At 38.3% G+C, this 48,679-nt stretch carries 27 protein-coding genes, 1 tRNA gene and 1 CRISPR repeat array; of the genes, 15 read left to right on the top strand and 13 right to left on the bottom strand.

The window, feature by feature from the left end:
- Positions 1-121 precede the first annotated feature (121 nt).
- From FJR04_RS03080 to FJR04_RS03070, 3 genes are all read right to left on the bottom strand, one after another.
- Positions 122-2,311, bottom strand: a complete 2,190-nt coding sequence (locus tag FJR04_RS03080) for a tetratricopeptide repeat protein (RefSeq protein ID WP_168491714.1) — start codon at positions 2,309-2,311, stop codon at positions 122-124.
- A 247-nt stretch (positions 2,312-2,558) separates the two neighbouring features.
- Complete coding sequence (locus FJR04_RS03075) at positions 2,559-3,341, bottom strand: PP2C family serine/threonine-protein phosphatase (RefSeq protein WP_168491712.1); 783 nt, start codon at positions 3,339-3,341, stop codon at positions 2,559-2,561.
- Positions 3,342-3,393: 52 nt separating this feature from the next.
- The gene (locus FJR04_RS03070) at positions 3,394-4,068 is read right to left on the bottom strand and encodes a VWA domain-containing protein (RefSeq protein ID WP_168492120.1); all 675 of its coding nucleotides are present in this window, start codon (positions 4,066-4,068) and stop codon (positions 3,394-3,396) included.
- Positions 4,069-4,869: 801 nt separating this feature from the next.
- Between FJR04_RS03070 and FJR04_RS03065 the strand changes: the two genes are divergently transcribed.
- Both FJR04_RS03065 and FJR04_RS03060 read left to right on the top strand, forming a co-directional pair.
- Positions 4,870-6,231, top strand: a complete 1,362-nt coding sequence (locus FJR04_RS03065; protein ID WP_168491711.1) for a response regulator — start codon at positions 4,870-4,872, stop codon at positions 6,229-6,231.
- A 177-nt stretch (positions 6,232-6,408) separates the two neighbouring features.
- Positions 6,409-7,656, top strand: a complete 1,248-nt coding sequence (locus tag FJR04_RS03060) for an ABC transporter ATP-binding protein (protein WP_168491710.1) — start codon at positions 6,409-6,411, stop codon at positions 7,654-7,656.
- A 275-nt stretch (positions 7,657-7,931) separates the two neighbouring features.
- Here FJR04_RS03060 and FJR04_RS03055 read toward each other — a convergent pair whose 3' ends face one another.
- Both FJR04_RS03055 and FJR04_RS03050 read right to left on the bottom strand, forming a co-directional pair.
- A complete protein-coding gene (locus FJR04_RS03055) occupies positions 7,932-8,288 on the bottom strand; it encodes a tetratricopeptide repeat protein (RefSeq protein WP_168491708.1) in 357 nt (118 codons plus the stop codon).
- Between the two features lie 301 nt (positions 8,289-8,589).
- The gene (locus FJR04_RS03050; RefSeq protein ID WP_168491707.1) at positions 8,590-11,118 is read right to left on the bottom strand and encodes a mannose-1-phosphate guanyltransferase; all 2,529 of its coding nucleotides are present in this window, start codon (positions 11,116-11,118) and stop codon (positions 8,590-8,592) included.
- Positions 11,119-11,365: 247 nt separating this feature from the next.
- Between FJR04_RS03050 and FJR04_RS03045 the strand changes: the two genes are divergently transcribed.
- Complete coding sequence (locus FJR04_RS03045; protein ID WP_168491706.1) at positions 11,366-11,557, top strand: hypothetical protein; 192 nt, start codon at positions 11,366-11,368, stop codon at positions 11,555-11,557.
- Between the two features lie 155 nt (positions 11,558-11,712).
- Here FJR04_RS03045 and FJR04_RS03040 read toward each other — a convergent pair whose 3' ends face one another.
- Together FJR04_RS03040 and FJR04_RS03035 are read right to left on the bottom strand one after the other, a co-directional pair.
- A complete protein-coding gene (locus tag FJR04_RS03040; RefSeq protein WP_168491704.1) occupies positions 11,713-11,982 on the bottom strand; it encodes a YciI family protein in 270 nt (89 codons plus the stop codon).
- An 84-nt stretch (positions 11,983-12,066) separates the two neighbouring features.
- Positions 12,067-13,680: an alkaline phosphatase gene (locus FJR04_RS03035; RefSeq protein WP_168491702.1), complete on the bottom strand. Its 1,614-nt coding sequence runs from the start codon at positions 13,678-13,680 to the stop codon at positions 12,067-12,069.
- 292 nt (positions 13,681-13,972) lie between these two features.
- Here FJR04_RS03035 and FJR04_RS03030 point away from each other — a divergent pair, with 292 nt between their 5' ends.
- Complete coding sequence (locus FJR04_RS03030; RefSeq protein ID WP_168491700.1) at positions 13,973-16,771, top strand: PAS domain S-box protein; 2,799 nt, start codon at positions 13,973-13,975, stop codon at positions 16,769-16,771.
- 7 nt (positions 16,772-16,778) lie between these two features.
- Positions 16,779-18,284, top strand: a complete 1,506-nt coding sequence (locus FJR04_RS03025; RefSeq protein ID WP_168491698.1) for a hybrid sensor histidine kinase/response regulator — start codon at positions 16,779-16,781, stop codon at positions 18,282-18,284.
- Positions 18,285-18,358: 74 nt separating this feature from the next.
- Here the strand turns inward: FJR04_RS03025 and FJR04_RS03020 are convergent, their stop codons facing one another.
- The gene (locus FJR04_RS03020) at positions 18,359-20,749 is read right to left on the bottom strand and encodes a DUF3769 domain-containing protein (RefSeq protein WP_168491696.1); all 2,391 of its coding nucleotides are present in this window, start codon (positions 20,747-20,749) and stop codon (positions 18,359-18,361) included.
- A 106-nt stretch (positions 20,750-20,855) separates the two neighbouring features.
- Complete coding sequence (locus FJR04_RS03015) at positions 20,856-20,972, bottom strand: photosystem II reaction center protein I (RefSeq protein ID WP_168491694.1); 117 nt, start codon at positions 20,970-20,972, stop codon at positions 20,856-20,858.
- Positions 20,973-21,295: 323 nt separating this feature from the next.
- On the opposite strand from FJR04_RS03015, the gene FJR04_RS03010 reads away from it, so the two are divergent.
- A complete protein-coding gene (locus FJR04_RS03010) occupies positions 21,296-27,961 on the top strand; it encodes a CHAT domain-containing protein (RefSeq protein ID WP_168491692.1) in 6,666 nt (2,221 codons plus the stop codon).
- 92 nt (positions 27,962-28,053) lie between these two features.
- Here FJR04_RS03010 and FJR04_RS03005 read toward each other — a convergent pair whose 3' ends face one another.
- From FJR04_RS03005 to argF, 3 genes are all read right to left on the bottom strand, one after another.
- Entirely contained in the window at positions 28,054-29,535 is a 1,482-nt protein-coding gene (locus FJR04_RS03005) for a DNA phosphorothioation system restriction enzyme (protein WP_168492118.1), read from the bottom strand.
- Positions 29,536-29,644: 109 nt separating this feature from the next.
- Positions 29,645-30,250, bottom strand: coding sequence for a transcriptional repressor LexA (gene lexA, locus FJR04_RS03000; RefSeq protein ID WP_168492117.1), 606 nt, complete (start codon positions 30,248-30,250; stop codon positions 29,645-29,647).
- A 179-nt stretch (positions 30,251-30,429) separates the two neighbouring features.
- The gene (argF, locus tag FJR04_RS02995) at positions 30,430-31,350 is read right to left on the bottom strand and encodes an ornithine carbamoyltransferase (RefSeq protein WP_168491690.1); all 921 of its coding nucleotides are present in this window, start codon (positions 31,348-31,350) and stop codon (positions 30,430-30,432) included.
- Positions 31,351-31,581: 231 nt separating this feature from the next.
- On the opposite strand from argF, the gene FJR04_RS02990 reads away from it, so the two are divergent.
- A tRNA-Thr gene (locus FJR04_RS02990) sits at positions 31,582-31,653 on the top strand.
- 215 nt (positions 31,654-31,868) lie between these two features.
- Positions 31,869-32,196: a CRISPR direct-repeat array (repeat unit 37 nt; unit sequence CTTTCAACCCGCCCCACTCCGGGAGGGGTGTTGAAAC).
- 464 nt (positions 32,197-32,660) lie between these two features.
- Here FJR04_RS02990 and cas12k read toward each other — a convergent pair.
- Positions 32,661-34,568 carry a type V CRISPR-associated protein Cas12k gene (cas12k, locus tag FJR04_RS02985; protein WP_168491688.1) on the bottom strand — a complete coding sequence of 636 codons (1,908 nt, stop codon included), beginning with the start codon at positions 34,566-34,568 and terminating at the stop codon, positions 32,661-32,663.
- 69 nt (positions 34,569-34,637) lie between these two features.
- Between cas12k and FJR04_RS02980 the strand changes: the two genes are divergently transcribed.
- The 8 genes from FJR04_RS02980 to FJR04_RS02945 all read left to right on the top strand — a co-directional run bounded on the left by FJR04_RS02980 (position 34,638) and on the right by FJR04_RS02945 (position 48,581).
- Positions 34,638-35,060 carry a MerR family transcriptional regulator gene (locus FJR04_RS02980; RefSeq protein ID WP_168491686.1) on the top strand — a complete coding sequence of 141 codons (423 nt, stop codon included), beginning with the start codon at positions 34,638-34,640 and terminating at the stop codon, positions 35,058-35,060.
- 98 nt (positions 35,061-35,158) lie between these two features.
- A complete protein-coding gene (locus FJR04_RS26025) occupies positions 35,159-37,753 on the top strand; it encodes a class I SAM-dependent DNA methyltransferase (protein WP_168491685.1) in 2,595 nt (864 codons plus the stop codon).
- Positions 37,743-39,011, top strand: coding sequence for a restriction endonuclease subunit S (locus FJR04_RS02970; protein WP_168491683.1), 1,269 nt, complete (start codon positions 37,743-37,745; stop codon positions 39,009-39,011). The genes FJR04_RS26025 and FJR04_RS02970 overlap by 11 nt, the downstream gene beginning before the upstream one ends.
- A 24-nt stretch (positions 39,012-39,035) precedes the next feature.
- A complete protein-coding gene (locus tag FJR04_RS02965) occupies positions 39,036-40,442 on the top strand; it encodes a hypothetical protein (RefSeq protein WP_168491681.1) in 1,407 nt (468 codons plus the stop codon).
- Positions 40,439-43,747 carry a type I restriction endonuclease subunit R gene (locus FJR04_RS02960; protein WP_168491680.1) on the top strand — a complete coding sequence of 1,103 codons (3,309 nt, stop codon included), beginning with the start codon at positions 40,439-40,441 and terminating at the stop codon, positions 43,745-43,747. Before FJR04_RS02965 ends, FJR04_RS02960 begins: the two co-directional genes overlap by 4 nt.
- Positions 43,744-44,442: a M48 family metallopeptidase gene (locus FJR04_RS02955; protein WP_168491679.1), complete on the top strand. Its 699-nt coding sequence runs from the start codon at positions 43,744-43,746 to the stop codon at positions 44,440-44,442. The genes FJR04_RS02960 and FJR04_RS02955 overlap by 4 nt, the downstream gene beginning before the upstream one ends.
- Positions 44,443-44,869: 427 nt before the next feature.
- Entirely contained in the window at positions 44,870-45,925 is a 1,056-nt protein-coding gene (locus tag FJR04_RS02950; RefSeq protein ID WP_168491676.1) for an AAA family ATPase, read from the top strand.
- Positions 45,918-48,581 carry a S8 family peptidase gene (locus FJR04_RS02945; RefSeq protein ID WP_168491675.1) on the top strand — a complete coding sequence of 888 codons (2,664 nt, stop codon included), beginning with the start codon at positions 45,918-45,920 and terminating at the stop codon, positions 48,579-48,581. The genes FJR04_RS02950 and FJR04_RS02945 overlap by 8 nt, the downstream gene beginning before the upstream one ends.
- Positions 48,582-48,679 lie beyond the last annotated feature (98 nt).

Here is a 48,679-nt window from a genome sequence, read left to right as displayed (position 1 = left end):
ACTTATTACCTATTACCTGTCACCTTCTCCTAGCCATAAATATAGAAAAGAATAGATCCCTGACTTCTTGCAGAAATCAGGGATCTTTTTCAATTTTTAATTTTCAATTTGCCATACTATGTCAATTAGTTTGTCTAACAAGGGTTGATTTGGGTAACACATTGTCACATTTATTAGCAACAACAATACAAATGCTACCTAAAGCTTGTTGATAACTATCCATATCATCTCCTTCAAGGGAGATTTTCGCCGCTGTTTGTAAATCTGCAACTGCTTGGATTTGGTTTTTATCAGATTCACTTTCCCCATATTGTGATAGTTCATAATAAGCCATACCACGTTTTAGATAAACTTTGACCAGTTGGGGATTGATTTTTAAGGCTTCGGTAAAATCAGCGATCGCTTGTTTATATTCTCCTACATAATTGCTGCTGTATTGAGCAATTTGATAACGCACAAGACCACGTTGAAAGTAAGCTTCTACTTTCGATGAATTGATTTTAATTGCTTGGGTAAAGTCAGCAATTGACTTTTGATATTCTTGAAGAGAATTATTGATATATTTGGTAATTTCAAATCTCACAATACCTCTTCTAATATAAGCTTCCGCATCATTTTTATCTATGCTGATAGCGGTATTAAAATCAGCGATCGCTTGTTTATATTCTTTGTCAGGATCGCTACTATAATCAGCTAACATATAGTAGGCATTACCGCGATTTACATAAGCTTTAACTTCTTGAGGGTTCAGTTTCAATGCTTGGTTATAATTAGCTAATGCGCCTTCAAAATCATTTAAATTGTAGCGAGCATTACCCAAATTTACATAACCTCTGGCATACTGAGGATTTTTTGTGATAGCTTTCGTAAAGTTGGCAACTGCTTGTGGATAGTCTTGTTGTTGATAAGCATTGTCACCGCGTTGAGAGTAATCTTTAAAAGAGAGATTTGTCGGCTCAGAAATCTGATTATCTTTCCGAGATATCAAACTTTGCTGAGTATAAGGATTTTGGGAAACAAAAGGACGAGTAAATTTAATCATTACGTCCAAATAGCCCAAAAGACCGACTCCCATTAACCCAAAAATTACACCATAAGCCTTCGAGTTGTGTTTTTTGGCAGATGAACTATGATAAAACGGCTGGTTAGATACTGGTTGCCAATGATAGACAGGGGAGTTTGATCCTACAGGTTGGGTAAACCGTGGAGTAGGAATATAACGACGTTTAGATTTGCGACGGGGTTGGAGATGTTGTTTAGAAGCGATCGCTCCTACTGATGGAAACGGATCTCTACCACCTAATCGCTTAGTCCGTTCACACCAAGGACATTTATCTAAATGATTATGATAGAGATGCTGGGGATTAGCAGTACAAGTCACTAAACTCTCTTCTACCGCTGTTAATGCTGATAACCAGGTTTGAGCATTAGGGCGTAAATGTGGATGGTCATGACCTTCTTCAAAACAACGCACAAATAATTCCTGCAAACTGGGATGTAGGAGATCCCAACGAGGTGAAATCGGCGTTGGTAAATAAGGTACTTGTTTCTTTTGACTATAAGTAAAATGACCAGAAAGTATCCTGCCTTCATAAGGCGGCGGCTCAATACTACCTTGAAATATACCTGAAAATGGGTGAGTTCCTTCCATTAACAATTGGAAAATCAGCACAGCCAAACCAAAAGCATCATGATGACTTTGGCGGTCATAGTCAGCAAAAGTTTTATTCTGTAGTTCTGGGGGAGTATAGTCAGGTTTACCCACTGAACAACGATAGACAAAATTCTGTAATGGTTCGGGAACTTGGAACGAGTCTGTATCTACCAACGTCACCAACGCTGTATCACTCACCAAGATATTCGACTCATTCACATCACCAATACAATATCGGCTGGCGTGTAAAGCCGCAAAAGCCGCTGCCAAGTTGCGAGCAGTCCGCATTAAATATTGATAATTGAATAAAGGGCAATGTTGTCGGCGCGTTCCTGGATTATAAAAATCCATAATTGGCCGCATTCCCTGAATCCTGGGCATCAAAAAGCCAACAATCTGACCACTACCATCTGCCGCTTCTAATAACTCCTGTGGCCAAGCGATAGAAATATGTCCTAAATTTGCAGTAGGATTAGCCGGTGGATTGGCCAGCATCGCCTGGAGTTTTTGGGCATAAGCAATAGTTGGTTTGTGATAGATTTTAGCTACCAAATTTTCATCCGATGGCACTGCATAGATACAAGCTTCACCACCATGTCCCACACTGACAGAGATGTTGAGAATTTCGGGGTTGGGAAGACGACGTAGTACCTGCATGGAAGAATTAAGGTTATGTGGGGTTATTAAAATTCGGTCAACAGTTAGTAAAATTATGGCTTACGCCATGCGATCGGAATTGAGGAACTTTACAGATAGTAAGCAATAGTTGGCGTTACAATCTCAAACTTTGCGCCTTGGCGAGAAACATAATTCATACCACCATGTAGTCTCTTGGTGAAAATATGCTCCAACTACTGCACTCCTCCATTCTTAACTCCTTTTTTTAATAACTGATTACCATGAATCAAGGATTGCCAAATGCAGCTAGAACTAGTGTCAAGTCATCATCAGTGCGCTGAGTTATTTTCTCAGAACTTAAAAACCTCACTAAATGTTCTTTTGCTAATATTCTATCTTCTGCGTTCGCTACAAACTCGAATAAAGGAAAAAAGAAAGGTTTGTGTGGTTCACCAACAATCATATTCAATGCTAACATTTGTAACCCATCGGTGAGGACACCAACATTAACAATCTCTTCCCGCCATACTTTGATTTGTGCTGTCTCTAAGGCATCAGGAGATGTTAAAAAGGTAGTTTCGTTAATGTACTCACCGCTGCTAGGTATTGTTAATGCGATGAGGTTGCCTGTACTATTCTTTGCCACAGCTAAACCATCACCAATTTGCGCTACAGCAACCATCTGTGGCGTAGCAATCATCAGAATTAAGGTAGTTGCTAAATCCTGGGGTTGATTTTTACCAGCATCTGCCTCAGATTCTATGGCTTTCCTGGCTACCAATAAGGCATCCGTGAGCAGATTCTGCAAAAGATGATCATTGGCCAGTACAAAACCGCCAATCTCTTGCATGGCTAGATGTTCAATTGCCGTTTCTACAGCAATCATTGATCCCACCTTTCCTAGTTTAGCAGAACCAGCCCCATCGGCTGCTGCTACCAACAACACATTATTTGCTAATACCTGCCAATGGTGAGCATCTTGACAAAGTTGCTGGTTTTTTGAATGGCTAGTTCCACATATAGATGCGGCTACTATGCGCCATTGAGAAATCTGTTTTGATGTATTCATATATTTTCTTTCCCACAGCTAGTTAACTATAAACAACAAGCTGTTATTTTAATTAAACAGATCCCCAACCAATTGGCGGTAGTGCGACTTGTTCATCTACCTTGGAATGAGATACCGCTGACATACTCGCCGACAGCCAAACAAACATCTCAATAAAATTTAATCCTTTTAGTTTGAGTGGGCTACGCACAGCAATTTGACTTAATCGGCTCATATTCGCGTTTTCTACACCAACTGTAAAGAAGGCGACACGCTTATTAGACTCATCGCCTTGTAGTCTTTGGGATGCTTGTTCGACAACATGATCTAGTTCACCTTGGGGTTCACCGTCAGTAATCATAAATACCCATGGGCGGTAGTAAGCAATACCATTATTCCGATATTGGGATTTACGCTCTTGAATAATATCTAATGCTTTGTGAATTGCTGAACCCATGATTGTCAAACCCTGAGCGGTGAGAATCGGCGGGTTAAATTGATCGGCAGTTACAAAGTCCTGCACGACATTAACACTACTATCGAAAGTCACAATTGCTACTTCTACCCGTCTGGCTGCTAAGGAATTTTTGACTAATTCATCCTTTAAACTCAGCAAACCTTGATTTAGAGCTTCGATTCGTTCCCCTTGCATTGAGCCAGATGTATCTAGCAATAGTACGCATGGACAACGGGGTTCGGGATTTTCCGCAAATTCTACAACTTCATCAAGGTTAAATGTATCAATCATAACTTTTTGTGTTATGTTATAGTCCAAAGCTTTATTTTCCTTTTACTCAAAGTATATAGTTTCTGGCGCGAGTATGACTAAATTTCTGATATTTTGCCGTAAATACTTTAGTTTTTAAGTAAAGATATTGATTTAGGCAAAGTTAACCATATATTTTTGCAATTCCTCATCACTAATTGGTTATTGGTAATTTATGAGGATTTTTAATCCTAATCTGTTGTAAAGTGTCTACCATCATTGATCTTGACTAAAGTTAAAATGGAAGAATTCAGGACAGGAGTTGCTAATTTACTAAGTCAGAAGTAAAACGGGTTTGAGGCGTGGTTGTTTACCTATATGTTCTAGTCCCTTGACTTGCAAACTCCAGTAATAATCAATATATACATTTACCTCCAGGAATTTTTAAAGATTCTATGTGGAATTTTGTCTGTTTTAACGTAATTAAATTCATCGTTGTTAAATTTAGGAAGAGGAGAAATATAAGTATGAAATTCGATGAATTTAGATTACCAATCAAATCTCAGCATCCTTGATAGTATTATGTGGTGTATTAAGTTAAAATAACTACAAAATATAACAAGCTGGAGATTTTAATACAGACAAATGATCAAGACTCAAAATGCTAAATATGAAAAATTGTTACATTCAAATTGTGATTTTTTCTTAGCATAATTTCTCAGGAAAATTCATCATCCAATAATGTTTATGGTGATAATTTTTCCAGTGATCTCGGAGAACAACCTGATATTTAATCTTTTCCAAGAGTATGTTGATTTATCCGTAAAAAAAAATGTAAAAATCATGAAGAATATCGGCACGTTTACAAGACTATCTCCACAGGGTTTATTAAGACAATTAACTAATTGTTATGAAAGTACCTGTTTACAGGTATTTAGTAACTCTGTATCTTGGTTGATATATATAGAACAAGGAAAAATTATTTATGCTACTCACTCAGTAGAACCTTTTGATAGATTAGAACGACAGATGCGTCGTCTTAGTCAAGAAGTTCCTTTAGTAGATAATGAAGTGCGTACACAAATGCGCTTGATGTTTGAAAATGAGGATCATCATTTACCAAATCAATCCCCAGAATATGAAGCGATTAGTTGGCTGATAACTGAAAAACATCTTCTTTCTACTCAAGCAGCATTACTTATTCAAGAATTAGTTAAAGAAGTAATTGAATCATTCTTATTGATTAAAACAGGCACTTATGAACTAGCAGAACCACTGAATAATATCCCCAAAATTTGTAAGTTAGATATCAATAATATTGTTGAACAATGCCAAAATCAGTTACAAAATTGGCGATATCTGGGTAGATATATTTCTTCTCCTTACCAACGTCCATATTTATTAGTTAGTAGTAAATTTTATGATAAAAGATTACCACCACTCCCGGAAAATCTCATCAATTGGATGAAGGGTTTTAGTTTGCGTCATCTAGCGATTATTATGAATCAGGATGAATTGCAATTAACTTTGAGTTTATATCCATATATTGTTAAGGGTTCGATAGTCTTACATGAACCAGATCCCCCGTTTGATAAATTACCAAAAACCTGCGTAAATTCCTTATTATCTGCTGAAAATAGTACGGAATTAGTGCGGGGTAAGTTATTGACTTTAGATGTAGCACCTAGTACAAATATCCACAGAGAAACGTCAATTGTTGCTGAGGATAATCTAGCAGTTCCACCGCTAGTACAGGATGTTGCTGAGTTACCAAAAACTGTTGATGAAAATATCAATGATGATTCTGAAAAAGTCAAAATAAATACGAAAACCACACAAAAGACTTACAAAATTATCTCTGTAGATGATAGTCCCACTATTCTGAAGGAAATTAGCCGTTATTTAGAAGATGAAAATTTTGCTTTGGTGACTATTAATGAACCTGTGAAGGCTGTGATGTCAATTATTAGACATAAGCCGGATTTGATTTTACTGGATCTAAATATGGCAGGAATTGATGGTTATGAACTATGTCGAATTATCCGCAATAATTCAATGTTTAAAACTGTTCCTATTATTTTTGTTACCAGCAATAAGGGGATTATAGATAAGGTGAAGGCTAGATTTGTCGGTGCTTCTGGATATTTAACTAAACCTTTTACTCGCGCTGAGTTGTTAAAAATGATTTTCATGCACTTGGCTTAATGGAATGTCAAATTTCAATGTGGTTGTTTGGTGGATACAATGCAGTTGAGGGCGCAGTTTGTGCGCTTTGTTCAATGTCGTAGATAAAATGCAGTTGATTCGATGGAGTTGAGGAGTTGAGGGCGCAGGCCCTGCGCCCCTACGTAGCCTAATTATTAATAATGTGAATAATCAATCGTGGCACAAGTTATCTTAGAAAATGTTTATAAAAGTTTCCCTTCTCGGAAAGGGGATGTAGTCAAGACACAAGCAGATGGTACTGATGGTGTTAGTGTCTTGCGTCGGATTAATTTAACGATCGCTGATGGGGAATTTATGGTGCTGGTGGGTCCATCAGGTTGCGGTAAAAGTACCTTGTTGAGGATTATTGCTGGCTTGGAGGTGATGACTGGTGGTAATATTGCTGTGGGCGATCGCCTGATTAATGATTTACCGCCCAAAGATAGAGACATCGCTATGGTGTTTCAAAATTACGCCCTTTATCCCCACATGACTGTATATGACAATATCGCTTTTGGGTTACGTCGTCAGTTTGGTGATGGGGAAGTTGGGGAAAAAAGAATTAGTAAATGGGGTAAAAATTTATTGGTAGGGTTGACAAGGAAGTTACCCAAGGGATTTTGGTATGTTTCCGCGAAAGAAAAGATTGTCAATGAACGAGTGCAAAAAGTAGCGGCGTTGTTACAAATTGAGGCGTTATTAAATCGTTTACCCAAGCAACTTTCCGGGGGACAAAGACAAAGGGTAGCATTGGGAAGAGCGATCGCTCGTAATCCGCAAGTATTCTTAATGGATGAACCATTGTCTAATTTAGATGCCAAACTAAGAGCCGAAACCCGTACTCAAATCGTCAAATTGCAGCGTCAGTTAGGGACAACTACGATTTATGTCACCCATGATCAAACTGAAGCGATGACAATGGGCGATCGCATTGCTATCATGTCAGAAGGAAAAATCCAGCAAGTTGCCGCACCATTGGAACTGTATAACCGTCCTGCTAACCGTTTCGTTGCCGAATTTATCGGTTCTCCACCCATGAATTTTATCCCGGTGGAATTTCACGCACCTTTATTAATTAGTCATCCTCACTTTCGTTTTACCCTCCCAGATTTGTGGGGAACTGCATTACAAAAATACGACGGACAAACTTTAATGTTAGGTATTCGTCCAGAACATCTATTGTTGAGTGTACCTGCAACTAAAAATTTACCAGTCAAAGTAGACTTGGTAGAAAATTTAGGAAATGATACTTTTCTATCTGTAAAAATCACAGATCCTGATTTACCTAATATAGAAGGACAAGCCCTACAAGCAAGAATTCCACCAGATAGATTCATCAATCTCGGTGAACAACTTTGGCTATCATTCATACCTGATAAGCTCCATTTTTTTGACCCAGAAACCAATTTGGGGATATATCCGTAAGGGAATTGGGAATGGGTAATTGGGAATTGGGAATTGGGAATTGGGAATTGGGAATTGGGAATTGGTGAGTAAATTTCTGTTTCTATCCTGTACATCCTAGAATCCTGGACATCCTGATATGGCTTGCGCCACGCTACGCTATCAGACAAAGAAAGGGTTTAAGTAAGTAGATGAACCGAAAAAATTAAAGGTATGTGAAGAAAATTAAAATCGCCCAAAACTCTCTTCCTGTTCCCTGTTCCCTGTTCCCTTACCCCAACGACAATTTTTAACGCTTAAGGTAATTGTGATAATAAGTTTTTCATTTTAGGAGTAGATAGCATTTTCTGAGCATCAGTAATTATACTTTGACCCCAAAAATGCTTTTTCATAACGTGAAAATCGGCAAAATTTTTGTTTAACTTTAATGCTGTTTCCGCTAACTGATAAGCCTGTTGCTGTTCACCTTGACCATACAAAGCTACGGCTAAAGCTAAGATAGATTCAGCAGATTGATTATTAATTTTTACGGCTTGTTGCCATTGTTGAATCGCTGTTTCTTTGTCTCCCTGTTCATATTTGATAAAGGCGATATTATTGATAGCTGCTAAGTGCTTGATATCTGGCGCAACTGTTTGATGATAATTAGACATAACGGTTATATAGTTTCCTAGTGGATGATAATTAATACATCCACTGCGGTAAACATCCGTAAAATCTCGATCAATAACAGGAGAAAACACGAAGTTATAAGAGGGAAGCATTCGGACAGAAAATCAATAGTTTTACCGATAGGTTATCGCCCAAAGCTTCGCCCCTACTAATTACAGCAGCTTTCATGTATTTGTACCACACGCAGATTTTTCTATTCCTTTCTTCCTTTGCGCCTTTGCGTCTTTGCGTGAGATATAAAATGTGGTTCATTTACCCGAAAATCGCTGTAATGCTCAAAAACTAGATATCCAAACGGTAATTTTCCTGTTCGCGTTCCACAAAATACTGCACACGGGCGCGGTAATCTCTGAGAGTTTCATCAACCCAATCGCGATCGCTGCTGTTAACATAGAGATGGACTAACGGCTCACTGGCATCCGGTAAAACCAACAGCCAATTATCATCATAGGGCTGACGAATTTTTACACCGTCAATTAACTCCAAATTTTGCGCGGGGTGCGTTTCCACCAAATAACGCATTAGCGACCCCTTAGCAGTCCAAGGACAGCGAACTGTGTAGGTTCTGTGAATAACACGGGGTAACTCTGAACGGACAGTTGCGAGCGATCGCTCTTGAATCGTTAACATTTCAATCAGCTTGGCAATACAGAACATGGAATCAAACCCTGGATGCAGTTGGGGAAAAATAAACCCAGTTTCCCCACTACCACCTAAAACCACATTCGGATTTTTCTGACAAGCTTCCATTAAAGCTGTTGGATTGGCCTTAGTCCGAATCACCTTACCATCATGACGATGGGCGACTAATTCCACCGCACTAGAAGCATGAACCGGCACAACTACCGAACTGCGAGGATTTGCAGTTAACATCATATCCACCATCAACGCCGTCAGCATTTCCCCCCGAATAGAAAACCCCGATTCATCAACTAAGATCAGTTGTTCCCCATTAGCCGATACCTGCACACCAAAATTAGCGTTTACCGCTTCCACCACATGGCCTAATTGAGTTAGCAATCCTTCTCTATCAGCGTTAGAAATTGCCGTTTTATTCAAACTAGCATTTAGCACCACCGCATCAGCCCCAAACTTATCTAACATTTGTGGCAAAACCGCCCCAGACACAGCGTAAACATAGTCAATCACCACCTTTGCCCGACTATTACGCAGAGTATCCACATTCAATAACTTCTCAAAAGCCTTGCCATAGCAATCCATTAATTGGCTAGAATATACGACATCGCCAATTTCATGACTTTGGGAACGACGCATATCTTCTTTAAAATACGCCCCTTCAATTTTCTTTTCTTGGGCTTTAGAGATATTAATTCCCTTAATATCCATAAACTCAATCAAGATATAATCACGGCGTTCTGGGTGAACCCGGACATGAATCCCCCCGGCTACTGTCATTGTCGGGATCACAGTTCGAGCGATAGGAATAGCTGTTGTATCGAGGTTCTGGACATCCACACCTACAGACATTAAACCAGCAATTAAAGAGCGTGTCACCATCCGCGAAACATTGCGTTGATCACGGGAAACTGTGACTATTGAACCAGGTTTTAAAGTCGAACCATAAGCCGCCCCCAACTTCACCGCAAACTCTGGAGTAATGTCAATATTGGCTAATCCCTGGACTCCCCGCTGTCCAAATAAATTCCGCTGGGCAGTATTTCCCCAAATCAGATTAATATTTAAAACTGCACCAGATTCAATCTTTTTACTCGGCCAAACCCTCACCCCTGGGCTAATTTGCGCTTCTTCTCCCACAGTAGATAAAGAACCCACTACAGCAGCTTCTAAAACATGAGCGCGTCTATCTACACGAGTCCCACGGGAAATTACACAAGCGGATAATTGGGCTTCGTCTCCAATAATTGCCCCATTCCAAATAATCGGCCGCTTTAAATTAGCGTCAGCGCCAATGGTGACATTATCACCAATGACTGTTCCATCTTCGATTTGTACCCGCGCCCCAATCCGGCAATTGCTACCAATAACTGCGGGGGTTTCGATTTTGGCTGTAGGATCAATATAAGTATTTTGTCCTACCCATAAATTAGGTGAAATTTCTGGATAAGCTACTTTTAAGTTGACTTTCCTTTCTAAGGCATCATACTGGGCTTCTCTGTACGCATCTAAGTGACCGACATCGCACCAGTATCCACTGGCAACATAACCGTAAATCGGCTCATCTTTAGCTAGTAGGAGGGGAAATAAATCTTTAGAAAAATCGCATTCAGTATTTTCTGGTAAATAGTCTAAAACTTCTGGTTCTAAAATATATGTACCAGTGTTGACGGTATCAGAAAAAATTTCGCTGGTAGAAGGTTTTTCTAAAAATCGGTTAATGCGTCCGTCAGCATCTGTAATGACTACACCAAATTCAATTGGGTTAGGGACACGGGTTAAAATTAAAGTGGCTTTTGATTGTTTTTGTTTATGAAATTCAATAGCCGCAGTTAGATCAAAGTCTGTAATACTATCACCGCTAATGACTAAAAAAGTTTCATCCAAAAGTTCAGCGATATTTTTTACACAACCTGCTGTTCCCAGGGGTTGGTCTTCTTCAATCGCATAGGTCATTTGTACACCAAAATCACCGCCATCTTGAAAGTAATCACGCAGCACATCTGGTAAATAATGCAATGTAGCAATTACTTCATAAATCTGGTGTCGTTTAAGGAGATTGATAATGTGTTCAGCAATTGGGCGATTTAATATAGGAACCATTGGTTTGGGTAAATCGCAAGTCAAAGGACGTAACCGTGTTCCCGAACCACCTGCCATTAGCACTGCACGCATAAATCCTCCTAACCTGTCAAAAACTGATATTCTTCTTCCTTTAGTCTCATACAGAGATTAATATTTAAGGAACTTCCGTAAGAAACATCTATGATAAACAATTGAAAATTAAAAATTAATCCAGCGTCAGCTTTTCAGCCATTGACAAGATATTTCAAATGCCTAAATTTATACTATACTTGGTGATTCTAATTTAAACTAGAATTAAGCAACTGCAATGCCAATAAAAGTATTAAGGGAGTAGAAGATGATTAATTTCCTGATTTTTGGAGTAATAGTGGTTTATATCGGTGGTGTATGGAAATTTTGGACTGGATTTGGCAGAACTAATTTTAATCAAACTTTACCTAACCGTGTCGGTTTGGCTTTACTATGGCCTGCGTTATTTTTAGCAAATCCATCCTATCGGCGCAATTTTCAAAAGGCATTAAAAGGGTAGGGGCGCAGGGCCTGCGCCCAGTCACCGCGGAAGAATTAGCAGGAGATCAGAATAGTCTCGAATCTGTGTAAATGAAAGGTTTTTGATGATTTCATCGCTTATTCCTTGCACCTTCTCCAACTTTTTTCAGCCTAAAACTGTTGATGTAATTTTGGTTAAAAAGCCTGAATCCATTCTTTCACAAAATACTCTGTCCAAATACCGTTTTGCCAATAGGGATCAGATTCCACTAATTGACGAACGGTGTTTTCGTCTTGGGCTTCGTAAATACCAAAAACTTGGGTTACATCTTTTGTCGGACCAAGGGTAATTAAAATACCAGATTCTTTCTGTTTAGCTAATCCTGCTAAATGGGCTTGACGGTGGGGTTCACGTTTAGTTAAAACGTCTTCGCAATAACTTCCCCATAAGATGTATTTTGTCATAATTGCTAGTTAGAGATACTTACTAAAAGAATAATATAGCATTTCTTAGTTATTTGATAGCTGGCGTGGCTATCAAACAACCTCTTAAACCTCTGGTTCTAAATCTAAACTATAAAGTTTTTGACCTTCCAAATTATGCAAAGTAACAGTTAAAACTTCTGTTTTGCCATCAATTTTTACCATGCCAAAAAACTGTAACCCTGAACTTGGTGGTTGATTAAGTTTTATCTCTGGAGATGCAGTTTGAAATCTTACTTCTGGACCAAAAGTATTATCTAGTTGATTGGGTCCAAAGTTGCCAGAATTAAGAGGTCCAGCTACAAATTCCCAAAAAGGTTTAAAATCAGTAAATTGGGCTTTATTAGGATCATAATAATGGGCTGCGGCATAATGGACATCAGCAGTTAACCAAACCACATTGCGGATATCATTTTGTTTAATAAACCGCAATAAATCAGCTAATTCTAATTCTCTTCCTAATACTTTACCATCACCATTAGCTAAGTTTTCAAAGTCGGTTTTTCCATCTTTGATCATTAACCCAATTGGCATATCACTGGCAATAATTTTCCAAGTTGATTTTGAATTATTTAATTTATTTTTTAACCAATTGATTTGGGAATTACCTAAAAATGCTGTTTTCTCACTGGCTACTGATTGATTATTAGGAGAATTTTTACCTCTATAGCTGCGTTTATCGATCATGAAAATTTCTAGCAATTCACCATGATTAAAATGACGATAAATCCGGTTTGGATTTTGGGAATTAAAACGAATGGGTGTATATTCTAAAAATGCTTGTCTTGCCCGTGATGCTAATAGGGAAACATCCTTAATTTGATAGCGGTTATCATCTAATATCTGTCCAGGATACCAATTATTTATAACTTCATGATCATCCCATTGGACAAGTTGAGGAATTTGGGCATTAAATCGCTGAATATTTTCATCTAACAAGTTATAAATATAGTTACCACGAAATTCTTTCAGGGTCTCCGCAACTTTTGATTTTTCTTCAGTAGTGATGTTTTTCCAAATCTTCCCGTCGTCTAATTTTACTTCCGCTTGAATGGGATTATCGGCATAAATATAATCACCAGAATGAATAAAAAAGTCGGGGTTAAGTTTACGAATAGATTCATAAATTCTCATCCCACCCCACTCAGAATTAATTCCCCAACCTTGTCCTGCGGTATCTCCAGACCACGCAAATAATATATCTTTTCCTTTTCCTAGAGGTGCGGTTTTTAAATGACCAATCACAGGGGCGCTAGAAATGTTAGTATCAACTAAATCCTGAAATGTGACACGGTAAAAAATATCTTGACCTGGTGGTAAATTATCTAAGTAAGTGCGGGTAGTAAAGTCAGTGTATTTGGTCGCAACTTTGCCAATAACTCGTTGACTATTACGGAAATTTTCATCAGTAGCATATTCTATAATCATTCTGGCAGAGCGTTGCCTATGGCCAGCGAAGCTATCGCTACGACTCCAAATCACCGCGCTATTACTGTTAATATCGCCACTAGCGACACCGTAGGGTATACCTGGACGGTTTTTGTCTAATGTGATAAATGCAGGTGTCTGGGCTATGGCTAATTTTGACCACAGGTTTGCCGTCATCACACTACCAGTAGTTACTATGGCTTTCATTAAGAATTGACGACGCTTTAATGCGGGGACAATATCTAGTTTCATGGATTTCATACCTCATACACTACAGTCTTTTCGTTAGATATATATAGGACTTACGCAAAATATCTCTGAAACCCTCTTGTCTTCGTGTCCTTCGTTCCTTCGTGGTTCGTTCTTTCGTGACTTGTGCGTAAGTCCTAATATAATTTCATGCTCTATAATCTTTATTGATATAATTTATATATTGTCATCTATCTTTAGCTAGATTTTTATAAAGTAATTTTGATACTATAACTTAAATAATTCGTGCTATAAATACTTACTTGTATAGTTTCTTAAATCATACATAAAAATTATGCTCTTACCTAATAATGAACGTCAACGCCTAAAATTACTGAATCAATATCAGATTTTAAACACCCCACCGGAGACAGCATTTGATGAAATTGCTCAACTAGCCAAAGATATTTGTGAAACACCAATTGCTTTGATTAGTTTAGTTGATGAACAGCGAGAATGGTTTAAGTCAAAAGTGGGAATAGCTATCTCGGAAATTCCCCGTGATTTAGCTTTTGGTAGTTATACTATTTTGGAAAGAGAAATTTTTATTATTCCAGATACTTTACAAGATCCAAAATTTGCAAATAATCCTCTTGTTGTCTCTAATCCCTATTGCCGATTTTATGCAGGAGTTCCCCTAATTAATGCCCATGGGTTTGCTCTAGGAACGTTATCTATTATGGATAATATGCCTCGTACATTGAGTCTTAAAGAAAAAAAAGCTTTAAAAAGTTTGGCTAAACAAGTAATCAGATTTTTAGATTTACACCAACAGAAATTTCTGGAAAATAGTCAATGGAATTATCAGCTACTATTTACTCATCATCCTAGTCCTATGTGGATCTATGATTGTAATACACTACAATTTTTAGATGTCAATGAAGCAGCCACAACTCATTATGGTTACTCAAAATCCGAATTTTTACAAATGCGGATTATTGACATTCATCCAGTGGAAGATATGCCTATGTTGCTGGCTTATGTTGCTAGAAATCGTTCTGGATTATGTAATTATGGAAAATGGCGACATATTCATAAAGATGGAAAGGTTATTTTTATAGAAATTATTTGTAATAATATTAATTATGGTAATCAAAATGCTGTACTAGTTTATATACGTGATTTAAGTGCGCGTCAACAAGTAGAATTAAAACTGCAAGATAGTGAAGCTAGATTTCGCGTAATTTCTCAAGCAATTCCTATTCCTTTAGTCATTTCTCGTGTGTCTGATGGCATAATTATATATGCTAATCCAGAATTTTTACACACATTTCAATTTTCTCCAGATGATTTATTACAAACAAAAATTTCCGACTTATATCACAATAAATCTGATTGGAATAAGTTATTAACAGAATTTAATCATGACGGATTTTTGCATAATTATGAAATTCAATTACATAAAGCAGATGGTACTAATTTATGGGTAATTGCATATTGGCGATATTTAAAATATAATAATGAGCCAGCGGTATTACAATTATTTAATGATATTACTGAGCGTAAAAACTCGGAAGTTAAACTTCAAGAACAAAATGAGTTTTTACAGTCCATATTTCAGAATATTCCTTTAATGATTGCCCTCATTGGTGCTGATTATGATGTTCACTGGGTCAATCACAAATTTGAAGAAACTCTAAAATACTCTTTGCAAGATTTTCAAAGTCGTAATATTTTGTCCGAATTCTATCCTAATGAAGAATATCGTCAAGAAGTGATTGAATTTATTCAGTCTGGACAACCTGTTTGGCATGATTTTATAACTCATATAAAAGATGGTTCTATTATTGATACATCTTGGACTAATGTGAAACTACCCAATGGACACACTATCGGTATTGGCCAAGAGATTACAGAACGTAAGCAAAATGAAAGAAGGTTAAAAGCTCAAGCTGAACGCGAGAAATTGATGCGAAAGGTTTCTGAGCGAATTCACCAATCTTTAAATCTCCAAGATATTCTCAATGCAACTGTTGAAGAAGTACGAGATTTATTACAGGTTGATAGGGTTGTAATTTATCAGTTTGCACCAGATATGAGTGGTGAAATTATGGCGGAATCTGTATTATCTGAGTGGACAGTTTCTTTGGGTACTAAAATTCATGACTCTTGTTTCCAATCAAGGGGAATATCAAATTATTATCAAGGATATAACCGGGCAATTTCTAATATTTATCAAGCTGGTTTAACTGATTGTCATATTCGACTTTTAGAACAATTTGAAGTCAAAGCCAATTTAGTTGTCCCCATTTTACTAGAAGTGAATGAGAACAATATAGGTTCTTCCCCCTGGGGGTTGCTGATTGCTCATCAATGTGCTAACTTTCGGGAATGGGAAGAACATCAATTAGATTTACTTGATCAATTAACGGTACAAATTGCGATCGCTATTCAACAATCTAACATATTACAACAAGCCCAAATTGAAATTCTACATCGAGAACAAGCAGAAATAAAGCTAAGAAGTGCTTTAGCTGAAAAAGAAATCTTATTAAAGGAAGTTCACCATCGCGTTAAAAATAATTTACAAATTGTTTCTAGTTTACTACACCTCCAAGCACAAACAATTAAAGATCCACAAATTCTCAAAGCTATCCAAGAGAGTCAAAATCGTATTGAATCAATATCTTTAATTCACAAAAATTTATATACTAATCCTAATATTGGTAAAATTGATATTGCAGAATATATCAATAGTCTGGTGACAGGGATACTTATATCCTATCAAATAGAACCTGGTCAAATAAGCTTAAAAACTGATATTAATTCAGTTATTTTAAATGTTGATCAAGCTATTGCCTGTGGATTAATTATCAATGAATTAATATCCAATGCTTTAAAACACGCTTTTTCCAATCAAGAATCAGGAGAAATTAGTATTAGCTTACATAACAATAATCGGGATATTCAGATGATTATTCGAGATAATGGGATTGGTTTAGCTGATAATATAGATTGGCATACTACTCCTTCTTTAGGATTATCTTTAGTTTATGATTTAGTTACTGAACAACTAGAAGGTTCTATCACGATAGAACGTAATCAAGGAACTATATTTAATATTCAATTTTCACAATTCACTTTGCATGAATAAATAAGAAATGGGTTTAGCTAAAATTTTAGTAGTTGAAGATGAAGTAATTCTGGCTAGAACTATTGCTAGTCAACTTAATCAATTAGGATATATAGTTACAGCTAAAGCTTCTTCTGGACAATCGGCCATTAACCATGCTTTAGAAACTCATCCTGATTTAATCTTAATGGATATTATTATCAAAGGTGATATGGATGGTATTGCTACTGCTAATTATATTCATGAACAATTAGATATACCTGTAGTTTTCCTAACTGCTTATGGTGATGAACAAACTTTAGAACGGGCAAAAGTTACCCAACCTTTTGGTTATATTGTTAAACCATTTACGAGTAGAGATTTACGTATATCTATAGAAATTGCTTTGTTAAAACACAAACTAGAATGTGAATTGCGGGAAAGTAGAGATCAATTAGCAACTCTATTAAATTCAATGAGTGATGCTGTTATTGCTACTAATGAACAGGGAATAATCACATTTATTAATCCTGCTGCTGAAAAAATCACTGGTTGGCAAGAAACAGAAGCTCTTGGTAATAATGTATCTGAAGTTATTAAAATTATTGATGAAGTTACAGGTGAAATTATAGAAAATCCTGTGACAAAAGTCTTGCGAGAAAAACAGGCTTTGCATTTAAGAGAATTTGCTTGTTTAATTACTAAAAATGGCACAAAATTACCCATAGGTAATAGTGCTTCTTTGTTGATGCGAAGACCTCATGAAATTAGTGGTGTTGTGCTTGTATTATGGGATTTAAGCGAACGTCGTCAAAGAGAATCTTTAGAAAAGGCTTTAAAAAAAGAACAGGAACTCAATCAACTTAAATCTTTATTTATTTCTACTGTTTCCCATGAGTTCCGCAATCCTTTAAGTGTAATTCAAACCGCAGTCGAGCTAATAGAACTCCAAGGTAATAATTTAACAGATGACAAAAGAACTAAATATTTAACACGCATCTATGGTGCTGTAGAATCAATGGAAAAACTCATGAAAGATGTCTTATTCATGGGTAAATCAGAGGCAGGAAAACTTATTTATAATCCTGAATCAGTTAATTTAGAAAAATTTTGTCAAGAACTAATTGAAGAATTTGAACTTATTGAAGATAGCGGGCATGAAATAATTTTTAATTGTCATAGTCAGAATACAAATACGGTGATGGATGAAAGATTATTACATCACTTATTTAGAAATTTACTTTCTAATGCAATTAAGTATTCACCAATAAATGGTAAGATTCGGTTTGAACTTATTTGTGATTATGTAAATGAATTAGCAATTTTTGAAATTCAAGATCAAGGAATTGGTATTCCTGAATCTGACCAAAATAAAATTTTTGATTCTTTTTATCGGGCTTCTAATGTTGAATCAATTCAAGGTAATGGACTAGGTTTGGTAATTGTTAAAAGATGTGTTGATGCCCATCAAGGACAAATTAATATGGTAAGTAAAATCAATGTTGGCACGACATTTACAGTTACTTTACCATTAAATTTACAGCACATTCTTTAAGTCAGTTGTCAGTTGTCAGTTGTCAGTTGCCAGTTGTCAGTTGTCAGTTGTCAGTTGTCAGGAGAAGAAAGAAATTAATTATCTTGACGGACGACTCCACCAACAACTGGTTTAAGCTCTCCAGCAGAGAATGGATCTGTGCCACCATTCCAGTTAAAATCACTGATGCGGATACTAAAACCACCTAATTCTAGTACAGGATTATAACGGAGAGTAATACCATAGGTACGACGACTGTATTCTAATATATAATCAGTGCTGGTTTCTTTGCCAGTATCGAGGTTGACAGATGTTTGCAATCCTAACCGGAATGGACCATAAATTTGTTGAGAAATGCCAGCATTTAGGACTTTGTTATCAACAGAACGGTCAAAAAGGAAGGGTGATAAACCGCTGTTAGTTCCTTGGGAGTAGCTAACATTAAAGGCTGTATAATCTAAGTAAGGGCGAGAAAAATTCCCAATTTGTCCGATCAGACCGATAGTAGCAGTTAAAGTGCTTTGGTTGTCACTGCTACTGTAATAGCTAGTAGTTCCGGTTAGACCTGCGATCGCTTGCAAATAGGGAACTACAGGATTAGGTGTATATTTTAATCCAGCTTCTGCTGTAGCTGCTAAGGGTTTTCCCTGCCATAAACTGATCCCACTACTTAACGCCACACTACCTTGCAGACGACTTAGAGAGATGCGATCGTTTTTTCGGTCTGGGGAGAGTAAATCTTGACGATCTGTATTCGCTTCGATATACTGAGCGCCGCCTTGATAGCTAAGATTGATACCACTTTTGCCTAAAGGAATAATTGGGGAAGTGATGACTCCACCAACACTAGCTTGTACAGTTTGAAAGCCAAGACTACCATTATAGAGGCGATCGCGGTAACTAGATTCTAAATTCAATGTATGCGGGTTCACATCTCCTAAAAGTTGCCTTAACCGCAAACTTCCGCGCAAATTATTTTCTACATCATTGAGATCAAAGCTAGTTAACTCCCCCGTCCCTTCCAGAACAGTTTTCGGACTTAAAACAGCATTCAGCTTAGTATTCACACCAAATAAACTGGCCAAATTCTGGCTATCGTCCCAAGCCTTCTGCACATAAAACTGGGGTGTAATAATCAAACGGGTCTGATCTGTATTAATCGGTTCAAAACTGCGTTCTACAAACAAACCACCCCGTTGACCATTATCAAAACCAGGAGAGACAATTGCCGGATTTACCTGTCGCGGCCGACGATCTATTGTCCGACTGCTAATAGGAATAGGGATAGTAACATTTTGATCAAAAACTAACCGTTGACGCTCAGTATTAATTTTATCTATTAACGGTGCTTCCCGCGTCACCGTGACTTTATTTGCTCTTATTTCTAGTTCAGGGGGTGAAAAAGGATCATTTGTAATTCGGACATCTTGCGCTTGAAAACCTCGTGGATAAAATTCAATCCGTTCGGCTTCAAATCGTAACCGCTTCACAACACCACCAGATTTAGCCGGAGCGACATTCCGCGCATCTGACTGACCACTAGCACTAAATTCTATTCCTCCTGGACTGCTAACACCAGCAACAGGCTGATTAGCGCGAACCCGATTACTCAAAGGGCGACTCGGTACACCACCTGCTGTAATATCCGTAGGTAGCGTAGGTGTAAAAGCAAAATCTGTTTCCGTGGTGGGGATATAAAGTTCACCTTTCCCATTTTCCAAATCCCCACTATCTTGAATAAAATTATAGGTAAAACGTTGTCCTTGTAATATCTGATTTCCTCTAGTTAAAGCAACATTACCTTCTCCCACCGCAATCAAATTCTCCAAATTGATTTGCAGGCGATCGGCATCAATCACTGCTCCATCAAATCTGACGACAACGTTACCTTCAGCAGTAACAATTTGTCTAATCTCATCATACTCCTGGCGATCGGCAACAACTTCCACAACCCTCTCTCTTCCGGGAGTTATATTTCCCTGGATTTGCGCCGGTAAAACTTGTAGAGGCGGTGTTTCAAGGTTGCTAGGTGTTAACTGTTGATTTTGGGAATCACGCAGTTTAAACTCAATAATATTTTGTATTGGTGGTAAATCAGGTGTCTTTTCACCAACAGACAGAGAAAAATTTCCCCCCGATTCCTGTAAATTCACATGACTTTGTTCTGCTGGGGGGGTTGGTGCTTCTGCTAAAATTTGCCGGTTGCCTGTAATATTACTAACTCTATCTGCAACTTGAAGAGAGGCTGGTGAAAATTCAGGAGCTAAGTTTTCTGGTGGAGATAATGGCGAAAAAGTTTTCGTCACATCATCTGCATTGACTAAGCTGGTACTTGACTGATGCTGATGATCCGGGTTTTTACTGTCAACGATGAATTTTTGTTCATCAGCTTCAACCTTGACAACAGCATCAGCAGTAAGATGATGAACTGGTTTTAATGATTCAAGAGTTGGAGGTCGCTGAGGCGGCAATACTGGATGAAACATAGTTTAAGGCAATCAAGCCGACCAAAAAACAAAACATAGCCGGAAGGTTGAATTATATCTTAGCCTGTTTCTACCTTCCAGCCGCTAGGAGTGATCTGTTGTATTTTTATTCTAAATCCCGGCGACCAGGGTTACGGGCTGGGTCATTAGATAAAAGCCCGAATATAAAAATGCTTACAAACAAGCCTACAACAATATAAACAGCGATTTTTAAAGTCAACATAGAACTAACTCCAAGGGGTTTGATGAATAGTAAGTAGAGATTTACTGTCTGCGATGCAGAACGAATATCTATTTTATATTACTCATATCTTGTACCTTTTGCGTGGGAATTGTGGTACGTGGCATTCTCGCAAGATTAACAGTCTAAAGAGGATGTAAGTGAGCCTGTAAACTTTTCAATCAATTTTATCCATAAATCTTTGCAGTCTTTATGTAACAAGATTTATAGCTATTTTTTAAAATCGGTAATATTTTGGTATTATTTCCGCATTGGATTTCAAGTATCTCACCAGTACAATTCAGTGCCAATAGAGTAGTAAAATAATGATATCTTTACGGAAAAAATTATTGTTATTGGGAATACTATTAATGGGTCTATTCCCACAATCAGTAAAAGCCCAATCTGTAACTTCAGCTACCGACGGGACAGGAACAGTTATCAACCAGAATGGTAATCAAATTGACATCACTGGTGGGACACTTTCGCAAGATCAAATCAATCTTTTTCACAGTTTTACCCAATTTGGTCTAAATCAGCACGAAATTGCTAATTTTTTATCAAATCCGCAAATTAAAAATATTCTCGGCCGTGTTGTTGGCGGTGATGCTTCTATAATTAATGGCTTAATCCAAGTTACAGGTGCTAATTCTAATCTATTTTTAATCAACCCATCAGGCATAATTTTTGGTGCAAATTCTCAATTAAATGTACCTGCTAACTTTACCGCTACAACGGCTACAGGCATTGGCTTTGGTAATAACCTTTGGTTTAATGCTACTGGTTTAAATAATTATGCGACATTACTGGGAGATCCCAGTCAGTTTGCTTTTAATATTAATCAACCAGGAAGTATTATTAATACCGGTTCTTTGCAAGTAGGAACTGGGCAAAATCTCTCTTTAATTGGCGGTAATGTCATTAGTACGGGAACTCTCACCGCACCAGAGGGCAATATTACTATTGCCTCAGTTCCTGGTACAAGTTTAGTTAAAATTTCTCAACCAGGACATTTACTAAGTTTAGAAGTTAACCCTACACAAACTTCTGCACCAAGTAATATTACTGGTCTTTCTTTACCAGAATTATTGACAGGAGGCAATGTCAGTCAAGCTACTGGGGTAACAGTTGATAGTAATGGAGAGGTAGTATTAACCAGTTCTGGGGTAATTGTACCTGCTGATGGGGGAACAACTATAGCCTCCGGGAATATTGATGTTTCTGGTCAAACTGGTGGAAAAGTCAATGTTTTAGGCGAAAAAGTTGGGGTAATTGACGGTAATATTAACGCCTCTGGTACAAATGGTGGTGGTACTGTCTTAATCGGTGGAGATTATCAAGGTAATGGCACAGTACCGAATTCACAATTTACCTTTGTTAATTCCGACTCAACAATTAATGCTGATGCCTTAATTAATGGTGATGGTGGTAAAGTTATTTTTTGGGCAGATAACACCACTCGATTCTATGGAAATATTAACGCCCAAGGTGGTTCAACAAGCGGTAATGGCGGTTTTGTCGAAGTATCCGGTAAAGAGTTTTTGGATTTTAATGGTCAGGTTAATACCTTTGCAGTTAACGGAAATTTAGGAACGCTCCTACTAGATCCTACAGATATTAATATAGTTGCTGCCGGTGGTAGTGCTTCTCTTGCTAATGTCTCTGTTTTTAGTAATCCCAATAGTGACGGAATAAGTTCTAACATTAATGCTGACTTGATTAATAATGCTACTAGCAATGTCATCCTGCAAGCAGAAGGTAGTATTTGGTTTGAAACAGGAATTAACATCACTCAGCCCGGTGTGGGCTTAACTGCACAGGCTCGTGATTATATTCTTTTGAATAATATCACAACCAATGGCGGTAGTTTAAATATTATTGCCGACGTTGAGAATAATGGTATTGGTTCAATTCAAGATGGTTTAAATTATAGCCTCATTACCAACGGAGGCGACATTAACTTACAGGGAGGAGGGGCTACTTCTGATTCCAGTGTTGAGCTTGAAGCAGTAACAATTAATTCAGGTGGTGGGAATATTACCCTGACAGGAATTAATAATGATGCTACTGAGTTTCCGGCAATTAGCATTGACTACTCCTCCAGCATTTCCAGTGGTGGAGGAAATATTACTCTGAATGGTACAAGTGATGGAACTGGAATTTTCATCCAAGGAGCAAATATTAATTCAGGAGGAGGAAGTCTTACTCTAACTGGTAACGGTGTGAATGGGGATGGTATTTTCTTAGAGAGTGTTTCCCTCAATTCAGGAGGGGGAAATTTAAGTCTCTCCGCAAATAGTACAAATTCAGTAGATTTTTCTGCTCTTGCAGTGAATATTAATTCAGGAATTGGGAATCTAAGCCTGACAGCAGATACAACAGATATTGATCCAAGTAATAATTCCTTCTCAGGTACAGGTAATTTACTGATTCAGCCTCTATCTGTCAATTTAGGAATGACAATTGGTGGAGGTGGAGCGGCAAATACCACATTTCTCAATAATGCAGAATTAGCAAGTTTTACTAATGGCTTTAATTCTATTACCATTGGACGGGCTGATAGTAGTGGTGCAGTTACCTTTGCGGGTAATACAACATTTAATGATCCTATAACAGTGCGATCGCCTTTAGGTTCTATCAACTCCACAGGTTTTACACTTACTGGATCTGATAATGCAACTATCACACTTTTGGCAGGTATTGGAGGTATTAACAGTGGGAATATCTTCAACTCCAGTCGGACAGTTACTCTCGATGCAATAGGCAACATTACCACAGGTGAGATTGATACTTCAGTTGACTTAATTGGTAGTAATATCAACGGCGGAGCAATTCAAATTACAAGTGGAAGTAATATTACAACTGGGACGTTAAAAACCGAAATCTTCAATGGGCTTGGTACAGCCGGAAACATTACATTAAATACCACAGGTAGCACAGGCAGCATTAATACAACAGGTGGAACTCTCGATGCCTCCGCTATAAATGGTTCTGGAGGAACTATTTTTGTCTTCACTCAAGATGGAGACATTACCACAGGAAATATCATAACATTCTCAAATACAACAGTTACTGGATCTCAAGGCGGTAATATTTTCCTCACCGTCAATAGTGGTAATGGCAATATCAATACTACCGGAGGCAGTCTCAACTCAGGGGCTAATAATGATGGATCAGGTGGTGCTATTACCCTTACAACCGCTAATGGCAACATCAATACAGGTGATATATTATCTACCTCCCGTTTGCATAATGGGGGCGATATTACTCTAGAAGTAACGGGAACTGGCAATATTGATACAAGTGCTGGCACATTAAATTCTAGTTCCACTGATACGGTTCAATTTAACGGTAATGGTGGTGATATTTCCCTCTCAACAACCGGAACAATCAATACAGGAAATCTAAATGCAGTTTCTAATACTGGTGGTAGTGGTGGTGAGATTACTCTAGCAGGTCAAGATATTAATTCTAATGCGGCTATTTCCACAACAGGAACAGGTAATGTTCAATTTGATGCCAACAGAAGTATTACCCTAAATTCTGGTTCAAGGATTACAACTGACAACGGAAATATTAACTTCACCGGGGATGATATTTTTCTGGTTAATAGTAGTGGATTAGAAACTACCGGAATTGGAAATATTAACCTAGATACGACTCGTAGCATTAACATTTATTCCGGTTCAAGTATTACAACTGATAGCGGAAATATTGTTTTGAATGCTAATCAAATTGGCACAAATCCAGGAAATTTTGCAGGAATTTTTATTGATAATTCTACGATACAGTCCAATAATGGAGAAATTACTCTGAGTGGAAAAGGTGGAGACCAAGAAGAAATAAATACAGGTAATGATGGAGTTCTTGTTCAAAATAGTAACATCACATCCAACAATGGCTCAATTACGTTCACAGGAGTATCTGGACAAGGATCTGTTAATACTGCTGTAGAGTTCTTTAATAGTACAGTTGCAACAGGTGGAACAGGGAATATTACAATTGATGGAGATAGTGCAACTAATAATGGAGATTATGCAGTTTTACTTCGTCAAGGAACACAGATTACATCCACAGGATCAGGTCAAATTAGCTTAACTGGAACTGCTCCTGCTACCAAATTAGGAATTTATGGAGAAGGCTCACTTTCTTCTATTATTAATCAAACGGGAGATATTACCCTCACTACAGATACTCTCGATTTAACTAATATTAGCTTGCAAGGTACAGGAAATTTAACCCTTCAACCTCTAACACCTAACACAACTATTGGTCTTGGGAATGGTGCAATTGGAACTTTTAATCTTAACAGTACCGCAATAGGCAATCTTCAGGATGGTTTTAACTCAATTATCATTGGACGTAGTGATAGTAGCGGTGTAATTACATTAGCAGATAATCTTATATTTAATGATCCGGTGATATTGCGATCGCCATTGTTTGGTACAGTTGCTATAAATAACTCTATCACTACCCCAGCTATCACTTTTGAGGCTACCACTTTTATCGGTGGAGATATTACTACCATTAATCCTCAAACTTATAATTACCCAGTTATTTTTACCAATAATTCCACTATCACCACTAATGGGATCACCTTCAATAACACAGTTGATGGTAATAAGAATTTGACGATTAATGCTGGTGGTGCTGACGTTATTTTTACACAAGCAGTTGGGAATATAGAAACTCTCGGAGATTTAAATATTAATAGTAGTGGAAAAACATCTTTCGCCAATGTTAACGCCGCAAGTATCACTACTGACGCATCTGGTCTCACTGAATTAAATGGTAATATTCAAGCTATCGGTGGAAATATTAACCTCAACGATACCGTTAACCTCATTAATAATACTACTCTCACGGCTGATAACTCTATTAGCACCAATAGCATCAACGGTAATTATGATCTGAGTTTCAGTGCAGGTGGTGATATCAATTTTAATAGTGACTTAGGCAATAATCTAACTTTAGGAAATCTTGCTATTAATCAAGCTATTAATGTCACTGGCAAAAATATCAATGCTGCGAGTATTACCCAAACTTTTGGCATCGGAAATACAACATTGGGCGATCTTAATACAAATCAAAGTGGTTTGAATTTACGCACTAATCAAAATATTACCACAGGCAATATTACTGCCAACGGACAAGAAATAACTTTAACTAGTCAAAACATTACCACAAATAATCTTAACTCTAGTTCTGCTAATGGTGGAGGAGATATTAATATCTTAGCCCAAAACCAAATTATTACTGGTCAAATAGATTCTAGTTCTAGCATTGGTAACGGTGGAAATGTCACAATTGACCCAATTACAACTATTATTACATCCATTAATACTCAAGGTGGAACAAATGGTTTTGGTGGTAACGTTGATATTATCGCCTTAGATACGTTCCGCTCTACAGGTACATTTATTGATCAAAATGGTATTAGTGCCTCTATTTCTACTGCTGGAGGTTTAGGGGGTGGTGATATTACTATATATCATCCAGGTGTACTTCCTTTTATTATTGGTAATGCTGATATTCACGGTACAGCCGGAGCAATTACATCTGGTGTTAATAATACTATAATGCCAACTCTTCCGGTTTTATCAACTTACACTCAAGAAAATATTCGCCTATTTTCCTTGAATGAAGAAGATATAGAACCTCCAGTTATTGATAAAGCCGATAATGTTGCACAAATTGGCACAGAAGTAACTAATTTAAAACCTCTTTTAGTTGGTAGTGAATTTCTTCGGCAAACGGCATCAAACCAACTTATTCAAGGTGATATAGCAGGTGCAGTTTCTTCAATTGAACAATTCATATCTGGAGAATATACAGAATATTATCAAGAAAAATTAGAACTTAATGCTCAACCACAAACAGCAGAAACTATCCGCGCAGCTTTAAAGAAAATTGCCCTACAAACTGGAAAGCAATCAGCGATCGTTTACATCATATCACAACCTGAATCTTTAGACTTAGTGGTAATTACACCTGCTGGAAAAGCAATTCATCGTAATGTCAAATTCGACAGAAAACAAATAATTGCTGATGTAAAAACTTTCCGTAACCAAATTACAGACCTTTCTAGTGTTGGTTATCAGCAGTCTGGGAAAAAGCTTTATAATTCTCTCATTGCACCTATCGAAGCAGTATTAACCGCAGAAAAAATAGATACCTTATTGTTTTCCGTTGATAATAACTTGCGATCGCTTCCCTTTGCAGCTTTATACGATGGTAAAAATTATCTAGTCGAAAAATATAACATGGGACTAATTCCCAGTGTGTCTTTAATGGATACTCGTTACGAATCTTTAAAAAATTCGCAAATTTTAATCATGGGAGCTTCGGATTTTGCCAATTCTAATCAAGATGATTTACCAGGAGTTAAGATAGAATTACCAACAGTAGCCAAAGAATTTGGCGAAAATCGCTATTTTATTAATCAAGAATTTACCATTAATAATCTCCAAAAACAACGACAACAAAGAGTTACACAAATAGTTCATTTAGCAACTCATGGAGAATTTAATATTAAAGATCCTAATCAATCATATATTCAATTTTGGGGAACAGAAAAATTAAAAATTAACCAAATTCGTAACTTAGGATTTAGAAATCCTCCAGTCGAATTATTAGTCTTAAGTGCTTGTCGGACAGCATTAGGAAATGAACAAGTAGAATTAGGTTTTGCGGGTTTAGCAGTACAAGCTGGAGTCAAATCTGCCTTAGCCAGCTTGTGGTATGTTAGTGATGAGGGAACATTAGGATTAATGAACGAATTTTATCAGAAATTAAGAAATGTACCAATTAAATCTGAAGCATTAAGACAAGCACAAATAGCGATGATTCAAGATAAAGTAAATGTAACAAATGGAGAATTAAGAGGTACAAGAGGTGATATTTCTTTACCACCAGAATTAAAAGGAACTAATAAAAGTTTATCCCATCCCTATTATTGGGCTGCTTTTACAATGATTGGTAGCCCTTGGTAATTAGGGCTTACTGATAAGTAGATGATCAAAATTAAATATAAACTGAAAACCAATTCATACTTTCATTCACCAACGCTATTTTTTTGACTGTGTTAAATATCCAATAACCCATATCGTTTTTGCAAAGTTAATAATTTCATCCTCGCTTCCCCAGCATTGTCAGCCAAATCAGCAAATTCCACAAACCGCCGTAATTCCTTCTTTAATAAATTCCGTTCGACTTCAATAGTTTCTCTATCTAAATCTGGCGGTAAAACAATCATATCAAAAATAGTTGCCCTTTCCTTGCCAGGGTGAGGACGTAAAACTCGTCCCCGACGTTGGATAAATTGCCGGGGATTTCCTGAACTTGATAAAATTACTGCGGTTTGAATTGCGGGAATATCCACACCTTCATCTAAACAACGAATTGCTACTAAACCTTGTAATTCTCCACTTTCAAATTGACGGCGTAAAGTTTCCCTTTCTTCCAAAGAAGTATTTGCTGTATAGGTACTGATTTTATAACCTAATTCTCCTCCCAAAAGTTGAGAAACCGCTTTGAGTTGACGCAGAGATGAACGTTGTCCGATTTCTTGAGAACCATCACTACAATAAAATAGTGTATGGGTAGTTTCTCGACGAGTAGCCATTAACTCTTGTAAGGCGATTAATTTATTTTCCGCAGTGCCAACTAACCGCGCCCTTTGCATTAATAATGATTTGATATCTTCATTATCTTCAAAATCTCCTGATTCCCCCATATCTCGATCTCGATACAGGAGAGAACGCCCAATTTTTTTAGTTAGTTTTAAATAAGCGATACTTTCAGTTTCCGTCAACTCCACCAACACCGGATTATAGATATAATGGACTAATGCACCTTGAGAAATGGCATCCTGTAAACTAAATTCAGGTTGGAGAATATTTCCAAAATAATCTAATAAAGATTCTGTTCCATCATCATCAAAATATCTTTCTGGTGTGGCTGATAAAGCTAGACGTAAACCCACATTTCGGGGTAAACTTTCCTCTAATTTCGGTGCGCCTAAATTATGGGCTTCATCACCAATAATTAAAGTTTTTGGGGGAAAATATTTAAGTTGTGTCTGAAAACCATCACCAATTAAAGTCGAGTTAGTGGTAATTACCGTTACGAAATTTTGAGAACCAGAACACAGATTATAGATTTGTGTAGAAAGTTGACTTTGCCAACTGCGTAAGTTATCAAATGCTAAAATCGGCTGTAAGTTAAACTTCTCACATTCTCTACCCCACTGGCTAACAAGATGACGATAGGGACAAACCACCAACAAGACTTGTAAACCAATTTGCTGGTACAATTCACAAGCGATCGCTAATGCAGTAATAGTCTTACCACTACCAGTAGCCATTTTTAATGTCCCTCTGCCATGATTCGCAAACCAGCTAGTCACAGCTTGGCGTTGATATCCCCGCAATTGCAGAGATAAAGGCATTTTTGGACATCCCGGTAATAGTTGCTTAACTTGATAACTGCCCTTTTTCTCACCCGCATAAGGTAATTTGAGTTTAAATTTAGGCAATTTCGATACTGCATTTTGCGTCAGGTACATAAATTTGCAAATTGGTAATTGGTAATTAGTGATTGGTAATTCGTAATAATCAGTAGTCACCTGTTTTTCATTTGCCACTGACAACTGACTACTGACAACTGACAACTGACTAGTTATAATTACGCCAAATACCTACCAAAGAACCTTGCACCTCTACTTGCATTGCTGATACTTCTATTGGATGATAATTAGGATTTGCAGGTTTGAGAGTCACAAGATCATCATCGCGATAAAACCGTTTTAAGGTTGTTCCATGTCCTTCCACTCTCGCAGCCACGATAGTCCCATTTTTTAACTGATTGGGTTCAGCTACAGGGCGCAAAAACACCACATCACCATCGGCAATCAAATCTTCAATCATACTGTCCCCAGAAACCCGTAAAGCATAGCTTTGGGGAGGTAATGATAAATTAGCCAAATCTAAATGTTCTACCGCGTCTGTGAACGGTTCTATCAAACCACCCGCCGCAATAGTTCCTAAAATTGGTACACCTTGTTTAACAGGATGAAGTATGCGAAGAGTTCTCGCTCTACCTTCATTCCAACCGATGTAACCCTTATTACGTAAATGTTCCAAACGACTTTGAATAGGTGCAGGAGATTTCAAATTCATCCCTTGCATCATTTGGCGAATTGAGGGAGAATGTTGATTCAACCTGATATATTCAACCAACCATTCATATAGTTGTTTTTGGGGATCTGTGAGACGTTCCATAATTTTTTCGGGAAGTAAATAATAAATGCCCATAGAACATTGGTACTACAAAAATCTTCCCTTAACAAGCTTTAATTAAATATTCATGATAATAGGTAACAGATAAGAATTTCACCAATTACCCATTACCAATTAATAATTGTCAATTGTCAATTGTCAATTGTCAATTATTAACACTGTTATTTTGCTCCTAAAATACTCGCAAGTAAAGCTTTTTGAGCGTGTAGGCGATTTTCTGCCTGATCCCAAACCCGTGATTGTGAACCTTCAATTACTTCTTCAGTAATTTCTTCTCCACGATGGGCTGGTAAGCAGTGTAAAACAATTGCCTCTGGATCAGCAAGACTTAATAATTGTTCAGAAATTTGATAAGGTTGAAAAACAGGGAACCGGTTATTAGCTTCTGTTTCTTGTCCCATGCTTGCCCAAACATCAGTGTATAGTACCGATGCACCTTTGGCTGCTGCTTCGGGATCATGAGTTAATAGAACTTCAGTTTTATTATTAGCGATCGCTCTCGATTTTTCCACAATTTCCGCATCTGGTGAATATCCAGACGGAAAAGCTACCCTAACATTCATTCCCACCAAAGCACAACCCAACATCAGGGAATTAGCGACATTATTACCATCACCGACATAAGTTAAAGTTAAACCTGCCAAACTCCCAAACTTTTCTTGAATTGTCAGTAAATCAGCCAATATTTGACAGGGGTGTTCTAAATCGGTGAGGGCATTAATTACCGGAATTTTCGCATATTTCGCAAAAGTTTCCAACTCCTGTTGAGCAAAGGTGCGAATTGCTAAAACATCTAAATAACGATCTAACACCCTAGCAGTATCTTGGATAGGTTCTCCTCGACTTACTTGAGTGACATTAGGGTGAAGATCAATTACCTGTCCCCCCAGTTGGTACATTGCTACTGTGAAACTAACTCTAGTGCGTGTTGAAGCTTTGGAAAACAACAAACCCAAGACTTTATTGCAATGCAACTTCAGTTTTTCCGATTTTAGTTGAGTTGCTAATTCCAGAAGTTCTTGCAGTTCCCCAGAATTCAGATCCGCTAAACTTAATAAATCTCTGCCGATCAATGCTGCCATGCTTGATTATCTGTAAAGAACAAATGTTTTTCTGCACCTTTGCATAGCCGTGTCACAAGGAATACAGAATTGAACTGTACCAAATATTTTTGCATGGATCTACAGCATGGTGGCTAGTTTTGCTGATTTTTGGCCGCCAAAAAAATATTTTGCTTACCCTCTAGACAAATCATTTACATGAAGCTATAATATGAAATCGGTGAGGGAATAAAAAACCTTCTTACCAAATCCGCCAGCATAGCACAGTGGTAGTGCATCCGACTTGTAATCGGAAGGTCGTAGGTTCAAATCCAACTGCTGGCCTTATTTATTAAATAATATTTGACTGTCACTTGACAAATTATTTGACCGCGTTGACAAATTGGTGTCCGCATTGCCAAATTGGTGTCCGCATTGCCAAATTATTGTCCCTCACGGTCAATAGTTTGTTTACTATTATAAGCTCTGTCCAAATTAAACCGACGACCTTCCGATCTTTCAACCCACCTAAAAGTTTTTTAATATTCTTGCATAAACATCTTTCAATCCGCCCCACTCCGGGAGGGGTGTTGAAACCAAAGTAGTAAAGGAGACAGTAAAGATGGTTAAGCTTTCAACCCGCCCCACTCCGGGAGGGGTGTTGAAACTTCTGGTTTGTACTCTAGAAGCAAAAGTATTTGCAACTTTCAACCCGCCCCACTCCGGGAGGGGTGTTGAAACATTCCATTCCTTTTTAATTCCCGCTAAATTTTCAGCTTTCAACCCGCCCCACTCCGGGAGGGGTGTTGAAACTCTGTTGTTAGTTTGAGTGGTGGTCAAGGGAAAAGCTGCTTTCAACCCGCCCCACTCCGGGAGGGGTGTTGAAACTCCGCCCGACCAAACCCTTATCTAGTGACACTTCCAAAAGCAATTTTGGCGAATGTCCTAAATTTGCTCTAAATTTTCCTCTTAAGGGAACATTATCAAAGCATCTTGACATCTGAAACACAGACTAGATAAGGGATTTGGACTTTTGGCAGAACCCCCAGGTAAATTGACCTCGCTTATGGTTCGCCAAAAATAAATAATTAAGGTGGATTCCTCCTTGCTCGGAGGTGATTCGGTAGCCACCACTGCGGTAAACCCGCACCTCTATTACTGGGGGCGCACCTTATTCCTGTTCACTAGGAACAGCAGCTTCAAGGTGGGCAGCTACCAGGGTCAGAAAGCAAGACTGTCTCACAACAGTCAAACTAACCCACATTTATCTCAGTTCAGAGGTTTATCAAAAACATGAACTGCGGCGCTATTGTTGATTACTATTATATTTTCAAGGTTCGGTGTTTTGTCAATCAGGCTTTTCGAGATTGATAGGCGTTTTTTGCTAATTCTTTGGCTTTCTCCTGTGGACTCGCTCGAATTGGTTGTTTTCCCTCCTCTATAGCGATTCCTGCTTTCTTTGCCTGACTTTGAATATTTGCAATCAATCTGCCATAACTCCACTGATGGACGCTTACTCGGTATTGTTTGGCATATTTTTTTTGGACTTCTACTAAATCTGATTTTTGTTCAGCTTTAGATTGAATCTCAGTCTGAATTTGCTCTCGCATATCTCCCAATTTCGGTAAAACAATACTGCCAGCTTTATATGTTTGTGCGATCGCAATAATTTCTTTTGCTAGTAATCTATCTATATACTCTCCTAACTCTGAATCTCCAAATTGATTTGGTGCTGCTATCCTTTGAGCGATATGGCGTTGGTGGGATAACAGGTGTTTTTGTTGTCGTTGCCTATTGAGTAATTTATAATTATCACCAAGTAGTTGTTTAATATTCCGATATGTCAAAACTTTGCCCGTAGTACCATCTACAACTGCAACGGTGGCAGGATATTCTAAACCCAAGCTCACACCCACTAAGATATGAGATTGTCCTTTGTATAAAGGCTTGCTGGGACGAGGGAAGGGTTTATCAATTTTGGCTAGAGAGGAGTTTTTGCGTTTGAGATGAACTTGCTGATTATGATTTAACTCACCTTTGGCTTTAGTATTGCTGATGGATTGGGCAATTTTTTCAGCTTTTTCCTCTTTGACTAAATTTGTTCCTTCCCGTGTCCATAAACGAGTATCTATACAACAATGAAGCATTAAGTGATTAACATTCCAGGGTTCTCCGTTACCTTCTCCTTTTTGCCAAACAATACGACCGCTTCGCAGGGTAAATAAGGCACTAGAATGTTGTTTGTTACTATCTTTCTTAATTTGTGGATCTTCTAGGAAACGTTGAAACCAGTGAAGTTGGCGAGAATCACAATAAATTTGAAATGTATGCTCACTCAAGCGACTGAATTTTACACATATCCGCCCAAATTCATTTTTAGACCACACTAAATCTTCATTAGTTTCGTAAGCTACTGGAAAAGGTACTTGACTAGATTTTCTTAACAGAATGTTTTGCCAGAATTTTGCCTCTGTTTCATTTTCAGGAACAGTCTGAGTGGCGGTAATAAGAGTTTCTAACCTTATGGTGTCAGTTAAATCTCGTCCTTTGGGTATTCGGGCTGCTAGTTTTTCTGTGAGGCGTTGAATTTGGATTTCTACTTTACGGCGACGTTGAGCAAATTTTTCGGGGTTTTCTTCTTTATCGTTAATTTTACAGCCATTTTTAAGTAAATAACTAATAGCACAACGAGTTATATTATTTTCTGTATCTCCGTAGGTATCAAATAAGTATTCTGATAAATTGCTTTCGTTATCTATATTTTGAGATTTTTTCCGTTTTTTAGACTTTTTACCTTTGCTTGGTGTATCTCCGTTGGTTTTTTGTAGTGCAAATTGAGCCAATATTTCCGCAGATTTAGCACGAAGAGTATCTAATGAAACGCCACTGTATTCTACTAATTCAGCATCACTATTGAGAATTTCTAACCAGCGCAATTTACCATCCAGTTGGGATTGATAATCCTTCATCAACGTCAACCAGGATTTATAACTATAGTTTACTAATGCTGTGGCACTGGTGTAAAACCTTCCAGGTTGTCCCATGAAGCGCGGATCAGTTTTCAAGGGTTCACACAGTTTGTTGACAAGACCTTTAGGAGGTTCACCTTTTTGCCGCCATTTTTCAAGTTCTGGATGTTTACCCATTTGCATGAGTAATTCGTTAATTAATGGCGTGTTTTTCTCTGCCATCAATTGCCATAGTTGTTGACGGGTAGTTTCACTGGCTACTAAACGACACTGAACGGTAATTTGGCTCATACCTAATAAACAAATTTGTCTAATAAAACCATATTTGTATTATAGCCGCTTTCTGTAAAATAGTATTTTATGCAAGAAACTTTTTTCACAAGTAAGGAAGCGGCTCAATTGACAGGTTGTACCCTTCGCCAGATTCAGTATTGGCGAGAGAAGGGGATTGTTGTACCTGTAATTAGTGATACGGGTACGGGACGCAGTATTTATTATTCAAGGTCTAATTTGGTGGAGTTGGCTGCTTTGGTATATTGGCTGTCTACGGGTATCAGTTTTGATATTGCTTGTTTTATTCTCAAACAACTGAAGGAACAAGAACCAGAGTTGTTTATTTCGGGTGAGGGTAAGCGGTATATGTTGTTGTTATCTCAGGATGATTCGCTTTCTTTGGTAGAATTTGATCGGAAAAGAGCGATCGCATCCCTGGATGAAGGTAAGGCTGTGATTCCTGTGTGGTTAGATGTTATTTATCAGAACTTAGCAAGTAGGTTAGCTTAATAGATTCCTGTTCAATGACAAAAGGCTTCCCATCTACGCTAATCTGTTAATTGCACAAGAGTTTGTTTATTTTTATAAGTATCCAGGCTATTGCCTTTATGAGAAAAATTACCCTATCTCAGTTAGAACGTCACCTATTTGCTGCTGCTGACATTCTGCGTGGCAAGATGGATGCTTCTGAGTATAAGGAGTATATCTTTGGAATGCTCTTTTTAAAACGCTGTTCTGATGTGTTTGAGGAGCAGTATGAGCAGATTATAGCAGCGAATATACTTAAAGGTAGAACAGAAGCAGAAGCAAAACAACGTGCTGAATCATCTGCTTACTATGACAAGACTTTCTTTGTCCCAGAAAGAGCGCGTTGGAATTATATCGAAAAAGAATTACATAGTGATGTTGGTAATGGCTTAAATAAAGCTTTGGGTGCGCTGGAAAATGAAAACCCAATTTTAGAAGGCGTTGTTAGCCACATTGATTTTAATAAAACAGCAGGTAAAACCAGAGTTTCTGACCAAAAATTGCGGGACTTAATTCGGCATTTTGGTAAACTTCCTCTGCGTAATGAGGATTTTGAATTTCCTGATTTGTTGGGAGCAGCCTATGAGTATTTGATTAAACATTTTGCTGATTCCGCAGGTAAAAAAGGCGGCGAATTTTATACCCCCCGTGACGTATCGCGGTTAATGGTGCGATTACTCAAACCACAACAGAAAATGCGAATTTATGACCCCTGTGTAGGTTCAGGAGGTATGCTAATTCTCTCTAAGGAATATGTAGAAGAACATCAAGGTAATGCCAAAAATCTTAGTCTTTATGGACAAGAAGCTAATGGTGGAGTTTGGGCAATTTGTAAAATGAATATGATTTTGCATGGCATTGTTACTGATGAGAAAGCTATTCAAAATGATGATACTATTGCTAATCCACTACATTTAGAAGGTGGAGAGCTAATGCGTTTTGATCGGGTAATTAGTAATCCGCCATTTAGTCAAAATTATTCAACTGATGGATTAAAGTTTAACGAGCGTTTCCGTTTTGGCTTTTGTCCTGAAAATGGTAAAAAAGCAGATTTGATGTTTGTTCAACACATGGTAGCAGTGTTGCGAAGTACGGGAATGATGGCAACAGTAATGCCTCATGGTGTGTTGTTTCGGGGTGGAGTAGAAAAGGAAATCCGCCAGAAATTTATTGAAGATGATTTGTTAGAAGCGGTGATTGGTTTACCACCAAATTTATTTTATGGAACTGGTATTCCTGCTTGTATTTTGGTAATGAGAGGTTCAAAAGCAGCAAAACCTCAAGATCGTCAAGGTAAGGTTTTATTTATTAATGCTGATGCCGAATTTCAATCTGGTAGAGCGCAAAATTTCCTGAAACCTGAGCATATTGAAAAAATTGTTTCCTCTTTTGAGGCGTTTGTAAATGTTCCTGGTTATGCAGCAGTAGTTACTAAACAACAATTGGCTGAAAATGATTACAATTGCAATATTCGCCGTTATGCTGATAATGCACCACCGACCGAACCCCATGATGTAAGAGCGCATCTTTTAGGAGGTGTGCCTAAAGCGGAAGTGGCAGCTAAACAAGAACCTTTTATTGCTCATGGTTTTGAACCCAGTGCTTTTTTTATAGAAAGGAATCAAAATTATTTCGATTTTTTACCAACTCTCACAGAACGTAGTCAAATTAAAGATTTTGTAGAATCATATCCAGGTATAGCACAGCAGGAAAAAAGGCTAAAGGATGCTTTTTTGAGTTGGTGGGAAATTCACGAAAACCAATTGTTGCAGTTACCAGAAACTAAAGATTTGATGAAAGTTCGTGCTGATTTTCTGACATCTTTTACTGAAGCAATGCGTCCGATTAAAATTCTCGAACCTTACCAAGTAGCGGTAACAATGTCTCAATGGTTAGAGAATAATGAAAATACTTTGACTTCTGTGGCTAATCAAAGTTTTAAAGGGTTCGTAGAAAATGAAATAGAAGCGAAAGCTGAGAGTTTAAGAAAACAAGCAATTCAAGAACAAATGCTGTTGTTTTTGGATGAATTTCAAGTTAATGGGGTAATTGCTAGTTGGTGGAATGAAATCCAGTATGATTTGAAAACTGTTGCTGCTCAAAATTTTGATGGTTTGATAGAAGGTTGGGTGGAAACAATTCGGGCAGATTTGGATAGTGATAATAAAAATGGTAATGGTTCTGACCCTTTAGGTCATAAATTGGTGGTGCGTTTATTGCCAAAATATTTACAACAGTTGGCAGATTATGAAGCTAAAAAAGCAGATTTAGAAAGTCAGTTAGCAGCGACTAAAAAGAGTGATGAAGAAGGTGAAGAAGGGGAATTAGAAGATGAGGAGCAATTGAGTGAGGCTGAAATTAAGAAACTCAAGCAGGAATTGTTACAGGTTAAGAAAATTTTGACTAAGTTGAAGGAAGATTTAATTAAGCAGTTGGATAATGCTAGAAAGCAGTTGATGATGGAACAATGTCAGCGATTGGTGTTAGATATTGCTAAGGATGATTTAGAAAATCAATTAAATCGTTATGTTAATGCTCATCGTCAGCAGGTAATTTCTAGTCTTGAGAATTGGTGGGATAAATATCGGGTGAATTTGCGCGATATTGAGGCAAAAAGGGATGATGCAGCGAAGCGGTTGGATGGGTTTTTGAGGGGGTTGGGGTATGTTATCTGACCTCAAAACTGTTCCGCTTGGAGAACTAGCAAGTTTTGAAATGGGACAATCTCCTGATTCTTTATTTGTAACTGACGCAGGACATGGTATTCCTTTTCTCCAAGGCTCTGCTGAATTCGGAGCAGTAACCCCACAGCATAGCTTTTACTGTACAAAACCCCAAAAAATATGCGAAATCAATGATGTTCTGATTAGTGTTAGAGCGCCAGTTGGTACACTAAACAAAGCTGATCGTGTTTATTGTATTGGTCGGGGACTTGCTGCTATTCGATTTAAAAAAGGCACATTACCCAAGTTTGGCTGGCATTTATTGAATTATTGGGCTAGTGAGCTTAGAAAAGTTGCACAAGGTTCGACTTTTGAAGCAATTGGCAAGGCTGAACTGGCAAATTTACCTATTATTTATTTACCGGAAACTGAACAACAATGTATTGCTGAAATTCTCGACACCATAGATGAAGCGATCGCACACACATCCTCTATTATCGCCAAACTCAAGCAAATCAAAGACGGACTGCTTCACGACTTGCTGACTCGTGGACTTGATGAAAATGGAGAATTGCGGGATGCGATCGCACATCCTGAACAGTTTAAAAATTCGCTACTGGGGAGAATTCCGAAAGATTGGGAAATTGAGCTATTTGGTGAACATATTGCAAATCTTAGTAGTGGCTGGAGTCCTGTGTGCGATCCTGAACCAGTGGTTGATGGTGAATGGGGTGTACTTAAAACTACTGCTATCGTTTGGAATGGCTATAATCCTCTAGAAAACAAAAAATTACCTTCAAGTCTACAACCACGGGAACAAGGGGTTGTAGCGGTGGATGACATTCTCATAACTCGCAAAGGACCACGTGATCGAGTTGGTGTAGTTGTTCATGTTGCATCAACTCCTCCAAATCTTATGATGCCAGATACAGTCTTTAGAATTCGTTTAAAAGCATCTAGCAGGTTATTACCTGCTTTTGCCCCTCTTACTCTTGGTTCTTTAGTTGTACAAAAAGATTGGAACTGTAAAAAAATTGGTTTGGCTGAAGCACAAGTTGGTATTAACTACGGAATTGTTCGGGGAACTCTAGTTCACATACCACCGCAAAATGAACAAAAGCTTATAATTGAAATTGTTAATACATATAACAGTAGAATTTTTACTGAAGAAACTTATCTCGAAAAATTCAGACTTCAAAAAAAAGGACTAATGAATGATCTGTTAACTGGTCGAGTTCGAGTGAACACTTCTCAAAAAATTAGTGCATGAACATTTCGGAGGAAATAAATTTAAATGAGTGAACGTTTAGCTGATTTAGACGAGTTAGTCCTTCGTTGTCGGGACAAGTCTACAAAAGAGTATATCCAAGAAGCCGTGACCTGCTACCGAGCCGGAGCTTTTCGCTCTTGTATTGTATCTACCTGGAATGCAGTAGTTTTTGATTTTATCCATAAACTGCGCCAACTTGAACAAACAGGACACAAAAATGCCAAGAAACAATTAGATGATTTTGAAGATTTACGTGCTAATAATCAAGACAATAACAACATCAGTAAAATCCTTGCTTTTGAAAAAAGTGTTCCTGACCTAGCCTTGAAAGAATATGAGTTTATTTCTCCTCTAGAATACTATGACTTAAAAAGATTGCTTGAAGACAGAAATAGATGCGCTCATCCCTCTATGCAGTCTCTGGAAGAAACATTTCAAGCTTCTGCTGAATTAGCACGTTATCATTTACGGAATGCCGTGATGCACCTTTTGCAACATCCTCCAGTGCAAGGCAGAGCTGCTCTAAAAACTATATGGGATCAGATTAGTGCTGAACTTTTCCCAATGGATGTAGATGAGGCAGTTATAACTTTACGCAGTGGTCCTTTAGCTCGCGCTCGTAGACCTTTGGTTCGTGGAGTAATAATTGGATTGACAAAAGATTTACTACTTACTGACAGACCAAAAACAGAACGCAATCGCCAGTTTGCTGCGCTCCAGGCAATATCAAAGATGTACTTTGAAGAATCAGAAGATATTCTTAAAACCGAGTTATCAAAAATTGCCGATGGCGTTAGTGATCCAAATTGGGCAAAAATGATCAGTTATTTACGCCATATAAAAGCTTGGGAGTTTTTAAGTGAAGCACACCAAACAAAAACCAGAAGATTTATTGAAAACGTTGCTAATGCAGCAGCTACAACCATTTTGGTTGATGCCTTAAATGTAGTTGAACTTAGATATATGGCTGTAGAAAGAGTAAAAAAACTATCTCCTGAAGTATTAGTTCAAAATTTTCAACATGAATTATCACCTAACGAAATCATACCAATTACAAAAGATTATATACAATCCGTTGTTGATAGTTTTATAAATTCTTCGTATGCAGTAGTTCAAGCTAATGGAGAAAATTTACTTTTAGTAGCATCCTTACTTAGTTCAGAGCAAATGCTGATGGTATTACAAGCATTTTGTGATAGTGAGCAGATAAATTCTGCGTTAGGAATCCCTGAAATATTTCAGCAACTATTTTGTCAAACTCTCCACTTAGCTGAATCGGTAAAACTAGGTTGGCTATCAGTACGTAAAATGATTGATAAAGACTATTTTAAACGAGTCACATCTATTACCGCTTTAAAGGAACAATTAGATTTGCAGTTTCCCGACTTCCTTTCAGACGCTAATGCTAATAGATATGAAGGTAAGCAATGAATAGCAAGCCTTCAGAATATAACCAGGTTGAACTCCCTCTGATTAACCAACTTCAACTTATGGGTTGGCAATATATCGAGGGTGACATAGATGTTCCTTACCTAACCGAAAGACAAAACTTCCGGGAAGTGCTGCTGATGGAAAGACTGCACAAAGCCATCAGTAAACTTAACCTTAATGACAACGGACAACCCTGGCTAGATGATAGTCGTATCAATACCGCTATTGGTGTTTTAGAAAGGTTGGGAACTGCCAAACTCATGGAAGCAAATCAAATAGCCACTGATTTGTTACTTCAAGGAACTGTAACAGAAGGAGATCCACAATGGGACGGAGGCAGAGATCAGACCGTTCGCTTCATTGATTTTGACCATCCTGAACGCAATGATTTCCTAATTATTAATCAATTTCGTGTTGATATTCCTGGTGGTAAAAATTATATAATTCCTGATATTGTTTTATTTATAAATGGCATTCCTTTAGTAGTAATAGAATGTAAAAGTCCTTCTAGCACAGAACCAATGGCAGAAGGCATTAACCAGTTACGACGTTATACAAATCAACGAGAAGAAATTGCAGACGATGAAGGTGTAGAAAAACTATTTCATTACAATCAATTTTTGATTTCTACCTTTTTTCATGCAGCCAGAGTAGGAACAATTGGCGCATCTTATGAACATTATCTAGAATGGAAAGATACCAGTCCTGTATCAATGGCTGAGGTAGCAGCAGAATTAGGAGAAACAAAACTCAGTAGTCAGCAAATTTTAGTAGCGGGAATGCTACGTCCAGCCCTCTTACTGGATATAGTTAGAAATTTCACCCTATTTCAACAATCAGATGGCAAGAATATCAAAATAGTGGCTCGTTATCAACAGTTTAGAGCCGTACAGGAGTCAGTGCGCCGTTTGCAAAATGGTAAAACTCGTAGTCAGCATGGTGAAAGTGATCAACGCGGCGGAATTATTTGGCATACCCAAGGCTCTGGTAAGAGTTTAACAATGGTGTTTTTGGTACGAAAGTTGAGAACTTTACCAAAATTACGGCGGTTTAAAATTGTTGTCGTCACAGACAGAATAGATTTACAAAAACAACTTAGTAATACTGCCAGTCTCACCAATGAAACAGTTTTAAAAGCAATCAATACTGAAGAACTCAAAACCCTGCTGCGTCAATCTAGTCCAGATTTAATCTTTGCCACAATTCAGAAATATCAACAGCGAGATGAAGATACTACAGAAAGCAGTAGCAGCATATTAAAATACCCATCTAGTCAGGGCAAGAATACTGTTCGCAAAGTGGCAGAAAATTCTTCTAGCTATAACCTCAATCCAAAAGTGGTTCGTCTGGTGACGGAAACCGAGCAATTTCCGATTTTGAATAATTCAGAAGATATCCTAGTTTTAGTAGATGAAGCCCATCGCACCCAAGCTAGTCAGCTACACGCTAACTTGATGGCAGCCTTACCCAATTGTGCCAGGATTGGTTTTACAGGGACTCCGATTTTGGCAGGAAACCGCAAGCGTACCTACGAAATTTTTGGGGAGTTTATTGATCGCTATACCATTAAAGAATCAGAGGCAGATGGGGCAACTGTACCGATTCTCTATGAAGGACGTACTGCTGAGGCAGAAGTAGCAGATGGGCGATCGCTAGATCAACTTTTCGAGGATATGTTTCGGGAAAGAACTCCTCAAGAATTAGCAGCAATTCGCGCCAAATACGCCACAGAAGGCAACGTCTTGGAAGCTCCAAAACTTATAGCAGCCAAGGCAGAGGATATGTTACGCCATTATGTAGAAACAGTGCTACCCAATGGCTTTAAAGCCCAAGTTGTGGCTAGTAGTCGCCTGGCCGCAGTCCGCTATCAACAGGCTTTTGTTGCTGCTCATCAAGAATTAGTAGCCCAATTGGAAAGTTTTGACCCTTCTCAACCATCACTAAATCCCGAAACTGAGTTTTTAACCCGGATTTATCCGCAATTAGAGCAAATCAAAGGTTTAGAGTTTGCAAGTGTCATTTCCAGTGGCAACAATGACGATCCGGCTTGGAAGCAGTGGAGTGATAAATCCAAAGTAGAAGACTACATCAACCGATTTAAAAAATCACTGCTACATCCTGATCCAAGCAAACAAGATAGTTTGGCTTTCATCATCGTCAAAAGTATGTTGCTAACTGGTTTTGATGCCCCCATTGAGCAAGTATTGTATTTGGATCGCTCAATGCAAGGACATGAATTACTGCAAGCGATCGCTCGTGTTAATCGCACCTATTCCCGTAAATCCTGTGGCTTGGTTGTAGACTACTATGGCGTGGCTCGACATTTGAAACAAGCTTTGGCAGTTTATAGTGCTGAAGATGTCCAAGGGGCTTTAATCAGCCTGACAGATGAATTACCCAAATTGAGCGATCGCTATCAGCGTGTACTTGCAGTTTTTCAAAGTCGGAGTATTCCCGACATTACCGATGTTCATAGTTGCATTGACTTACTACGAGATATCAAAATCCGGGCTGAATTTGTAGTCAAGTTAAAGCAATTTTTGGAAAGTCTAGATATTGTCATGCCCCGCCCAGAAGCATTACCTTACATAAAAGATGCCAAAATCCTCGGCTATATCAATAAGGCTGCTGCCAATCTTTACCGGGACTTCCAACTGAATATTTATGGTGCAGGAAATAAAGTCCGGCAACTCATAGACGAATACATCATAGCTAGTGGCATAGATCCTCAAGTCCCCCCAATCTCGATTATGGATGCCGATTTTGAGAGTGCTGTCAACTCTCGAACCTCAGATCGTGCCAAAGCATCGGAAATGGAACACGCTGCCCGTTACCATATCAGCAAAAACTTTCAGGAAGACCCGTCTTATTACAAAAAATTAAGCGAACGCCTAGAAGAGATTTTAGAAAGGTTTCAGGATAAATGGGCAGAATTAGTAGAAGCATTACGCCAATTTACTGAAGATTTGCGCCAAGGTCGTCCCGCAGATGAAACTGGCCTTGACCCCAGAACCCAAGCGCCATTTTTAGGCATTTTGGTAGAAGAAGTTCATCCAGGACAGGAATTACTGGATATAGAACTTAACAAACTGGCAGCGATCACAATAGAAATGGTAGAACACATCCGTCAAGAGATTAGAATAGTTGATTTCTGGAGAAATGCCCATGCTCAAAACCTATTGCGGGGGTGGATTGTCCGATTCTTAGATGACGAAGATGTGATACCCTTTTCTCGACAACAGGCAGTGAGCGATCGCATCCTAGAATTAGCCAAACACCTTCATGGGAAATTAACCATAATATGAGTGAATCCCTGGTAATTGATGATTTGTACTTTGTATTAAATCGGAGTAACAAACGAAAAACAGTAGGTATTACCATTGACCGAGGTGGAGAATTAATCGTCAATGCTCCTTATGATTGTCCTTTGGAAATAATTGAGCAAATTGCCTTAGAGAAACGCTTTTGGATTTACACGAAATTAGCAGAAAAAGAATTACTTGCCCAAAATCAGTCAGAGAAAGAGTTTGTCAACGGTGAAGGATTTTATTATCTAGGTCGCAGTTATCGCTTATTCTTAGTATCAACAAAATCTCCCACTCCTTTACGCCTTTACCAAGGTAGATTTATGCTTAGGTCTAATGAACAAGACCATGCCAGAAAGCATTTTATTCATTGGTACACACAACACGCGGAACTTTGGTTACAACGTTGGGTAAATTTATTCTCACCCAGGCTAGGTGTAGCTCCGAGCATCATCAAAATCCGAGACTTAGGTTTTCGTTGGGGATCATGTGGTAGCCAAGGAAACCTTTATTTCCACTGGTTAACTATACTCCTACCACCCCGAATAATAGAATATATTATTGTTCATGAATTAGTGCATTTACATGAATCTCATCACAATACCCAGTTTTGGAAATATATAGAGCGTGTTTTGCCCGACTTTGGATTAAGGAAGCAGTGGTTAGCTGAAAATGGTAGTCGCTTCGTATTATGAAAGGCAAGGAAAATAATAATCCTTTGCAACCCTATAGTTTCGGCATTAACGCAAGTTGCTAGTTACTATGAAAGGCAAGGAAAATAATAATCCTTTGCAACCCTATAGTTTCGGCATTAACGCAAGTTGCTAGTTACTCTGAGAATTGTATCTCCTTGATACAGAATCTCATGTTTAGAGTATTACGCAGTACAAATTATGGTTATTTTGTACTTATTCTAAGGCGTTTTTTGATAACTAGCAACTTGGGTTATGAGGGTCAATAGGCCAACAGTGATTATCTTTCTGCTTATTAAGAATTTCACAAAGGCACTTACAGGAAGCAGTAAGACAATGTAAGATAACAGAGAATTGTATATTTACAAGCAATATTGCCTTGTGCAGAAAAAAGAAACAAGATTATACTACAGTACGGTAAATAAACATAATGAAAGGAGAGTTGTTAAAACGGCTATTTAGAGCGATCGCCAGTGAAGATCAAACGGCGATCCAAAGTATGCTCTCTGTAGTCGTTGAGGACGAACGCAAAAAAGGACACACTCTCCTCGCTGAACAACTCCAAAATATTGCTCACAAAAGTAATCGTCAATCTCCTCCAGAGAAACTTGAGCTTTCACCTGATATATCTCGTGGTGTCATTCCGTCTACATCTTCTAGAGAAGCTATTTCAAAAACACCTGATGCCCACTCTCTAACTTTATTATCAAGTAAACAGCGTTTTAACCATCCCTTCATTGTTGCGATTCCTAGAGAGCGTTTGCGACACCACATGATTCTTTCAGATGTTGTGGAAGAGCGTTTTCGCCGTATCGAAAGAGAATATGTTGCTCGTGACAGACTAGCTCATCACGGTTTACGTTACCGCCAAAAAATTCTGCTCTACGGTACTCCTGGTTGTGGTAAAACAATGGGTGCTGAACGCCTAGCTTGGAACACTGGACTTCCTCTTGTAAAAGTACGCTTCGATGCAATGGTTTCTTCATTTTTGGGAGAAACAGCAACTAATTTACGTGAAGTATTTGAAACAGCATCTCAAACTCCTTGTTTGTTGTTCATTGATGAATGTGATGCGATTGCTAAATCACGAGAAGACGTTCAGGAAGTTGGCGAAATTAAGCGTGTTGTTAATACTTTTTTACAACTACTTGATGAATACGAAGCATCGAATGGATTGCTTGTTGCTGCTACAAACCTGACTAAATTTCTGGATGAAGCAGTATGGCGACGATTTGATGATGTAATTGAAGTGCCAAAGCCTACAACAGCAGAAATTCAGGCTATATTAAAACAGACACTTTCCTCTGTTGAGGTTGGCATAATCAACTGGGAAACGATTGTGCAAAAACTGGATAAACTTTCAGCTGCACAGATTGTTCGAGTTGCTCAAGATGCCGCAAAACGCGCCATCCTTGATCGAGAAGAACTTGTCATCCAAGAACACTTTGAGGCATCTATTCAAGACGTTGTAATTTCCCATGTCTGAGCAATTGAATCAATTTTCTCATTTACCTCTACGTTTGACAAATCAAGGAACTGCTGCTCCACCTACAGGAGGTGGGAGGAAAATCTCTGCAACAACTCTGGCGAATCGAGGTAATGCTGGTGGACATGGTGGCAAGCTAAAGTCTTCCATCTCAACTATTGTCTCAAATTGGGAAGCAGAACGCGAAAAAAGGAAGGAAGAGGGTAAACCTGATCTCCCAGATGCAGTTTCATTCATTTTACAAATAGATCCCAATTTATTTGATGCAGATGCCCTGAAAAGTTTCGGGATTGAGATTGTTGCTGATCTGGAGGAAGGCTACATTATTGGAGCATCGGCAGATATAGGACTGTCGGAACTCAGAAAAAAGATTCAGCAATTCATTGATTCCCAGAGGGGTGGTGGCAAGGTTCCAGAAATATGGGAAATTTTGGACGGGACTAAGCGACCGGAGTATATTCTTTCACCTAGTCTTCAATCCCAGTGGGATCAGATTTCAGATCATCAAGAATACATTGTGGATGTAGGTATTTCTTGCATCAACATTCAAGAACAATATTCTAAATGTCCTAAGCGGGAACGCTGTAAGAGCGATGCAGATTTTCAAAAAAAGATTGATGAATGGTTGGATAACCATAATCTCACATCTGAAGAGTGGGATGATCTGTATTTAGTGAGAGAAGACCAGTTTGAGAAATTTATTCGACAACCACTATACCGTGGAGAAATTTTGCGGTCTATTCTAGGTGATGAAGTGGGTATTTCACGCCTACCTGATAGCTTTTCCTGCCGGATTCGCATACTCGGTAAAGGTTTAAAGGATCTTGTCCTCAACTTTCCATATATATTCGATGTCAGTGAAGCTGATGAATTTATAGCTCCATCCGTTACACCTAATACCTCTGGATCAGATCACGAACAGTTTGAATTAGAACCACCTCAGCCAAACGCACCCAAAGTCTGTATTATCGACAGTGGCATTCAAGAGGTTCACCCTAAACTGAGAGTTGCTATTTACCCTACTCTCTCTACATCTTGGGTGCCTGGAGAAAATAATATGACTGCTGATTATGATTATTTTAAAAATGGTGGGCATGGAACAAGGGTTGCGGGGGCAGTTTTATACCCACGAGGCATTCCTAAAACAGGTCGTCAGCAGGCAGTGTGTTGGCTTCAAAATGCCAGGATTCTCGATGACCGAAAGCAACTACCTAGACTGCTATTTCCGCCTGATGTTTTAGAGGAAATTGTAGATATTTATTATCGCCAAACTAGAACCAGAATTTATAACCACTCAATAGGTGGAATTTCGCCATGTCGCACTCAATCAATGACTCCTTGGGCAGCAGCTATTGATAAGCTGAGTTGGGAAAATGATGTTCTCTTCATTGTTTCTGCTGGTAATATTGAGGCACGCGCAAACTATGTCACACGCCCTTCAATTTTCGCTCATATACAAGCAGGTCGTAACTATCCACGATATCTGCTGCAACCTTCTGCAAGAGTTGCTAACCCATCTCAAAGTTTTCAAGCTCTAACTGTTGGTTCTATTGCTCACCACACTTATAGTAGTCCGCCCTTAAGTTCGATCGCAAAAGAGAATTATCCTTCTTCTTTCTCCTGCTCAGGTCCAGGCATTTGGGACACTATTAAACCAGAAGTGGTTGAATATGGGGGTGACTACGTGATTGACTCTCCAAATTTACCAAATTTTACTACACCAGAGTCAGTCTGCCCAGAATTGGTTCGTTCAACCCGTGATGGTGGTCAAGCTGTCAGTGCCGATGCTGTAGGGACATCATTTGCTGCTCCTAAAGTCACACATATTGCTGCCGCCTTGGAAGCAGCATTTCCTCAAGAAAGCACACTGCTTTACCGCGCACTCATAGTTCAATCAGCACGTTTACCAGTCTGGACAAATAGTTTGAATGCAAAGGAACTTTATCATGCCATTCGGACTATGGGTTATGGTATTCCAGATATCAATCGCGCTCTGGGCAATTCCCCAAATCGTGTAACACTAACAACTAGAGGGTTAGAGCGCATTAAAGCTCGACAAGCTAAGGTTTACCAAGTAAAAGTGCCAGAAAATTTCCTACCTCAAGGGGAAGGGTTTGACATTCTGATTGAAATCACACTTTCTTATGTGGCTGAACCTCGTCGTACCCGACGCAATCGCAGGAAATATCTATCAACTTGGTTAGATTGGACTTGTAGCAAACGGGGAGAAGATCCTGATTGTTTCCTTGATAGAGTTCTTGAAAATTATAATGCACCAGACGAAACTGAGGAAGATGAGGGGCTGTTTCAATGGACACTGGGAAAGAGACAGTTAGCTAAGGGTCAAACACGCCCAAATGGTATTGATGGCATCGTTAAGGAATTGTCCCGAAGTACAGGAACTGTTCAGAAAGATTGGGCGACTGTAAAATCCTATGAGCTACGCGAAGGCTTTTGTATTGCTGTAGTTGGACATACGGGATGGAACCAGGATACTAATGCTGATGTACCTTTTGCACTGGCTGTTAGTTTTGAAACTGTAAACTCAGATATCAAGTTATATGCTTCTTTTGTTGAAGCAGAGATTAAAGCTGAGGCTGAAGCACAAGCAAAACTTAGAGCGCAGCAGGAAATACAACTTCAGCAAGCACTCTAAAAAATTGAAGTATTAAGGACAACTAATTAGTAAACTTTGGCCGTTTTCAGTGAAACAGTTTCATAGTAGAAATGAGCAGTGATAGTAAACTAACCTTT

Source organism: Anabaena sp. UHCC 0204 (assembly GCF_009711975.1).
In the GTDB taxonomy this organism is placed as follows: domain Bacteria; phylum Cyanobacteriota; class Cyanobacteriia; order Cyanobacteriales; family Nostocaceae; genus Dolichospermum.
This window is presented reverse-complemented; position numbering and strand designations above follow the sequence as displayed.

Bases quoted from the DNA above. Each gene is read 5' to 3' on its own strand.
- FJR04_RS03080 (WP_168491714.1), bottom strand. From the start codon at position 2,311: ATGCAGGTACTACGTCGTCTTCCCAACCCCGAAATTCTCAACATCTCT.
- FJR04_RS03075 (WP_168491712.1), bottom strand. From the start codon at position 3,341: ATGAATACATCAAAACAGATTTCTCAATGGCGCATAGTAGCCGCATCT.
- FJR04_RS03070 (WP_168492120.1), bottom strand. From the start codon at position 4,068: ATGATTGATACATTTAACCTTGATGAAGTTGTAGAATTTGCGGAAAAT.
- FJR04_RS03065 (WP_168491711.1), top strand. From the start codon at position 4,870: ATGAAGAATATCGGCACGTTTACAAGACTATCTCCACAGGGTTTATTA.
- FJR04_RS03055 (WP_168491708.1), bottom strand. From the start codon at position 8,288: ATGTCTAATTATCATCAAACAGTTGCGCCAGATATCAAGCACTTAGCA.
- FJR04_RS03050 (WP_168491707.1), bottom strand. From the start codon at position 11,118: ATGCGTGCAGTGCTAATGGCAGGTGGTTCGGGAACACGGTTACGTCCT.
- FJR04_RS03045 (WP_168491706.1), top strand. From the start codon at position 11,366: ATGATTAATTTCCTGATTTTTGGAGTAATAGTGGTTTATATCGGTGGT.
- FJR04_RS03040 (WP_168491704.1), bottom strand. From the start codon at position 11,982: ATGACAAAATACATCTTATGGGGAAGTTATTGCGAAGACGTTTTAACT.
- FJR04_RS03035 (WP_168491702.1), bottom strand. From the start codon at position 13,680: ATGAAACTAGATATTGTCCCCGCATTAAAGCGTCGTCAATTCTTAATG.
- FJR04_RS03030 (WP_168491700.1), top strand. From the start codon at position 13,973: ATGCTCTTACCTAATAATGAACGTCAACGCCTAAAATTACTGAATCAA.
- FJR04_RS03025 (WP_168491698.1), top strand. From the start codon at position 16,779: ATGGGTTTAGCTAAAATTTTAGTAGTTGAAGATGAAGTAATTCTGGCT.
- FJR04_RS03020 (WP_168491696.1), bottom strand. From the start codon at position 20,749: ATGTTTCATCCAGTATTGCCGCCTCAGCGACCTCCAACTCTTGAATCA.
- FJR04_RS03015 (WP_168491694.1), bottom strand. From the start codon at position 20,972: ATGTTGACTTTAAAAATCGCTGTTTATATTGTTGTAGGCTTGTTTGTA.
- FJR04_RS03010 (WP_168491692.1), top strand. From the start codon at position 21,296: ATGATATCTTTACGGAAAAAATTATTGTTATTGGGAATACTATTAATG.
- FJR04_RS03005 (WP_168492118.1), bottom strand. From the start codon at position 29,535: ATGTACCTGACGCAAAATGCAGTATCGAAATTGCCTAAATTTAAACTC.
- lexA (WP_168492117.1), bottom strand. From the start codon at position 30,250: ATGGAACGTCTCACAGATCCCCAAAAACAACTATATGAATGGTTGGTT.
- argF (WP_168491690.1), bottom strand. From the start codon at position 31,350: ATGGCAGCATTGATCGGCAGAGATTTATTAAGTTTAGCGGATCTGAAT.
- cas12k (WP_168491688.1), bottom strand. From the start codon at position 34,568: ATGAGCCAAATTACCGTTCAGTGTCGTTTAGTAGCCAGTGAAACTACC.
- FJR04_RS02980 (WP_168491686.1), top strand. From the start codon at position 34,638: ATGCAAGAAACTTTTTTCACAAGTAAGGAAGCGGCTCAATTGACAGGT.
- FJR04_RS26025 (WP_168491685.1), top strand. From the start codon at position 35,159: ATGAGAAAAATTACCCTATCTCAGTTAGAACGTCACCTATTTGCTGCT.
- FJR04_RS02970 (WP_168491683.1), top strand. From the start codon at position 37,743: ATGTTATCTGACCTCAAAACTGTTCCGCTTGGAGAACTAGCAAGTTTT.
- FJR04_RS02965 (WP_168491681.1), top strand. From the start codon at position 39,036: ATGAGTGAACGTTTAGCTGATTTAGACGAGTTAGTCCTTCGTTGTCGG.
- FJR04_RS02960 (WP_168491680.1), top strand. From the start codon at position 40,439: ATGAATAGCAAGCCTTCAGAATATAACCAGGTTGAACTCCCTCTGATT.
- FJR04_RS02955 (WP_168491679.1), top strand. From the start codon at position 43,744: ATGAGTGAATCCCTGGTAATTGATGATTTGTACTTTGTATTAAATCGG.
- FJR04_RS02950 (WP_168491676.1), top strand. From the start codon at position 44,870: ATGAAAGGAGAGTTGTTAAAACGGCTATTTAGAGCGATCGCCAGTGAA.
- FJR04_RS02945 (WP_168491675.1), top strand. From the start codon at position 45,918: ATGTCTGAGCAATTGAATCAATTTTCTCATTTACCTCTACGTTTGACA.